Here is a 57,354-nt window from a genome sequence, read left to right as displayed (position 1 = left end):
GAGTTAATTTTTCCAGCAAAGAGAAGCGGTTGTTTTCAACATACTGAATGATGCTTTTGGTAATGGTGCGGTAATTCAGCGCGTCATTGATGTCCTCACTGGCGCGCGCTTTGTCTGCCGGGTAATGGATCACCACATTCAGCACGATATCCTGACGGTTGGCGATCTCTTCGTCTTTGATACCAATGAACGTACGTAAGCGTAAGTTTTTTATACGAATAATAGCGTCATGTTGCGACATTGCAGGTCTTCTCCGTGTCAGTATTTCCGCCTCATAATACATGAGGTCATCGTATGTGCCCAACCGGGTTAAGGACTAAATCTGCTGGATTTTTTGCATGGCACGTTCAGTCGCAGGACGTGTCCGGATACGTTCAAACCAGTTATTCACGGCAGGATAAGCAGCGAGATCGATACGGTGGCGTTCATGAGTGTTAATCCACGGCCAGCAGGCGATATCGGCAATGCTGTAATGATCGCCCCCGAGCCACGGCGTTTTCTCCAGACGACGGTTCAACACGCCGTACAGCCGCTGGGTTTCAACCTGATAGCGCTCGATAGCATAAGGGATTGGCTGCGGGGCGAAGGCGGTGAAGTGGTGGTTTTGCCCCAGCATCGGCCCCAGGCCGCTTGACTGCCAGAAGAGCCACTGCAGCGTGTGGTGACGTTCGCGCAGTTCCCCACTCAGCAATTTACCGGTTTTCTCCGCCAGATAGAGCAAAATCTCCCCGGACTCAAACAGGCTCAACGGTCTGCCGCCATCGGCAGGCAGGTTATCAATAATGGCCGGGATTTTATTATTGGGTGATATCGCCAGAAAAACGGGTCTGAACTGATCGCCTTTGCTGATATCGACGCTGATGATCCGGTATTCCAGTTCTGCTTCTTCAAGAAAAAGGGTGATTTTATGGCCGTTTGGGGTTGGCGCGTAATAGAGGTCGATCATTCTCAACTCCTGTCAGAACAAAAAGTGATGCCATAAAAATGAGTATAGGTGTCTGGTGTAAATCGTGAGTTTTCATCAAGTGACAGCGACGCAAAGAGAATATATGTTGAGTAAAAACCGATCAGCCGATGAGGATGTTATGAACCAGCCTGTTATCACGTTGTGGTCCGATGCGAATTTCTTTTCACCCTATGTTATGAGTGTTTATGTGGCACTGGCCGAAAAGGGGCTGACATTTACCCTGAAAACCGTCGATCTGGACGGTGGAGAACACCTGAAACCGCAGTGGCAGGGTTATGCTCTGACCCGGCGCGTACCGGTGCTGGAAATTGACGGTTTTGAGCTGAGTGAATCTTCAGCGATTGATGAGTATCTTGAAGATCGTTTTGCGCCGCCGGAGTGGGAGCGGATTTACCCCCACGATCTGCAAAAGCGTGCCCGGGCGCGTCAGATCCAGGCGTGGTTGCGTAGCGATCTGATGCCGATCCGCGTCGAACGTTCCACTGACGTTGTGTTTGCCGGGGTGAAAAAGCCCGCCCTTAGCGCAGACGGTGTTGTCAGTGCGCAAAAGTTGATTGATACTGCGACCTCTTTGCTGGCGCACGGCAATCCGAATTTATTCGGGGAATGGTGCATTGCCGATACCGATCTGGCGCTGATGCTCAACCGCCTGATCCTCAACGGTGACGAGGTTCCGCAACTGCTGGTGGATTATGCGACATTCCAGTGGCAGCGTGCGTCAGTACAACGCTATGTGGCACTCTCCGCTAAGCGTGCGGGCTGATAAGCCCTGGCGCTTCAGGTATGATATGGGCAGTCTGTTTTCCTGAGGAGTGACTGATGAAACTGATGTTTGCGTCGGATATTCATGGATCGCTGCCCGCTACCGAGCGTGTTCTTTCTCTGTTTACCCAAAGTGGGGCGCAGTGGCTGGTGATCCTGGGCGATGTGTTAAATCATGGCCCCCGTAATGCGCTGCCGGAAGGGTATGCCCCTGCGCAGGTGGCGGAAAAACTCAATCACTATGCCTCGCGTATCATCGCCGTTCGCGGCAACTGTGACAGCGAAGTGGATCAGATGCTGCTGCATTTTCCGATAACCGCCCCCTGGCAACAGGTGCTGTTAGAAAATTGCCGCCTGTTCTTAACGCATGGTCATCTTTTTAGCCCCGATAATCTCCCTGCGCTCATGGCTGGCGATGCTCTGGTTTACGGTCATACTCATATTCCGGTGGCTGAAAAGCGCGGTGATATTTATCATTTTAATCCCGGTTCGGTCAGTATCCCAAAAGGCGGATACCCGGCGAGCTACGGCATGCTTGATGAGAAGACGTTAAGCGTTATCGCACTTAATGATCAGCAAGTTATTGCGCAAATAGCGATTAATCCGTAAGTTACACCTCAACTGCAAACGCGCCGAAAGAGCGCTTAGACGAGAAGGTTTCCCGATGGTGGAGCAGAGTCATTTGGCAAGTACAGAGTGGGTTGACATTGTCAGCGAAGAAAATGAAGTGATCGCGCAGGCCAGCCGCGCACAAATGCGTGCGGAGCGTCTGCGTCACCGTGCAACGTACATCGTTGTGCATGACGGCATGGGCAAAATTCTGGTCCAGCGCCGCACGGACACCAAAGATTTTCTCCCCGGTATGCTGGATGCCACTGCGGGCGGGGTCGTTCAGGCGGATGAAGTGCTGCTGGATTCCGCGCGTCGCGAAGCGGAAGAAGAGTTAGGCATTGCCGGTGTGCCATTTGCCGAGCACGGCCAGTTCTATTTCGAGGACGAAAACTGCCGCGTCTGGGGCGGGCTGTTTAGCTGCGTTTCCCACGGCCCGTTCGCCCTGCAGGAAGAGGAAGTCAGTGAAGTGAGCTGGATGACGCCGGAAGAAATTACCGCGCGTTGCGACGAGTTCACGCCGGATTCGTTAAAAGCGCTGGCGCTGTGGATGAGCCGCAACGCGAATAACGAATCGACCAAATCAGAGAAAGAAGAAGAGGCTGAGTAAGTCTTAGCAGCTTTCCCGCAGACACAGGCTGGACGCGATGGGTTTCTGATCGCGCCAGTCTCCGTCATTGAGACGTTCCAGTAACGCACGTCCCGCTTCAATCCCAATCTTACGGTGCGGTACTACCATCGTCGTCAGCGGTGGCTGACAGACGCGGCTGACGTCGCTGTCACCAAAGCCCACGACCGCCAGATCGTCTGGTACCTTGATACGCCGACGCTGGCACTCATACAGCGCACCGCAGGCCAGTTCATCCGATACGCACACCAGTGCATCCAGCTCAGGCCATGCCAGCAGGAATTCAGGTAGCTGTGCCGCACCCGTTGAGAAGTTCGGCGGCATGGCGGCATTTATGACCCGATTCGGTGACATATGGTGGCGAAGCATCGCTTTGTACCAGCCCTGCAAGTGCTGCTGGAAAATCCACTGCTCCTGGTTGGCACACAGCAGGCCAATATTCTGATAGCCACGCTGGATCACCATCTCAGTGAGTTCATACATCGCCGCGACGTTATCAATCCCGATATTCATGTCGATAGGATCGGCGCGCATGGCACCCATTTCCATCACCGGGATGGAGGCATTTTTCAGCCAGTGGCGGACGGTGTCGGTGTGTTCGACGCTGAGCAAAATCGCGGCTGCAATATTGGACGCCAGTAGCGTTTCCAGTAATTTCTCTTCCTGTTCGAGACGATGCTGAGATTCTGCCAGAATGATCTGGTACCCGGCAGGCTGTAATACCTGCTGTAGCCCGGCGAACATCTCCGAGCAACCAGCTTCGGAAAGATTAGGAACAACCATAGCAATCGTCCATGAAGAGGCCGACGCCAGCGCGCTGGCGGCAAGGTTGGGCATATATCCCAATTCCTGCACCGCAGCTTCAATTTTTTCTCGTAGTTTATCAGAAACCTGTTCCGGCGTGCGGAGTGCCCGGGACACGGTCATTGTGCCCACTCCGGCAAGCTGTGCGACATCGGCGAGTGTCACTTTACCGGTACTGCGCCGTTTTCGGGTTAGAGACATACACCTTCCTGCTGACCAGATGCGTTCTTATTATCATCCTTCGCTTCACGTGACAGGCAGTATACGCCTTAAATCCCTTTTTTTACTGTGATTTCACACCATGATTACAATTTGATAGCGCTATCACACTTCTGAATGTTATAGCTTGGTAGCGCTATCTTTGTGATCCTGATCGCAGTCAATTATTAATGTGTTGAATAAAGTTTGCACATCTTTTGGGTTGTGGCGGGAGTAAAAAGTGCTCAAAAAGTGGATATACGATACGACCATTACGCTTCAGGATAGCGTCGAGAGCTGGCCGCAGGCGCTGGAGCTGTGCGCGAAACCGTTGCTGGATCTGCAGGTGATTGCCCCGGAGTATGTGACGGCAATCATTGAGCAGCACCATACATTAGGGCCGTATTATGTGCTGGCACCAGGGCTGGCGATGCCGCATGCGCGGCCGGAAGAGGGGGCTAAAGGGCTGGGGCTCTCATTATTAAAACTGAAACAGGGTGTCTCTTTTGGTGCCGGGGAATTTGACCCCGTTGATGTGATTGTGATGCTGGCGGCACCGGACAAACATAGTCATATCGAAATGATCTCAGCCCTCGCTGAATTATTTTCCAGCGACAATGATATGGCCGAATTGCATCAGGCGAATACGCTGGAGGAAATAAAAACGATTATCGACCGCTTCTGATTTAATACTTTCATCCGGTTTGTCACAACATTACGCGTCAGTGTGATGGAGACGTCTTTACGCTAAAAAGGGGATAACAATGAAAATAATGGCTATTTGCGGTTCTGGCCTTGGCAGCAGTTTTATGGTCGAAATGAATATTAAAAAGATACTCAAAAAGCTTGAGATTGAGGCTGATGTTGAACACTCCGATCTCTCATCTGCAACCCCGGGCGCAGCCGATCTTTTCGTGATGGCGAAAGACATTGCAGCCAGCGCCAGCGTGCCGGAAAACCAGCTGGTGGTGATCAACAACATCATCGATATCAACGAACTTGAAGCGCAGTTGCGTGCCTGGTTCGAAAAACAATAATCCTGATAAGGCGAGGTGGATATGTTTATCCTTGAAACGCTGAATTTCGTTGTTGATATATTAAAAGTTCCCTCTGTACTGGTTGGTTTAATTGCATTAATTGGTCTGGTCGCGCAGAAAAAATCTTTTTCTGACGTGGTGAAGGGAACCATTAAAACCATCCTCGGTTTTATTGTGCTGGGCGGTGGTGCTACGGTATTGGTGGGGTCATTAAATCCATTAGGCGGCATGTTTGAACATGCGTTTAATATTCAGGGCATTATTCCAAACAATGAAGCGATTGTGTCTATTGCGCTGGAAAAATATGGAGCCTCGACCGCACTAATTATGGCGTTCGGCATGGTGGCAAACATCATCGTCGCACGCTTTACCCGCCTGAAATACATCTTCCTGACCGGTCATCACACCTTTTACATGGCATGCATGATTGGCGTGATCCTGACGGTCGCGGGCTTTGAGGGCGTGGGCCTGGTCTTTACGGGGTCGCTGATCCTCGGCCTGGTGATGGCTTTCTTCCCGGCGATAGCGCAGCGCTATATGAAGCGTATCACCGGCACTGACGATATTGCGTTTGGCCATTTTGGCACGTTGGGCTACGTGCTTTCTGGCTGGATCGGCAGCAAGTTTGGCAAAGGCTCGCGTTCAACCGAAGAGATGAACCTGCCTAAGAATCTGAGCTTCCTGCGTGACAGCTCTATTTCAATCTCCCTGACCATGATGATTATCTATCTGATCATGGCGGTGAGCGCCGGGCGTGAGTACGTAGAGGCGACCTTCAGCGGCGGTCAGAACTACCTGGTGTATGCCATTATCATGGCAATTACCTTTGCGGCAGGTGTGTTCATCATCCTGCAGGGTGTGCGCCTGATTCTGGCCGAAATCGTCCCGGCTTTTACCGGCTTCTCTGAGAAACTGGTGCCGAATGCACGTCCTGCGCTGGATTGTCCGGTGGTCTATCCGTATGCGCCAAACGCGGTGCTGATTGGCTTTCTGTTCAGCTTCCTCGGCGGTCTGGTCGGGCTGTTCATCTGCGGTCAGTTCAGCTGGGTGCTGATCCTGCCGGGCGTAGTGCCACATTTCTTCACCGGTGCGACTGCAGGCGTGTTCGGTAATGCTACTGGCGGACGTCGCGGGGCGATGATTGGCGCATTTGCTAACGGCCTGCTGATCACCTTCCTGCCGGTGCTGCTCCTGCCCGTGCTGGGTGCAATTGGTTTTGCTAATACGACCTTCTCGGATGCCGATTTCGGCGCTGTCGGGATTGTTCTGGGCAACCTGGCACGCTTCCTGTCACCGCTTGCCATCACCGGGCTGGTGGTTGCGTTGTTCGCGCTGCTGGTGGCGTACAACGTGTTTGCTAAAAACAAATCTGCGGGCGGTAACGCGCAGGAAAACACCGGAGCTAAATCATGAATGTGAATGAGATAACCCAACTGGCGCGTCAGATCCGCCTTGAGACCCTGAAATCACTGACGCAGCTGGGCTTTGGTCACTACGGTGGCAGTATGTCGGTGGTTGAAACGCTGGCCGTGCTGTACGGCGCGGTGATGAAAATCGACCCGGCCGACCCGGACTGGCCAGAGCGCGACTATTTTGTCCTGTCGAAAGGCCACGCGGGCCCGGCGCTGTACAGTATCCTGGCGATAAAAGGCTATTTCCCGATGGAAGAGCTGAGCACGCTCAACCAGAACGGCACGCGTTTGCCAAGCCACCCGGATCGTCTGAAAACGCGCGGTGTGGATGCCACCACCGGCTCGCTCGGACAGGGCATTTCTATCGCCGGGGGAATGGCGTTGTCGCACAGGCTGGCAGGGCGTCCAAACCGGGTATTTTGCATCGTGGGTGATGGCGAGCTTAACGAAGGTCAATGCTGGGAGGCATTCCAGTTTATTGCTCACCATCGCCTGAACAATCTCACGGTGTTTGTGGACTGGAATAAGCAGCAGCTCGACGGTCAACTGGATGAAATTATCTGCGCGTTCGATCTGGAGGGGAAATTCCGTGCCTTTGGCTTTGATGTGGTGACCGTGAAAGGGGATGACATCCCGGCGTTGCTGGACGTCACTTCGCGGGTTCCTGCGGCGGATGCGCGTCCGCGGGTAGTGATTCTGGACAGCATTAAAGGGCAGGGGGTGCCGTATCTGGAGCAGCTTAGTAACTCTCATCATCTGCGCCTGACCGGGGAGAGCAAGGCGGCCCTCAACGAGACGATTCGCCAACTGGAGGCTACACATGATTAAGGTTGCACCAGCAGGACAAAAAGATGCCGTTGAGATGCGTAAAGTCTACGCCGGTTTTGTGGCAAAACAGATTGAGGCCGGAAGCGAGATCATCGCGCTGGAAGCGGATCTGATGAGCTCGATGGCAATGGACGGTGTGGCGCGTGATTACCCGCAGCACGTCATTAACTGCGGCATTATGGAAGCCAACGTGATTGGTACGGCAGCCGGGTTGTCGCTGACCGGGCGTAAACCGTTCGTCCACACCTTTACCGCCTTTGCCAGCCGTCGCTGCTTCGACCAGCTGTTTATGTCCCTGGACTACCAGCGTAACAACGTGAAGGTCATTGCCTCGGATGCGGGCGTCACGGCTTGCCACAACGGTGGCACGCATATGTCGTTTGAAGATATGGGGATTGTGCGCGGTCTGGCCCATTCGGTGGTGCTGGAGGTGACCGACGCGGTGATGTTTGAGGATGTGCTACGCCAGCTGATTGATCTTGAAGGTTTCTACTGGGTGCGCACCATTCGTAAACAGGCCCCGAGCGTCTATGCACCGGGATCAACCTTTACCATCGGCAAGGGTAACGTACTGCGCGAAGGGAGCGATATCACCCTGATTGCCAACGGTATCATGGTGGCGGAAGCACTGGAAGCAGCCCGCCAGCTGGGGCAGGAAGGCGTGAGCGCGGCGGTGATCGATATGTTTACCCTGAAACCGATCGACCGGATGCTGGTGAAAAACTACGCCGAGAAAACCGGGCGCATCGTCACCTGCGAAAACCACAGCATCCATAACGGGCTGGGGTCGGCGGTGGCGGAAGTGCTGGTGGAAACGTGTCCTGTACCGATGCGTCGGGTTGGCGTGAAGGAGCGTTACGGCCAGGTAGGGACGCAGGACTTCCTGCAGAAGGAGTATGGCCTGACGGCACATGACATTGTGTCGGCGGCGAGAGAGTTACTGTAAATAAAAAAGGCGACCTTCTGGTCGCCTTTTTAGTGCAGTAAAAAATTACTGCTGCTGTGAGGACTGGATCGCGGTCAGCGCGATGGTGTAGACGATATCGTCTACCAGCGCACCACGGGACAGGTCGTTCACAGGTTTGCGCATACCCTGCAGCATTGGCCCGATGGAGATCAGGTCTGCAGAACGCTGTACCGCTTTGTAGGTGGTGTTACCGGTGTTCAGATCCGGGAAGATGAACACGGTAGCGCGACCGGCAACCGGTGAGTTAGGCGCTTTGGATTTCGCCACGTCAGCCATTACCGCAGCGTCATACTGCAGCGGGCCGTCGATCATCAGGTCAGGACGTTTTTCCTGCGCCAGACGGGTCGCTTCGCGAACTTTCTCTACATCGCTGCCTGCACCAGAAGTGCCGGTAGAGTAGGAGAGCATCGCCACGCGTGGTTCGATACCGAAGGCAATCGCGGAGTCTGCAGACTGGATAGCGATTTCAGCCAGCTGTTCTGCCGTTGGATCCGGGTTGATCGCACAGTCGCCGTAAACGTAAACCTGTTCAGGCAGCAGCATGAAGAACACGGAAGACACCAGCGAGCTGCCCGGTGCAGTTTTGATCAGCTGCAGTGGCGGACGGATGGTGTTCGCGGTGGTGTGAACAGCACCAGAAACCAGACCGTCAACTTCGTCCTGTTCCAGCATCAGCGTACCCAGCACCACGTTGTCTTCCAGCTGTTCACGCGCAACGGCTTCGGTCATGCCCTTGCTCTTACGCAGCTCAACCAGACGGGCAACGTAGCTTTCGCGAACCACTTCCGGGTCAACGATTTCGATACCCGCACCCAGCTCAACGCCCTGAGAGGCCGCCACACGGGTGATTTCATCCGGGTTACCCAGCAGCACACAGGTCGCGATACCGCGTTCTGCGCAGATAGCTGCCGCTTTAACGGTACGTGGTTCATCACCTTCAGGCAGAACAACGCGTTTGCCCGCTTTACGCGCCAGCTCAGTCAGCTGGTAACGGAAGGCTGGTGGAGACAGACGACGGCTGCGCTCAGAAGTCGCAGTCAGGGATTCGATCCAGTCTGCATTGATGTAACCCGCAACGTATTCCTGCACTTTCTCAATACGTTCGTGGTCATCAACCGGCACTTCCAGGTTGAAGCTCTGCAGGCTCAGGGAGGTCTGCCAGGTGTTGGTGTTCACCATGAAGACCGGCAGGCCAGTGGCAAAAGCGCGCTCGCAGAGCTTGCTGACGCGTGGGTCCATCTCGTAAGCACCGGTCAGCAGAATGGCACCGATTTCCACGCCGTTCATTGCCGCCAGGCAGGCTGCAACCAGCACGTCAGGACGGTCAGCGGAAGTCACCAGCAGGGAGCCTGCACGGAAGTGTTCCAGCATGTGCGGGATGCTGCGCGCACAGAAGGTCACGGACTTCACGCGACGGGTGTTGATGTCGCCTTCGTTGATCACGGTGGCGTTCAGGTGATGCGCCATATCGATTGCACGGGTGGCAATCAGATCGAAGCTCCACGGCACCGCGCCCAGTACTGGCAGCGGGCTGGAGCTTTGCAGTTTAGCCGGGTCAACTTTGATGACTTTCGCTCTGGAAGAGTCGTCGAAGATCTCGGACAGGTCAGGGCGAGTACGACCCTGCTCATCAACCGGGGCGTTCAGTTTGTTAACGATAACGCCGGTGATGTTGGTATTTTTTACGCCGCCGAAGCTGCTGCGAGTCAGTTCGATACGCTCGTTCAGCTGCTCTGGGGTGTCAGTACCCTGAGACATGACGAAGACGATCTCAGCGTTCAGCGTTTTCGCGATTTCGAAGTTCAGAGACTGGGCAAACTGGTGTTTGCGCGTAGGAACCAGGCCTTCAACCAGAACCACTTCCGCGTCCTGAGTGTTCGCGTGATAGTTGGCGATGATCTCTTCCATCAGCACGTCTTTCTGGTTGCTGGAGAGCAGAGATTCAACGTGGCTCATCTTCAGCGGTTCAGCCGCTGGCAGATTGGAGTTCTTACGCACGATGGTGGTGGTCTGGTCTGGCGCATCGCCACCGGCACGAGGCTGGGCGATTGGCTTAAAGACGCTCAGACGAACGCCTTTGCGTTCCATAGCACGGATAACGCCAAGGCTGACGCTGGTCAGGCCGACGCTGGTTCCGGTAGGGATCAGCATAATAATACGGGACACGGTTTATCCTCTTTCGTTACCGCCGACATTGGGCGGGTTACAAAACAGCACCGCCAGCATTGCTGGCGGTGTGGAATCAGGCAGTCAGGCGGTTCGCGTCTTGCGCGATGACCAGCTCTTCGTTCGTTGGGATAACGATAGCTGGACGGGTACCTTCTTTGTTGATGAAACCAGACTTACCGAAACGGGCAGCCAGGTTACGTTCGTGATCAACGTCGAAGCCCAGAACGCCCAGTTTACCCAGGGTCAGTTCACGGACCATTGCCGCATTCTCACCGATACCACCGGTGAAGATTACCGCGTCCAGACGACCTTCCATCAGCGCAGTGTAAGAACCGATGTATTTTGCCAGGCGGTGGCAGTAAACGTCCATTGCACGTTTAGCGTCCGCTTTTTCTGCGTAGTTGTCTTCAACATAACGGCAGTCGCTGGTGACTTCGGTCAGACCCAGCAGGCCAGACTCTTTGGTCAGCATTTTGTTGATCTGGTCAACGCTCATGCCCAGGGTGTCGTGCAGGTGGAAGATGATCGCCGGGTCGATATCACCGGAACGGGTACCCATCACCAGACCTTCCAGTGGGGTCAGACCCATAGAAGTATCAACACATTTACCGTTACGGATAGCAGAAACAGAACCACCGTTGCCCAGGTGGCAGGTGATGATGTTCAGTTCTTCAACCGGTTTGTTCAGTACTTTTGCCGCTTCCTGCGTCACATAGAAGTGGCTGGTGCCATGTGCGCCGTAGCGACGAACACCGTGCTCTCTGTACAGGCTGTATGGCAGGGCGTAGAGGTAAGATTCTTCCGGCATAGTCTGATGGAACGCGGTGTCAAACACGGCCACGTTTTTGTCTTTCAGCTGCGGGAAGGATTTCAGCGCTTCAGCGATACCGATCAGGTGAGCCGGGTTGTGCAGCGGCGCGAAGGATGCAGAGTCTTTGATGCCCTGGATCACAGATTCGTCGATCACGACGGAGCTGGTGTATTTTTCGCCGCCGTGGACGATACGGTGACCAATCGCAGTCAGCTGAGCAGACAGTTCTGGTTTTTGTGCCAGAATAGTGTTAACGATAAAGTTCAGCGCTTCACTGTGAGCGGCGCCTGCACCTAAAGCCGCTTCTTGTTTGCTACCGTCCATTTTCCACTTGATACGTGCTTCAGGCAGATGGAAACATTCGGCCAAACCAGAGAGGTACTCGTCACCGTTGAGCGCATCGATGATGGCGAATTTCAGTGAGGAGCTACCGCAGTTCAGAACCAGTACTAACTTACTCGACATGGAAGTACCTATTATTGATACGTGGCTAAAAAAACGTCAGTGAGTCTAACAGCGTAACGCATGCTGACCCAGACATTTATGATTAACATCATGCCAAACGAACATTCTGGCATGATGGAAGAAATACCTATGATTTTATGCCATTTTGAACATTTTTCAGGCGATGGCATAATATGCGATAATTTGACGAGTTAACGATTCTCGTCTAAGGCCCTATCAGGCTGGCACAGGATACCCGATACGGGGTAGTGATGACAAAATATTTTGAACGTTGTCATAGCCTGTTGTGGTTTTGCATGAAAATTTTAATTTTTATACGTGAAGTTGAGGTACAGCCATGTCGACACCTGAGATCCCGTCCGTGAACTTTTTTAGTCTGTTTCGTCGGGGACAGCATTACGCAAAGACCTGGCCGATGGAAAAGCGCCTTGCGCCTATGTTTGTTGAGAATCGCGTCATCCGCGCCACCCGCCATGCGATTCGCTTTATGCCGCCTGTCGCGATATTTACGCTGTGCTGGCAAATTGCCCTCGGGGGGCAGCTTGGCCCGGCCGTCGCCACGGCGCTCTTTGCGCTAAGTCTGCCGATGCAGGGACTGTGGTGGTTAGGTAAGCGTTCAATTACGCCATTACCTCCCGGAATTTTACACTGGTTTTATGAAGTCCGCGGGAAACTCGAGGAAGCAGGGCAGGCGCTTGCTCCGGTCGAAGGTAAACCGGATTACCAGGCGCTGGCCGATACCCTCAAGCGGGCTTTTAAACAACTTGATAAAACATTCCTCGATGGTTTGTGATTGATCATCGAAACGATGAATAAAAGAAGGCACAGTAACAAACAGTTACCGTGTCTTTTTTTTCAAGTGCAATGCGCTACAGGAGTCGAAAGATGGAAATGACCAATGCTCAACGTCTGATTTTGTCTAATCAGTACAAGATGATGACTATGCTTGATCCCGACAACGCAGAGCGCTACCGCCGCTTACAGACTATCGTTGAACGTGGCTTTGGTTTGCAGATGCGCGAACTGGATCGCGAGTTTGGCGAGCTGAAAGAAGAAACCTGCCGCCTGATCATCGACATTATGGAGATGTATCACGCGCTGCACGTTTCCTGGACCAATCTGAAAGATCAACCGTCCATCGACGAGCGCCGCGTGACGTTCCTGGGCTTTGATGCCGCAACGGAAGCTCGCTATCTGAGCTATGTACGCTTTATGGTGAATACCGAAGGGCGCTATACCCATTTTGATGCGGGTACTCACGGCTTTAACGCGCAAACCCCAATGTGGGAAAAATATCAGCGCATGCTGAGCGTATGGCATTCGTGCCCACGCCAGTACCATTTAAGCAGCAACGAAATTCAACAAATCATTAATGCCTGACGGAGGTGCGTGTGCAGTGTAAAGGTTTTCTGTTTGATCTGGACGGTACGCTGGTGGATTCGCTGCCGGTTGTGGAGCGTTCATGGTGCCATTGGGCTGACAGACATGGCATCGACCATCAGGACGTGCTGAATTTTATCCACGGCAAACAGGCCATTACCTCGTTACGGCATTTTCTGGTGGGGCGCACTGAGGAAGAGATTCAGGCAGAGTTCAGCTATCTTGAGCATATTGAATCCACCGACACGGACGGCATCGCCGCGCTGCCCGGGGCGCGTGAACTGCTTGAACATCTTAATGAAGCGCAGATCCCGTGGGCGATAGTGACCTCCGGCTCGATTCCGGTTGCGCATGCCCGTCATAAGGCGGCAGGCTTGCCGAAGCCAGAAGTGTTCATCACCGCTGAACGCGTCAAGCGCGGCAAACCTGAACCTGATGCGTTTTTACTCGGCGCTGAACTGCTGGGTCTTGCTCCCGCAGACTGCGTGGTGGTGGAAGATGCGGCAGCCGGAGTGCTGGCCGGGTTGAATGCCGGAAGCCATGTTATCGCCGTCAACGTACCGGCGGACTCGCCCCGGCTGGACGAAGCCGATTTTGTGCTTAACTCGCTGACGACACTTGCTGTCTCTAAAGCACCTGACGGCGTTGTTACCGTCTCGCTGAAAATGTAATCCCATGATTTAGCCCCACATTGCTGGGGCTTTTTTATGGCAAAATTTTGTACCCCCTCAGACAAGGACATGTTGTGAACGGTGAACTGATTTGGGTCCTCAGCCTGCTTTTAATCGCTATCATTCTCTTTGCTACAGGCAAGGTGCGCATGGATGCCGTCGCCTTGTTTGTGATTGTTGCGTTTGTGTTGAGCGGTACGCTCACGCTTCCGGAGGCCTTCTCCGGGTTTAGCGACCCTAACGTGATCCTGATTGCTGCTCTGTTCATTATTGGTGACGGCCTGGTGCGCACTGGCGTCGCGACCATTGTGGGATCGTGGCTGGTGAAGGTGGCAGGTAACAGTGAAACCAAAATGCTGATCTACCTGATGCTGACGGTTGCCGGGCTGGGGGCGTTTATGAGTTCAACTGGCGTTGTCGCGATCTTTATCCCCGTGGTACTCAGCGTCTCCATGCGGATGCAGACCTCACCGTCGCGTCTGATGATGCCCCTGAGCTTTGCCGGGCTTGTTAGCGGCATGATGACGCTGGTGGCTACACCACCGAACCTGGTCGTCAACAGTGAGCTGATCCGTGAAGGGTTACAGGGTTTCAGTTTTTTCAGCGTTACCCCGCTTGGGCTGGTGATTCTGGTCATGGGCGTTATCTATATGCTGCTGACCCGCTTTGCCCTGCAGGGCGAGACGCAGGATAAAAGCAAAGACGGCTGGAAACGGCGTACCTTTCGCGATTTGATCAAAGAGTACCGTCTGACCGGGCGCGCCCGCCGTCTGGCCATTCGCCCAGGTTCACCGATGGTCGGCCAGCGTCTGGACGACCTGAAGCTGCGGGAACGCTATGGCGCGAACGTGATCGGCGTGGAGCGCTGGCGTCGTTTCCGTCGGGTGATCGTGAACGTGAACGGGGTGTCGGAATTCCGGGCGCGTGACGTTTTGCTGATTGATATGTCCACGGCGGATGTTGATCTGCGCGAGTTTTGCAGTGAACAACTGCTGGAGCCGATGGTGCTGCGCGGCGAGTATTTTTCAGACCAGGCGCTGGACGTCGGCATGGCTGAAGTGTCGCTGATCCCTGAGTCTGAATTATTGGGTAAAACTGTGCGCGAAATGGGCTTCCGTACCCGTTATGGCCTGAATGTGGTGGGCTTAAAGCGCGATGGCGTGGCGATGAAAGGTGCGGTTGTGGATGAACCCATCCTGCTGGGGGATATTTTCCTCGTGGTTGGCAACTGGAAGCTGATCAGCCAGCTTGGACAGAAAGGCCGCGATTTTGTGGTACTCAATATGCCCGTTGAAGAGAGCGATGCGTCTCCGGCGCATAGCCAGGCACCCCATGCGATTTTTTGTCTGGTGCTGATGGTGGCGTTAATGCTTACCGATGAGATCCCCAATCCGATCGCGGCGATTATTGCCTGCCTGCTGATGGGGAAATTCCGCTGTATTGATGCTGAAAGTGCCTACAAAGCCGTTCACTGGCCGAGCATCATTCTGATTGTCGGGATGATGCCCTTTGCCCTGGCACTGCAAAAGACCGGTGGCGTGGATTTGGTGGTTAAAGGGCTAATGGATGTCGGCGGGGGATATGGCCCGTATATGATGATGGTGTGTCTGTTTATCATGTGTGCCGCCATCGGGTTGTTTATTTCCAATACGGCGACGGCCGTACTGATGGCTCCCATCGCACTGGCAATGGCGAAATCGATGGGGGTTTCACCGTATCCATTTGCCATGATGGTGGCAATGGCGGCCTCTGCGGCGTTTATGACCCCGGTCTCTTCGCCGGTTAACACGCTGGTGCTGGGGCCAGGTAACTACAAATTTAGCGATTTCGTGAAGATTGGCGTGCCGTTCACCGTGCTGGTGATGTTGGTGTGCGTAGTGTTGATTCCGGTATTGTTCCCGTTTTAAGTAAATTGTCGGGTGGCGTCTGCGATGGGATCAGTCCGGCAGCGCCGCCGGGCAATCATGGTCTGTTATAGCGGTGAATCCTGGCTAATTTCATCCAGCGACAAATGGAAGCTCGGTACGAACACCTGCATAAAATAATCCATCTCTTCACTGCGGCGGGATTCGAGCGTTTTTTCCAGACGCGTTTTGGCCAGTAAAAACTCATTATTTCCGGCTGACAACTCTTCCAGACATTTCAGATAGGCGCACAGCGCATCCGCCTGTTTCACCAGCGATTGTTCATCTTCCGTATAACGATGTTCGTCGATCAGCGGTTCGAAGATATCGCGCAACTCTTCCGGCACCATATCGATCAACTTCTGCTGGGCAATCTTCTCGATCGCCTTATATTCCTGCGCAATCTGCGAGTTGAAATATTTCACCGGTGTGGGTAAATCCCCGGTCAGCACTTCAGAGGCATCGTGATACATTGCCAGCAGAGCAATACGCTCAGCATTGACCTGCCCGTTGAATTTACGGTTTTTAATGGCCGCCAGTGCGTGAGCGACCATCGCAACCTGCAGGCTGTGTTCCGACACATTTTCAGTGCGCACATTGCGCATCAAAGGCCAGCGGTTGATCAGTTTAAGGCGGGAGAGATGGGCAAAGAAATGACTCTGACTCATAGGTTACCTTTTGTCTTCACAGCGACAGACTTCATTGTGCGGGTAGGGGAGACAAGATGCAAATCAGGCTACCGAAGTAGCCTGATTTTTAAGATTACTGGTGGTAACCGGAGAGGAAGCGGCCAAAGCGACTGATGGCCATTTCGAGGTCGTCCTCACGCGGCAGGGTGACGATGCGCACGTGATCCGGCCACGGCCAGTTGAACGCGGTACCCTGAACCAGCAGCACTTTTTCCTGTAACAGGAAATCGAGCACCATTTTCTGGTCGTCATGAATATTGAAGCGCTTCGCGTCAATTTTCGGGAACATGTAGAGCGCGCCGTTAGGTTTGACACAGGAGACGCCCGGGATATCGTTGATCAGCTCCCACGCGCGGTTACGCTGTTCGTACAGACGGCCACCCGGGGTGATAAATTCGCTGATGCTCTGGTAACCACCGAGTGCGGTCTGGATCGCGTGCTGTGCCGGAACGTTGGCGCATAAACGCATGGACGCCAGCATCTCAAGCCCTTCGATATACCCTTTGGCGTGTTTTTTCGGCCCGTTCAGTACCATCCAGCCCTGACGGAAACCCGCCACACGATAGGTCTTGGACAGGCCGTTGAAGGTAATGGTCAGCAGATCCGGTGCCAGTGCGGCGATAGAGTGGTGTTGCGCCGCATCGTACAGAATTTTGTCGTAAATTTCGTCGGCAAAGATAATCAGGTTGTGCTGGCGGGCGATCTCCACGATCTCCATCAGTAACTCTCTGGAATAGACCGCACCCGTTGGGTTGTTCGGGTTGATAATGACGATACCGCGCGTGCGAGGGGTTATCTTAGCGCGAATATCATCGAGATCCGGGAACCAGTCAGAGGACTCGTCGCACAGGTAGTGCACCGCTTTACCGCTGGACAGTGATACTGCTGCTGTCCACAGCGGGTAGTCCGGCGCGGGTACCAGCATTTCGTCACCGCTGTTCAGCAGTGCCTGCATGGCCTGCACGATAAGCTCAGAGACGCCGTTGCCAATATAGATATCTTCAACGGTAACGTCACGCATGCCGCGCGCCTGGTAGTGCTGCATGATGGCTTTACGCGCGGAGTAGAGTCCTTTTGAATCGCAATAGCCTTGTGCAGTGGGCAGGTTGCGGATCACATCTACCAGGATCTCATCCGGCGCTTCAAAACCAAATGGCGCAGGATTACCAATGTTGAGTTTCAGAACCTTATTGCCTTCTTCTTCGAGGCGCTTTGCCTCTTTCAGAACCGGGCCACGGATGTCATAACAGACGTTATCTAGCTTGCTGGATTTTTCGATAGGGGACATGAACCTTTAACCTTTTCGCTATTATTGCCACTCCCTGCCGTGGAAGTCAGCACGGAACAATGTACTCCCCCCTCGCTTCATTTTGAAGGGCGTACAGAAGAAGATTTCGTACAATGGACTAATTCTTGTTGAATCTATTTTGCTGGCTGCGAGCCATTTCGCTGACCTAAAGTAATGCACATAGTGTGGTTTTAGGTTTATTGTGCTGTTGATTGATATGATAGTTGCATATTGTGCTGTTAAAAATAAAATAGGGTCAGCCGGATGCAAGACGTTACCCTGAGTGACTTTTCGTAAAACCTGAATGTTGAGATACGGGTTACTGTAATAGACACCCTGGGCTAAAGGTTACTCATGTAAATTTAATGTTAAGTGTCATTAATGAATGACCTTAATCTAAATTAAAATTTATTTATTATTAACGACGAAAATGCAACTTTCGTTAATTTTAATAAAATTAGTTTAGCCACTTATCAACACCCTTAAATCCTTAATATTGCAATAAGACTTATAAATAAGGTGGATTTGGGTTAAGATGTCTTTCAGGAAAGCAGATGAAAGATGCGCTCGTCTTGTATATCTGGAACTGATTTTCTGAATTAGTCGATTGTTATTGTTAGAGTTCTCTCTGGCTGGAGTGTGCGAAGCACATCCTGCTGCGTTGACAGCGCTGCGATAAAGATGGCAGAAAATGTGTCTTACCTTTAATGTAATTTACATAAACCTGCGAACATCTAAATATCCTGAACGTTTAAGAGAATAAAAATAACGTCATGAAACGTGCTTTCTGACTGTTGATATATACACAAAATCATTCAAGCTGCATCACAAAAACGCTTTCAGCGTTTTTGAACTGTGCTTGCGCTGGCCCCGAAGGGGGGAGGCCGCAGGCCGGGTAACGCGGCACGTCTGAAAATCCCCGGAAGCTTACTCAGGTCAGTGGCTGGGGTGAGCAGACGCGGCCAATACGGAAGCAGCCTGAAGGGTGAAGTGAAAAAAGCAGCACAATAACTATCTGTCAGGCAGTCTGCCGGGTCAGGATGCGAGGGATAATCGTCAGAGGGAATTGCTTAACTGTTACACACAGCTTCAACCCGGGCAGCTCCGCACGAGCAACCTGAAAGTGAATAGATATGATAAATGCAAATCGTCCGATAATGAATCTCGACCTCGATCTGCTGAGAACGTTTGTTGCGGTCGCCGATCTCAACACTTTTGCAGCTGCTGCTGCCGCAGTTTGCCGAACCCAGTCCGCTGTTAGCCAGCAAATGCAACGGCTGGAACAACTGGTCGGTAAAGAGCTTTTTGCGCGCCATGGGCGTAATAAGCTATTGACTGAACACGGTATTCAGCTACTGGGTTATGCCAGAAAAATACTTCGCTTTAATGACGAAGCATGTATGTCATTAATGTTTAGCAACCTTCAGGGGGTGTTAACATTAGGTGCATCTGATGAGTCAGCGGATACTATATTGCCTTTCCTTCTCAATCGTATTAGTTCGGTTTATCCGAAGCTTGCGCTGGATGTTAGCGTAAAACGTAACGCCTTTATGGTTGATATGTTGAAAGAGAATGAAGTCGACCTGGTGGTCACGACGCATCGTCCTGGGCAATTTGAGTGTCTGACGCTGCGTACTTCTCCGACGCACTGGTACTGCGCGGCTGAATATGTGCTGCAAAAAGGCGAGGCAATACCGTTGGTTTTGCTGGACGAGCCAAGCCCGTTCCGCGATATGGTGATCACTGCGCTAAATGAGGCCAACATTCCGTGGCGTCTGGCGTATGTGGCATCCACACTGCCAGCGGTACGTGCCGCCGTAAAAGCGGGTCTTGGCGTAACCGCACGTCCGGTAGAGATGATGAGTCCGGATCTGCGCGTACTGGGTAAAGCGGAAGGTCTTCCTGCATTGCCGGATACGGAGTACCTGCTTTGTCGCAACGCATCCAGCAATAATGAACTGGCGAAGGTGGTGTTCGAGGCCATTGAAACCTACCACAACCCCTGGCAGTACGAGCATGTTACTCCTGAAGAGGGGGGTGACTCCCTGGTTGTCGAAAGGGACTTTGAGTGATCAGAGACTCAAAATTCTGGTAACAAAATGTAAGTGTAAAAAAAAGGCCACTCGCGCGATTTTTGCGTAGAGTGGTTTTTTTTTGGTCGACAATAACCTCCTCAACAGCATGGATTAGGTAAATAGGTTTTATTTATTAATCAGATAAATGAATTTGCTTAAAACGTGTTCGTTTTCCGTTCTGACGTCTTCCTCATCCCTTTGATGTTAAAAAAACAGGAAATATGTTGCCGTTTTTTCGATTGAATTAACAAAAGCGTGTCTCAGATCAAGAAAATACTCCCATTTGGGGGGAGGAATCGTTGGCAAATCCTGTCAAAATAGGAGGGTTGTTTTTTTTACTTCCAAAACGGACACGATTCAACAACATGCGTTTGACGTAAAGTCTGGAACCCACCAGGGTTAAAGGGCATGAAATGTTAATGGTAATCGTGCGATGTAATTTAATGTGAAGAAACCTTTGTTAAAGTTGACAAAAGGTTATAGAAAGGAGTAAAAAACCACATCATTTTGCTGTCTACGCCCCATTTCCGACAGTTAGTGTAAGGTTATTTGTTCCTCCCCATGAATCGATGTGATGCCCATCTGCCAGCAAGAGCAGTGTCGTCGGTATCACTTTTGATGAGTAAGCAATGAGTATGTCAACATCCACAGAAGTCATCGCTCATCACTGGGCATTCGCAATCTTTCTTATTGTAGCCATTGGCCTGTGCTGCCTGATGTTAGTCGGCGGCTGGTTCCTGGGCGGTCGCGCCCGCGCAAGGCACAAAAACACACCTTTCGAATCAGGTATTGATTCAGTAGGTTCCGCTCGCTTACGCCTGTCTGCCAAGTTCTATCTGGTAGCTATGTTCTTCGTCATCTTTGACGTGGAAGCGCTTTACCTTTTCGCATGGTCTACCTCCATCCGCGAAAGTGGTTGGATAGGCTTTGTCGAGGCCGCAATTTTCATTTTAGTGCTACTGGCCGGTCTGGTTTATCTGGTGCGTATTGGCGCGCTTGACTGGACGCCTGCGCGTTCACGTCGTGAACACATCAACCCGGAAAACAGTATCTCTAATCGTCAGCAGTAACAGCGAGGCAATAAGATGGATTATACGCTCACCCGCATAGATCCTAACGGTGAGAATGACCGTTACCCCCTGCAAAAACAGGAGATCGTAACCGACCCCCTGGAGCAAGAAGTCAATAAAAGCGTGTACATGGGTAAGCTTGAGCATGCCATGCACGATATGGTCAACTGGGGGCGTAAGAACTCCATCTGGCCTTACAACTTTGGCCTTTCTTGCTGCTACGTTGAAATGGTGACGTCATTCACTGCGGTGCATGACGTTGCGCGTTTTGGGGCCGAGGTGCTCCGCGCGTCCCCACGTCAGGCTGACCTGATGGTGGTCGCCGGTACGTGCTTTACCAAGATGGCACCGGTTATTCAGCGTCTTTATGACCAGATGCTCGAGCCTAAATGGGTTATCTCTATGGGCGCTTGCGCGAACTCTGGCGGGATGTACGACATTTATTCCGTCGTGCAGGGCGTTGATAAGTTCATTCCAGTCGACGTTTACATCCCAGGTTGCCCGCCGCGTCCGGAGGCTTACATGCAGGCGCTGATGCTGCTGCAGGAGTCTATCGGTAAAGAGCGCCGCCCACTTTCATGGGTTGTAGGCGATCAGGGTGTGTATCGCGCGAACATGCAGTCTGAGCGCGAGCGTAAACGCGGTGAACGTATTGCAGTCACCAACCTGCGTACGCCTGACGAAATTTAATTTGCGCCTGTTGGCCTGGAGAATACCTTCGCATATCACTACTCAAATAGCGCGAAGCCAGGCTTGACAGTCACCACGGACCATTTGCAATGGTGAACAATATGACCGACTTAACCGCGCAAGAAGCCGCCTGGCAGACCCGGGATCATCTGGATGACCCTGTCATTGGCGAACTGCGCAACCGTTTTGGGCCGGATGCCTTTACTGTTCAGGCCACCCGCACCGGGGTACCCGTTGTCTGGGTGAAGCGTGAACAATTACTGGAAGTTGTCGATTTCCTCAAGAAATTGCCAAAACCTTACGTCATGCTGTTTGACTTACACGGCATGGATGAACGTCTGCGTACGCACCGCCAGGGTCTCCCTGCTGCGGATTTTTCCGTTTTCTACCACCTGATCTCAATAGACCGCAATACGGATATCATGCTCAAGGTGGCATTGTCTGAAAACGACATGCATCTGCCGACGATCACCAAACTTTTCCCGAACGCCAACTGGTATGAGCGTGAAACCTGGGAAATGTTCGGCATGACCTTTGACGGCCACCCACACCTGACGCGCATCATGATGCCGCAGACCTGGACCGGCCACCCGCTGCGTAAAGACTACCCGGCACGTGCAACTGAATTCGACCCGTTTGAGCTGACCAAAGCCAAGCAGGATCTGGAGATGGAAGCACTGACCTTCAAGCCGGAAGACTGGGGCATGAAGCGCGGTACCGACAACGAGGACTTCATGTTCCTCAACCTCGGCCCGAACCACCCATCTGCGCACGGTGCATTCCGTATTATTCTTCAGCTTGATGGCGAAGAGATTGTCGACTGCGTTCCGGATATCGGTTACCACCACCGTGGTGCTGAGAAGATGGGCGAGCGCCAGTCCTGGCACAGCTACATTCCGTATACCGACCGTATCGAATACCTCGGCGGTTGCGTAAACGAAATGCCATACGTGCTGGCCGTTGAGAAACTGGCAGGCATCACCACGCCGGATCGCGTTAACGTGATCCGCGTCATGCTGTCTGAACTGTTCCGTATTAACAGCCACCTGCTGTACATCTCCACGTTCATTCAGGACGTTGGCGCGATGACCCCGGTCTTCTTCGCCTTTACCGACCGTCAGAAAATCTACGATCTGGTTGAAGCGATTACCGGCTTCCGTATGCACCCGGCCTGGTTCCGTATCGGTGGTGTCGCACACGATCTGCCGCGCGGTTGGGATCGTCTGCTGCGTGAATTCCTCGATTGGATGCCAAAACGTCTGGCCTCTTACGAGAAAGCCGCACTGCGTAACACCATCCTGAAAGGCCGTTCCCAGGGCGTTGCTGCCTACGGCGCGAAAGAAGCGCTGGAGTGGGGGACAACAGGGGCGGGTCTGCGTGCAACCGGTATTGATTTCGACGTGCGTAAAGCCCGTCCTTACTCTGGCTACGAGAACTTCGACTTTGAAGTCCCGGTTGGCGGCGGTGTATCCGACTGCTACACCCGCGTGATGCTGAAAGTAGAAGAGCTGCGCCAGAGTCTGCGCATCCTTGAGCAGTGCCTCAACAACATGCCGGAAGGCCCGTTCAAAGCGGATCACCCGCTGACCACGCCGCCACCGAAAGAGCGCACGCTGCAACATATCGAAACCCTGATCACCCACTTCCTGCAGGTTTCCTGGGGTCCGGTCATGCCGGCCAATGAATCCTTCCAGATGATTGAAGCGACCAAGGGTATCAACAGCTACTACCTGACCAGTGACGGCAGCACCATGAGCTACCGTACCCGTGTGCGTACGCCAAGCTTCGCGCACCTGCAGCAGATCCCGGCCGCCATTCGCGGCAGTCTGGTCTCCGACCTGATTGTGTATCTGGGTAGTATCGATTTTGTTATGTCAGATGTGGACCGCTAATTATGCACGAGAATCAACAACCACAAACCGAGGCTTTTGAGCTGAGTGAAGCAGAGCGTGCCGCCATTGAGCACGAGATGCACCACTACGAAGACCCGCGTGCGGCGTCCATTGAAGCGCTGAAAATCGTTCAGAAACAGCGTGGTTGGGTGCCGGATGGGGCGATCTATGAGATCGCAAAAGTGCTGGGTATTCCGGCAAGTGATGTAGAAGGTGTAGCCACGTTCTACAGCCAGATCTTCCGTCAGCCGGTAGGCCGCCATGTGATCCGCTATTGTGACAGCGTTGTTTGTCACATTACCGGTTATCAGGGCATTCAGGCGGCAATTGAGAAAAAACTCAATATCAAGCCGGGCCAGACCACGTTCGATGGTCGCTTTACTCTGCTGCCAACCTGCTGCCTGGGTAACTGTGACAAGGGGCCGACCATGATGATTGATGAGGACACTCACAGCCATCTGACGCCGGAAGCCATTCCTGACCTGCTGGAGCAGTACAAATGAAAACTGTAATTCGTACTGCTGAGACTCATCCGCTGACCTGGCGTCTGCGCGATGACAAACAGCCGGTATGGCTCGACGAATACCAAAGCAAAAACGGTTATGCCGGTGCGCGTAAAGCCCTCGGCGGCATGGCACCGGATGAAATCGTTAATGCGGTGAAAGATTCTGGCCTGAAAGGGCGCGGCGGTGCGGGCTTCTCCACCGGTCTGAAGTGGAGCCTGATGCCAAAAGACGAATCCATGAACATCCGTTACCTGCTGTGTAACGCCGATGAAATGGAGCCGGGCACCTATAAAGACCGCCTGCTGATGGAACAGCTGCCACACCTGCTGGTGGAAGGCATGCTGATCTCCGCGTTCGCGCTGAAAGCGTACCGTGGTTACATCTTCCTGCGCGGTGAATACATCGAAGCGGCAGAAAACCTGCGCCGCGCGATCGCCGAAGCCACCGAAGCGGGCCTGCTGGGTAAAAATATCCTGGGCACCGGTTTTGACTTCGAACTGTTCGTGCACACCGGGGCAGGGCGTTATATCTGTGGTGAAGAAACCGCGCTGATTAACTCCCTGGAAGGCCGCCGTGCGAACCCGCGTTCCAAGCCACCGTTCCCGGCAAGCTCCGGCGTGTGGGGCAAACCGACCTGCGTCAACAACGTCGAAACCCTGTGTAACGTTCCGGCAATCCTCGCTAACGGCGTGGAGTGGTATCAGGGCATCTCTGCAAGCAAAGATGCCGGTACCAAGCTGATGGGCTTCTCCGGTCGCGTGAAAAACCCTGGCGTCTGGGAACTGCCGTTCGGTACTACCGCGCGTGAAATTCTTGAAGACTATGCTGGCGGCATGCGTGACGGCCTGAAATTCAAAGCCTGGCAGCCGGGCGGGGCAGGGACAGACTTCCTGACCGAAGCCCACCTTGACCTGCCAATGGAATTCGAAAGCATTGGTAAAGCAGGTAGCCGTCTGGGTACGGCGCTGGCGATGGCCGTCGACCATGAGATCGGCATGGTATCGCTGGTGCGTAACCTGGAAGAGTTCTTCGCCCGCGAGTCCTGCGGCTGGTGTACACCATGCCGTGATGGTCTGCCGTGGAGCGTGAAGATCCTCCGTGCTATTGAACGTGGCGAAGGTCAGCCTGGCGATATCGAGACACTTGAGCAACTGTGTCGATTCCTGGGCCCAGGTAAAACCTTCTGTGCCCACGCACCCGGTGCCGTCGAGCCACTGCAGAGCGCGATTAAATATTTCCGCGATGAATTCGAAGCAGGCATCAAGCAGCCGTTCAGCAATACCCATGCAATCAATGGTATTCAGCCGAACCTGCTGAAAACGCGCTGGTAACGACAAGAATTTTGATTAACGCTCAGACATAGTCTGAGCCAACTGGAAGCATGCTAATGGCTACGATTCATGTAGACGGCAAAGAATATGAGGTCAACGGGGCGGACAACCTGCTGGAAGCTTGTCTGTCGCTCGGCCTTGATATTCCGTACTTTTGCTGGCATCCGGCGCTGGGCAGCGTCGGTGCTTGCCGCCAGTGTGCGGTGAAGCAATATCAGAACGCGGAAGACACGCGTGGTCGCCTGGTGATGTCCTGTATGACGCCAGCCACCGAAGGCACTTTTATTTCGATTGATGACGAAGAAGCCAAACAGTTCCGCGAAAGCGTGGTGGAATGGTTGATGACCAACCACCCACACGACTGTCCGGTCTGTGAAGAGGGCGGTAACTGCCACCTTCAGGATATGACCGTAATGACCGGTCACAGCTTCCGTCGCTATCGCTTTACCAAACGTACCCACCGTAACCAGGATCTGGGGCCGTTCATCTCTCACGAAATGAACCGCTGCATCGCCTGCTACCGCTGCGTGCGTTACTACAAAGACTACGCAGACGGTCAGGATCTGGGCGTGTATGGCGCGCATGACAACGTCTACTTCGGTCGTCCGGAAGACGGTACGCTTGAAAGCGAATTCTCCGGTAACCTGGTAGAAATCTGCCCGACCGGCGTATTCACAGATAAAACGCACTCCGAGCGTTACAACCGTAAATGGGACATGCAGTTTGCTCCAAGCATCTGCCAGCAGTGCTCTCTTGGCTGTAACACCAGCCCGGGTGAACGTTACGGCGAACTGCGTCGTATCGAAAACCGTTACAACGGTACCGTTAACCACTACTTCCTGTGCGACCGTGGTCGTTTCGGTTATGGCTATGTGAACCTGAAAGACCGTCCGCGTCAGCCGGTTCAACGCCGTGGCGATGACCTGATCACCCTGAACGCTGAACAAGCGATGCAGGGCGCGGCAGATATTCTGCGCCAGTCGAAGAAGGTGATCGGTATCGGCTCCCCGCGCGCCAGCATCGAAAGCAACTTCGCGTTGCGCGAGCTGGTTGGGGCGGAAAACTTCTATACCGGTATCGCCCAGGGCGAGCAGGAACGTCTGCAACTGGTACTGAAAGTGCTGCGCGAAGGTGGTATTCATACCCCTGCGCTGCGCGAAATCGAATCTTATGATGCGGTTCTGGTGCTGGGTGAAGACCTGACTCAGACCGGCGCTCGCGCTGCCCTGGCGGTTCGTCAGGCGGTGAAAGGTAAAGCGCGTGAAATGGCAGCAGCCCAGAAAGTGGCTGACTGGCAGATTGCGGCGATCCTGAACATCGGTCAGCGCGCCAAACACCCACTGTTTGTGACAAACGTCGACAACACCCGTCTGGATGATATCGCTGCGTGGACCTACTGCGCACCGGTTGAAGATCAGGCGCGTCTTGGTTTTGCGATTGCACACGCACTGGACAACAACTCTCCGGCCGTTGAAGGCCTGGATCGCGACCTGCAAAATAAGGTTGACGTGATTGTTCAGGCGCTGGCAGGGGCGAAGAAACCGCTGATTATTTCCGGGACTAACGCCGGTAGCGCGGAGATCGTTCAGGCGGCAGCAAACGTTGCTAAAGCTCTGAAAGGCCGTGGTGCGGACGTTGGCGTAACCATGATTGCCCGTGCGGTGAACAGCATCGGTCTGGGTATGATTGGCGGCGGTTCTCTGGAAGCGGCGTTAAGCGAACTGGAATCCGGTGCTGCTGACGCCGTTGTGGTGCTGGAAAACGACCTGCATCGCCATGCCTCTGCGGCACGCGTTGACGCAGCGCTCGCAAAAGCGCCGCTGGTGATGGTTATTGACCATCAGCGCACAGCCATTATGGACAAAGCGCACCTGGTGCTCTCTGCGGCAAGCTTCGCAGAAAGCGACGGTACGGTTATCAACAACGAAGGCCGCGCGCAGCGTTTCTTCCAGGTTTATGACCCTGCGTACTACGACAGCAACACGGTGATGCTGGAAAGCTGGCGCTGGCTGCACTCTTTGCACAGCACCGTGCAGAGCCGTGAAGTGGACTGGACGCAGCTTGACCACGTTATCGATGCGGTAGCTGAAAAACTGCCTCAGCTGGCGGCGATTAAAGATGCGGCACCTGACGCAAGCTTCCGTATTCGCGGTCAGAAACTGGCGCGTGAACCGCACCGTTACAGCGGTCGTACCGCCATGCGTGCCAATATCAGTGTGCATGAACCTCGTCAGCCGCAGGATAAAGACACGATGTTTGCCTTCTCAATGGAAGGGAACAACCAGCCGTCTGCACCGCGCTCTCAGGTTCCGTTCGCATGGGCTCCGGGCTGGAACTCCCCACAGGCATGGAACAAATTCCAGGCTGAAGTGGGCGGCTCCCTGCGTCACGGTGATCCGGGCGTGCGTCTGATTGAAGCCTCCGAAACCGGTCTGGACTTCTTCGCCACCGTTCCGGCGAGCTTCCAGGCACAGGTTGGTAGCTGGCGTATTGCGCCGTACTACCATCTGTTTGGTAGCGACGAGTTGTCCCAGCGTTCTCCGGTCTTCCAGCAGCGTATGCCGCAGCCGTACATCAAGCTCAACCCGGCAGATGCCGCTAAGCTTGACGTCAACGCGGGCGCGAACATTGCCTTTAGCTACGATGGCCAGACAATCAGCCTGCCGCTGATTATCTCCGAAGGTCTGACAGCAGGGCAGGTTGGTTTACCGATGGGTATGCCTGGCATCGCGCCGGTACTGGCGGGTGCGCGTCTTGATAACCTGCAGGAGGCAAAAGCATGAGTTGGTTAACGCCGGATCTTATCGACATCCTGCTGAGCATTCTGAAAGCAATTGTCATTCTGCTGGTGGTGGTCACCTGCGGCGCGTTCATGAGCTTTGGTGAACGTCGTCTGCTCGGTCTGTTCCAGAACCGTTACGGACCGAACCGCGTGGGCTGGGGTGGTTCACTCCAGCTGGTCGCGGACATGATCAAGATGTTCTTTAAAGAGGACTGGATCCCGCGCTTCTCGGATCGCGTGATCTTTACTCTGGCACCGATGATCGCCTTTACCTCGCTGCTGCTGGCGTTTGCTATCGTTCCTGTCAGCCCGACCTGGGTTGTGGCTGACCTGAACATCGGCATTCTGTTCTTCCTGATGATGGCAGGCCTCGCGGTATACGCGGTGCTGTTTGCAGGCTGGTCCAGTAACAACAAATACTCGCTGTTGGGTGCAATGCGTGCTTCCGCGCAGACGCTCAGCTACGAAGTGTTCCTGGGTCTTTCCCTGATGGGCGTGGTGGCGCAGGCCGGTTCATTCAACATGACCGACATCGTCAACAACCAGGCCGACATCTGGAACGTCATCCCGCAGTTCTTTGGTTTCATTACCTTTGCTATCGCGGGCGTGGCGGTGTGTCACCGTCACCCGTTTGACCAGCCAGAAGCCGAACAGGAACTGGCCGACGGTTACCACATTGAATATTCCGGTATGAAGTTCGGTCTGTTCTTCGTGGGCGAGTACATTGGTATCGTCACCATTTCCGCGTTGATGGTAACGCTGTTCTTTGGTGGCTGGCATGGCCCGTTCTTACCACCGTTCATCTGGTTCGCGCTGAAAACCGCGTTCTTCATGATGATGTTCATTTTGATTCGTGCGTCGTTACCGCGTCCTCGTTATGACCAGGTAATGTCCTTCGGCTGGAAAGTTTGCCTGCCGCTGACGCTCGTCAACTTGCTGGTAACGGCGGCTGTCATTCTCTGGCAGCAGCCATAAGGGGCTTTGAGATCATGACCTTAAAAGAATTATTGGTAGGCTTCGGCACCCAGGTACGCAGTATCTGGATGATCGGCCTGCACGCGTTTGCCAAACGCGAAACCCAGATGTACCCGGAAGAGCCGGTATATCTGCCGCCGCGCTACCGTGGCCGTATCGTGCTGACGCGCGACCCGGACGGTTCGGAGCGTTGCGTTGCCTGTAACCTGTGTGCGGTAGCGTGTCCGGTGGGCTGTATCTCTCTGCAGAAAGCAGAGACGGTAGATGGCCGCTGGTACCCTGAGTTCTTCCGCATCAACTTCTCACGCTGCATCTTCTGCGGTCTGTGTGAAGAAGCGTGCCCAACCACGGCGATTCAGCTGACTCCAGACTTCGAGCTGGGTGAGTACAAGCGTCAGGATCTGGTGTACGAGAAAGAGGATCTGCTGATTTCCGGTCCGGGCAAATACCCGGAATATAACTTCTACCGGATGGCGGGTATGGCAATCGACGGCAAAGATAAGGGCGAAGCAGAGAATGAAGCTAAGCCTATCGACGTCAAGAGCCTGTTACCGTAAGGAGAGGGCAATGGAATTCGCTTTTTATATCTGTGGCCTCATCGCCATCCTGGCCACGTTGCGAGTGATTACGCACACCAATCCGGTGCATGCGCTGCTGTATTTAATCATTTCGCTGCTGGCTATTTCCGGGGTGTTCTTTGCGCTGGGCGCGCACTTTGCCGGTGCGCTGGAAATCATCGTCTACGCTGGTGCCATCATGGTGCTGTTCGTCTTCGTGGTAATGATGCTGAATCTGGGCGGCTCTGAAATTGAGCAGGAACGTCAGTGGTTAAAACCGCAGGTGTGGATTGGCCCGGCAATTTTGTCGGCCATCATGCTGGTGGTGATTGTTTACGCCATTCTGGGCGTTAACGATCAGGGCATCGACGGTACGCCAATCAGCGCTAAAGCAGTCGGTATTACGCTGTTTGGCCCATACGTTCTGGCGGTTGAACTGGCCTCCATGCTGCTGCTGGCAGGTCTGGTTGTGGCCTTCCACGTTGGCCGCGAAGAGCGTGCTGGCGAGGTGCTGAGCAACCGCACTGACGACCGCGCGAAAAGAAAAACGGAGGAACGCGCATGATCCCCTTAACACATGGACTGATCCTCGCTGCGATTTTATTCGTTCTCGGCTTAACCGGTCTGGTCATCCGCCGCAATCTGCTGTTTATGCTGATCGGTCTGGAAATCATGATCAACGCTTCCGCGCTGGCCTTCGTGGTCGCCGGTAGCTACTGGGGCCAGACCGATGGTCAGGTGATGTACATTCTTGCTATCAGCCTCGCGGCTGCCGAAGCGAGTATTGGCCTGGCGCTGTTACTGCAGCTCCATCGTCGCCGCCAGAACCTGAACATCGATTCAGTAAGTGAGTTGCGTGGATGAACATGCTTGCCTTAACCATTATTTTTCCGCTGATTGGCTTCGTGCTGCTGGCGTTTTCTCGTGGCCGCTGGTCTGAGAATCTGTCTGCAACCGTTGGCATTGGCTCTATCGGTCTGGCTGCGCTGGTGACAGCGTATGCAGGTATCGACTTCTTCAACAACGGCAAGCAGCCTTTCAGCGTGCCGCTGTGGACCTGGATGTCGGTCGGTGATTTCAACATCGGTTTTAACCTGGTGCTGGATGGTCTGTCTCTGACCATGCTCTCCGTGGTAACCGGCGTGGGCTTCCTGATCCACATGTTTGCCTCCTGGTATATGCGCGGTGAAGAGGGTTACTCCCGCTTCTTCGCCTACACCAACCTGTTTATCGCGAGCATGGTCGTTCTGGTGCTGGCCGATAACCTGCTGCTGATGTATCTGGGCTGGGAAGGCGTGGGTCTGTGTTCTTACCTGCTGATCGGTTTCTACTACACCGATCCGAAGAATGGCGCAGCGGCCATGAAGGCGTTCATCGTGACCCGTGTGGGTGACGTGTTCCTCGCCTTCGCACTGTTCATTCTCTACAACGAACTGGGCACGCTGAACTTCCGCGAAATGGTGGAACTGGCACCGGCTCACTTCGCGGCAGGCAACAATATGCTGATGTGGGCAACGCTGATGCTGCTGGGTGGTGCTGTGGGTAAATCCGCACAGCTGCCGTTGCAGACATGGCTGGCAGACGCGATGGCGGGTCCAACCCCGGTCTCCGCGCTGATCCACGCAGCAACCATGGTGACCGCGGGTGTTTACCTGATTGCGCGTACTCATGGCCTGTTCCTGATGACTCCGGAAATTCTGCATCTGGTGGGTATCGTCGGTGCGGTTACGCTGGTGCTGGCAGGCTTTGCCGCGCTGGTTCAGACCGACATCAAACGCGTTCTCGCATACTCCACCATGAGCCAGATTGGTTACATGTTCCTGGCCCTGGGTGTTCAGGCGTGGGACGCGGCGATTTTCCACCTGATGACGCATGCGTTCTTTAAAGCGCTGCTGTTCCTCTCATCCGGTTCCGTGATCCTGGCCTGCCATCACGAGCAGAACATCTTCAAAATGGGCGGACTGCGTAAGTCCATCCCGCTGGTGTATGTCTGCTTCCTGGTGGGCGGCGCGGCGCTGGCGGCATTGCCGCTGATTACCGCGGGCTTCTTCAGTAAGGACGAAATCCTTGCGGGTGCCATGGCGAATGGTCATATCAATCTGATGGTTGCGGGTCTGGTCGGTGCGTTCATGACCTCCCTGTATACCTTCCGTATGATTTTCATCGTATTCCACGGTAAAGAACAAATTCACGCTCACGCAGGGAAGGGGATTACCCACCACCTGCCGCTGATTGTGCTGCTGGTACTGTCCACCTTCGTTGGCGCGATGATTGTGCCACCGCTGCAGGGCGTACTGCCAGACACCACCGAGCTTGAGCACGGTCGCGTTCTGACGCTTGAAATCACCTCTGGTGTGGTCGCTCTTGCGGGCATCCTGATTGCAGCATGGCTGTGGCTGGGTAAACGTACGCTGGTGACATCTGTTGCCAACAGTGCGCCAGGCCGTCTGCTGGGCACCTGGTGGTACAACGCATGGGGCTTCGACTGGCTGTACGATATGATTTTCGTCAAGCCGTTCCTGGGTATTGCGTGGCTGCTGAAGCGCGACCCACTGAACGCCATGATGAATATTCCGGCGATCCTGTCCCGCTTTGCAGGTAAAGGCCTGCTGTTCAGCGAGAACGGTTATCTGCGCTGGTATGTGGCGTCTATGAGCATCGGTGCGGTTGTCGTGCTGGCGCTGCTGATGGTGTTGCGTTGATCGTTAAGTGAATTTTATTCGAATTCGTTGAAAATCAGGCCCCTGCTGGGGGCCTTAAAAAGGAATGTAAATCGCCATGTTACTACCCTGGCTAATATTAATTCCCTTCATCGGCGGCTTCCTGTGCTGGCAGACTGAACGCTTTGGCGTGAAGATGCCGCGCTGGATCGCGCTGATCACTATGGGATTGACGCTCGCGCTTGGTCTGCAACTGTGGTTGCAGGGTGGCTACTCTCTGACTCAGTCTGCGGGTATTCCGCAGTGGCAGTCTGAATTCGTTCTGCCGTGGATCCCACGTTTCGGCATTACGATTCACCTGGCCATTGACGGTCTGTCACTGCTGATGGTGGTGCTGACCGGTCTGCTCGGCGTTCTGGCGGTACTGTGCTCCTGGCGAGAAATCGAAAAATACCAGGGCTTCTTCCACCTGAACCTGATGTGGATCCTGGGCGGCGTTATCGGCGTGTTCCTTGCCATCGACATGTTCCTGTTCTTCTTCTTCTGGGAGATGATGCTGGTGCCGATGTACTTCCTGATCGCGCTGTGGGGCCACAAGGCATCTGACGGTAAAACGCGTATCACGGCGGCAACCAAGTTCTTCATCTATACCCAGGCGAGCGGTCTGGTGATGCTGATTGCGATCCTGGCGCTGGTATTTGTTCATCACAACGCCACCGGCGTCTGGACCTTCAACTATGAAGATCTGCTGAAGACTCCGATGTCTCACGGTGTTGAATACCTGCTGATGCTGGGCTTCTTCATCGCTTTCGCGGTGAAAATGCCGGTGGTTCCACTGCACGGCTGGCTGCCAGATGCGCACTCCCAGGCACCAACGGCGGGTTCCGTTGACCTGGCGGGCATTTTGCTGAAAACCGCTGCCTACGGTCTGCTGCGTTTCGCTCTGCCGCTGTTCCCGAACGCTTCCGCTGAGTTCGCTCCGATTGCCATGTGGCTGGGTGTGATTGGTATCTTCTACGGTGCCTGGATGGCGTTTACGCAGTACGACATCAAACGCCTTATCGCGTACACCTCCGTTTCCCACATGGGCTTCGTGCTGATTGCTATCTACACCGGCAGCCAGCTGGCGTACCAGGGCGCGGTTATCCAGATGATTGCGCACGGTCTGTCTGCAGCCGGTCTCTTCATCCTGAGCGGTCAGCTGTACGAACGTCTGCACACCCGTGACATGCGTATGATGGGTGGCCTGTGGGGCAAAATGAAATGGCTGCCAGCGATGTCTATGTTCTTCGCGGTTGCCACTCTGGGTATGCCTGGCACCGGTAACTTCGTTGGCGAATTCATGATTCTGTTCGGCAGCTTCAAGGTTGTTCCGGCAATTACCGTGATCTCCACGTTTGGTCTGGTGTTCGCTTCCGTTTACTCGCTGGCGATGCTGCACCGTGCTTACTTCGGTAAAGCGAAGAGCGAAATTGCTGCACAAGAACTGCCGGGGATGTCGCTGCGTGAGCTGTTCATCATCCTGCTGCTGGTCGTACTGCTGGTGCTGTTGGGCTTCTTCCCGCAGCCGATTCTGGATACCTCGCATTCCGCGATGAGCAATATCCAGCAGTGGTTTGTTAATTCTGTTTCTACTACAAGGCAGTAATTCGCTCATGACTTTAACTCCACAACAACTGATCGCGCTGCTACCGCTGCTGATCGTCGGATTGACGGTGGTGGTTGTGATGCTCTCCATTGCGTGGCGACGCAATCACTTCCTGAATGCGACCCTGTCCGTTCTGGGCCTGAACGCTGCGTTGGTTTCTCTCTGGTTTGTTGGCCAGGCAGGGGCGATGGATGTCACCCCGCTGATGCGTGTTGACGGTTATGCCATGCTGTACACCGGTCTGGTGCTGCTGGCGAGCCTGGCAACCTGTACCTTCGCGTACCCGTGGCTCGAAGGCTACAACGACAACAAAGAAGAGTTTTACCTGCTGGTACTGATTGCCGCACTGGGCGGCATTCTGCTGGCGAATGCGAACCACCTGGCTGCGCTGTTCCTCGGTATTGAGCTTATCTCTCTGCCGCTGTTCGGCCTGATTGGTTACGCCTTCCGTCAGAAGCGTTCTCTGGAAGCGAGTATCAAGTACACGATCCTGTCTGCGGCTGCATCGTCCTTCCTGCTGTTCGGTATTGCGCTGCTGTATGCACAGTCCGGTAACCTCTCCTTCGTGGCGCTCGGTAAGAGCCTCGGCGACGGCATGCTGCACGAGCCGCTGCTGCTGGCGGGTCTGGGCATGATGATTGTCGGTCTCGGCTTTAAACTGTCTCTGGTTCCGTTCCACCTGTGGACGCCAGACGTATACCAGGGTGCTCCGGCTCCGGTTTCCACCTTCCTGGCGACGGCGAGCAAAATCGCTATCTTCGGCGTGGTGATGCGTCTGTTCCTGTACGCTCCGGTGGGTGATAGCGAAGCGGTTCGCGTAGTGCTGGGCATTATCGCATTTGCTTCCATCATCTTCGGTAACCTGATGGCGCTGAGCCAGACCAACATCAAACGTCTGCTGGGCTACTCCTCTATCTCTCACCTGGGCTACCTGCTGGTGGCGTTGATTGCGCTGCAGAGCGGTGAGATGTCGATGGAAACCGTTGGTGTGTATCTGGCCGGTTATCTGTTCAGCAGCCTCGGCGCGTTCGGCGTAGTGAGCCTGATGTCCAGCCCGTACCGTGGTCCGGATGCGGATTCACTGTTCTCCTACCGTGGTCTGTTCTGGCACCGTCCGATTCTGTCCGCGGTAATGACCGTGATGATGCTCTCTCTGGCGGGTATCCCGATGACGCTGGGCTTTATCGGTAAGTTCTACGTGCTGGCTGTTGGTGTGCAGGCGCACCTGTGGTGGCTGACCGCTGCGGTGGTTATTGGCTCCGCGATTGGTCTGTACTACTACCTGCGCGTTGCCGTGAGCCTGTACCTGAGCGCGCCTCAGCAGCTCAACCGCGATGCACCAACCAACTGGCAGTACAGCGCCGGGGGTATTGTGGTGCTGATCTCCGCGCTGCTGGTGCTGATCTTCGGTATCTACCCGCAGCCGCTGATCACCATCGTGCAACACGCGATGCCGCTGATGTAAGGCGAAAGCAAAAAACCCGCCTCGGCGGGTTTTTTTATGCTTTTCGCCCTCTCCCTGTGGGAGAGGGCCGGGGGGAGGGCACCAGCCCGCACGAACTTAAGCCAGCTGCTTCCTGCTAATCAGCGGCCCGTCAATCTTCTTCATCGAACGGTCCAGCACTTCCTCAATCACCGATGACAGCTCGTTCAGCTCAAACTTCGCTACGTAACCGTCGGCCTTCACCTTACGAATATGGTCTTCGTTGGCGTTGCCAGACAGAGAAGAGTGGATCACCACCGGAATATCTTTCAGTACCGGGTCAGTTTTGATTTTGCGCGTCAGCGTAAAACCGTCCATCTCCGGCATTTCGAGGTCGGTCAGTACCAGGGCGATTTTATCGGTGATTGGCACACCTTCTGCCTGAGCCTGTGCCGCCAGGACACCGATTTTTTCCCACGCGTCTTTACCGGTGATATGCAGTTGCGCCGGGATTTCCATCGCTTCCAGACCTTTTTCCAGCATCGAGCGCGCCACTTTGGAATCTTCCGCGACAATCGCGACAGCACCTGGCTTAATGTTGAATTTGGTGGTCTTCAGATTGGTGGCGTGCAGATCGTGATTGGCCGGCGTGATGTCATACAGGATCTGCTCAACGTCCAGCACCATTGCCAGATCGTTGGTATCAGTCTTTTCGTCCAGGCAGGCAATACTGGTGATGTAACGTCCGCTGACGGCGGTTTCTGCGGCGTGAACCTGCTTCCAGTCCAGACGCATAATATTTTCGACAGACTCCACGGCAAACGCCTGTACGCTGCGGGCATATTCCGTGATCAGCAGAATGTTCAGTCCGGTTGTTGGCTTGCAACCGGCGACAGCGGCCAGGTCAATTACCGGGATCACCTGATCGCGAATATTGACCATCCCCATCAGCGGTGACTTCATACCAGCGGGTTTTGTGAACTCCGGCATTGGCACAATTTCTCGCAGCTTAAAGACGTTAATGCCAAACAGTTCGGATTTGTTTTCGTTCAGAGAGGTGCCGAGGCGAAACAGCAACAGTTCAAAACGGTTCGACAGGGTGAGATTCGCCCTGTCATCAATATCTTTCTGGAAATTATCCATTCTACCCTCAAGTGAAATGCTGGCCTTTTAATCGTTATCGGCATCCTGAGGAAAAAATGAAGGACTAAACGCTGACCTGAGCGAAATCTTCGGCCAGCTCACATTCTGAGAACAGCTCCCGGCATTCCGCCAGCAGGCTTTCACAGCCCCGGGCGTCATAGCGCGAGCTGACATGGGTGATGATCAATTTCCCGACGTCCGCTTCACGGGCAAGCTGTGCGGCCTGACGCGTTGAGCTATGACCGCGACCGTTAGCTTTCTCTTCCATCGCCGTTTCCAGCGTGGCTTCATGCACCATCACATCCACTCCCCGGGCCAGATGGAGGGCGGATGGGCAAGGTGCTGTGTCGCCGAAAATCGCCAGTTTCTTACCCGGCTGTGGCGCGGAAAGGTAATCCCGCCCGTTTACCCTTCGTCCGTCTTCCAGCGTGACGGTATCGCCCAGCTTCAGACGCTGGAACAGCGGTCCGGGCTTAACGCCATCGGCCATGAGCGCGGCAGCGTTAAGCGTGCCTGGTTTGTCATATTCCTCTATGCGGTAGCCGTAGCACTCCACCGGGTGGTTAAGCGGCTGGACAGCGATTTTATAAAACCCATCGTCATAGACCCAGCCTTCGGCAATCTCAACCACTTCCAGCGGATAATCTGTCCACGAACCGCTCAGGCGCAGCGTGGTGTCAACAAATTCACGAATACCCGCAGGCCCGTAAATGGTCAGGGGGTTGGGGTTCCCGGCCATCGAGCGGCTGCACAGCAGGCCAGGCAGGCCGAACAGGTGATCGCCATGCAGATGGGTTATAAAGATTTTATCCAGCTTACCCGGGTGGTAAGTGGTGCGTAACAGCTGATGCTGTGTTCCTTCGCCGCAGTCAAATAGCCACAACCCGCCACGGGTTGGGTGCTGCAAATCCAGCAGGATCGCGGTCACATTCCGTGAGCGGGTTGGCACGCCAGCAGACGTACCCAGAAAAATCAGTTCCATAACGCAATCAGCCCTTTGCCGAATGGGGAGGGGTCTAGTATAACGTGAGGAAACCCAGGAAGGAGACAGACATGATCCAGTGGCAAGATTTACACCATAGTGAACTGACTATTCATTCCCTTTATGCGCTGCTCAAACTGCGTTGCGAAGTGTTTGTTGTCGAGCAAACCTGTCCGTACCAGGACATCGATGGTGATGACCTGCTCGGGGAAAACCGCCATATCCTCGGCTGGCGGGATAACGAACTGGTCGCGTATGCGAGGATCCTGAAAAGTGAGGACGATTTTGAGCCTGTTGTCATTGGCCGCGTCATCATCAGCGGCCGCGCACGGGGTGAAAAACTGGGTTATCAGCTGATGGAGAAAACCCTGGATGCCTGCCAAAAACAGTGGCCGGACAAGGCGTTATATCTGGGGGCGCAGGCGCACCTACAGCCCTTCTATGGTCACTTCGGGTTTACTCCTGTGACGGACGTGTATGACGAAGATGGCATTCCACACATCGGAATGGCGCGGGAGATGAAGCAGGCGTAATGATGTGTGGTTGGCTATAGTTAGCGGACTGGTGTACTAACATGGAGAAAAATATGTCATTTCAATCCTGGGATACCCGTATCGATGACGACCTCGCCTTGCTGAGCGAAACCCTGGAAGAGGTGTTGCGTTCGTCGGGCGATCCGGCCGACCAGAAGTATATCGAGCTAAAAGAGCGCGCCGAAAAGGCACTGCATGAGGTGAAATCACGCGTCAGCCAGGCGTCCGATACCTATTACTACCGTGCAAAACGTGCGGTTTACCGTACCGATGACTATGTACATGAAAACCCCTGGCATAGTATTGGCGTTGGTGCAGCCGTTGGGCTGGTGCTTGGGTTGCTTTTAGCTCGCCGCTAATGTGTTGATGCAAACCGTTAACCGCTCCCTATACATGGGTACTGCTATTTATGGTCAGTACCCCGTATAATATGAGGTTTTAACAGGGAGAGGTTCGCGTGCATTCGATTTCCATCGCGCTGGAACGTCTGCGCAGTCAGCTTGCGCATGCGTTACCTGCTACAGCGGGTTTATGCCATTTCGACGTCTCTTTCCCGTTAAACGACGCGTTTGACCCTCTGGCCTGGTTAGGCGTTCAGTCCTGTTACCCTCAGTTTTACTGGCAGCAGCGTAACGGTGATGAGGAACTGGCCGCACTCGGTGCCGTCACCCATTTTTCATCCCTGGCCTCTGCTTCGCGGTTTTTACACACGCACAATGCGGCACATGACACCCGAATCTGCGGCCTTAACGCCTTTAACCCGGAGCAGGGCAGTCTGTTTTTACCGCGTCTGCTCTGGCGGCGTTTTGCCGGGGTTGCCACCTTACGCCTTCAGCTGTGGAGCGACAGCTCGCTCCAGGACGATGCCCGCGCCGCGCTGGACTTTTTACAACAGCTCCGTGATGCCAGACCGATTCGCCCGCTGTCGGTTCAGGTTATGCAGGAAACGCATCAGCCGCAAAAATCAGAATGGTTACGTCTTATCCGCCAGGCAACAGAGACCATCGCCCGCGGCGATTTTGAAAAGGTGGTGCTCGCCAGGGCAACCGATTTGCAGTTCAATCAGCCGGTTAACGCTGTCGCATTGATGGCGGCGAGTCGCGCCCTGAATTTAAACTGCTACCATTTCTGCATGGTATTCGATGCCGGTAACGCTTTTCTCGGCTCCACGCCCGAACGACTGTGGCGGCGTCGCGGTACGTTATTGCGTACCGAGGCTCTGGCGGGAACAGTGAGCAGCCATAGCGATGATAAACAGGCGCAGCGTCTGGGCGAATGGCTGATGAAAGACGACAAAAATCAGCGTGAAAATATGCTGGTCGTGGAGGATATCTGCGAGCGATTACAACACCATACCCATACGCTGGAGGTGTTGCCAGCTCAGGTTGTGCGGCTGCGTAAGGTGCAGCATTTGCGTCGCTGCATCTGGACTGAGCTAAAACATGCGGATGATGAACAATGTCTGCATGTTCTGCAGCCAACGGCCGCCGTCGCCGGGCTGCCGCGCCAGGCGGCGCGTGAGTTTATTCATCGCGTTGAACCTTTCGATCGCGAGTGGTACGCCGGATCTGCCGGGTATTTATCGCCCGATCAAAGTGAGTTCTGCGTGGCATTACGCTCTGCGCGCGTCCACGATGCAGCGCTGCGGCTCTACGCCGGGGCGGGAATTGTCAGCGGGTCTGACCCGGAACAAGAGTGGCAGGAGATAGAAAACAAAGCCGCTGGGCTGCGTTCTCTGCTCCTTAGGGATTAATACTGATTCGTGCATTCCCGATTCATATCAAAATTCCAAATTTTTCTATTATTTATACTGTGTCGCATTCTTGATACCGGACAATCTCATGTCAGTAAGTTCTTTTAACCGACGCTGGGCGACGGTGATCCTTGAAGCCCTGACTCGCCGTGGCGTCAGGCACGTGTGTATTGCACCGGGCTCTCGCTCCACACCGCTGACGCTGGCGGCGGCTGAAAACCGGGCATTTATTCACCACACCCATTTTGATGAACGCGGCCTGGGCCATCTGGCGTTAGGCCTGGCGAAAGTCAGTAAAGAACCGGTGGCGGTGATTGTCACTTCCGGCACGGCGGTTGCGAACCTCTATCCGGCAATCATTGAAGCCGGGTTAACCGGTGAAAAACTGATCGTACTGACGGCTGACCGCCCACCAGAGCTTATCGACTGTGGTGCCAATCAGGCCATTCGTCAGCCGGGCATCTTTGCCTCGCACCCCTCACAGACGGTGTCGTTACCTCGCCCGACTCAGGACATTCCGGCACGCTGGCTGGTGTCGACGCTCGATCACGCAATGGAGACATTGCGCAGTGGTGCACTGCATATCAACTGTCCGTTTGCCGAGCCGCTGTACGGCGAAATGGACGACACAGGTCTTGACTGGCAGCACGCCCTCGGTGACTGGTGGCACGACGAAAAACCGTGGCTGCGCGAACAGACGCATCTGGAAAGTGCAAAACAACGCGACTGGTTCTTCTGGCGACAAAAGCGCGGCGTGATTATTGCCGGGCGTATGAGTGCTGCAGAAGGCAAGCTGGTTGCGGAATGGGCGCAAACCCTCGGCTGGCCACTGATTGGCGACGTCCTTTCCCAGACGGGTCAACCTCTGCCCTGCGCCGACCTCTGGTTGGGTAACATAAAAGCGGTGACAGAGCTTTCACAGGCACAGATTGTGGTTCAACTGGGGGCGAGTCTGACCGGTAAGCGGTTACTCCAGTGGCAGGCGGCCTGCGAGCCGGAGGAGTACTGGCTGGTCGATCCGCTGGAAGGGCGGCTCGATCCGGCGCACCACCGCGGTCGCCGTCTGGTCAGCGAGATTGACGCCTGGCTTGCCCTGCATCCGGCTGAAAAACGCAAACCCTGGGCGGTTGACGTCCCGGAACTTTCACGTCAGGCGTGGGAGCTCACCAAAGCGCAGTGCGAAGGTTTTGGTGAAGCAGAGCTGGCGCACCGAATTCGTCAGTATCTGCCAGAGCAAGGGCAGCTGTTTGTCGGCAATAGTCTGGTGGTGCGTCTGATTGATGCGTTCTCGAAGCTGCCTGCGGGTTATCCGGTTTACAGCAACCGTGGTGCCAGCGGCATTGACGGGCTGATCTCTACGGCGGCAGGTGTGCAGCGCGCCAGTGCGAAATCGACGCTGGCTGTCGTGGGCGATCTCTCCGCGCTGTATGACCTTAATGCGCTGGCGTTGCTGCGTCAGGTCTCGGCACCGTTTGTGCTGATAGTGGTCAACAACAATGGTGGGCAGATTTTCTCCCTGTTGCCAACGCCGCAGAGCGAACGTGAGCGCTTCTACCTGATGCCGCAGAACGTGCAGTTCGAACATGCTGCAGCGATGTTCAGCCTGAAATACCATCGCCCGGAAAACTGGGAAGCGCTGGATGCTGCACTGAGCACTGCCTGGCGACAGCCGGGGGCAACACTCATTGAGCTGGTGGTGAACGATTCAGACGGCGCACAACGGTTGCAAACCCTGCTGGCACAGGTAAGCCATCTGTGATCCTCTCTGGAGTGCAACAGCCCGGAAAGCCAGGCTACCCCTGGCTGGTCTTTTTGCACGGTTTTTCCGGGGATTGTCGTGAATGGCAGACAGTCGGGGAGACGCTCAGCGATTATCCCCGGTTATACCTCGATCTGCCTGGACACGGTGGCTCTGCCGGTATTGCTGTGACGGGGTTCGACGCGATGAGCAATGTACTCACCCGAACCCTGCTTAGTTACAACATACTTAACTACTGGCTGGTGGGGTACTCCCTCGGTGGCCGCATTGCGATGTTCCATGCCTGTCAGCAGCCAGCTGGGCTGTGCGGGGTGGTGGTGGAAGGCGGACATCCAGGCCTGCAGGATGCCGATGCGCGACGTATGCGGCTCGGCTCCGATCGGCACTGGGCAACGCGTTTTCGCACTGAAGCGCTGGGTAACGTCTTCACCGACTGGTATCAACAGCCCGTGTTTGCTTCCCTGACGGACATGCAGCGCAGGGCGCTTGTTACCCTGCGCAGCCAGAACAGCGGCACGATGCTGGCGATGATGCTTGAGGCTACCTCACTGGCCGTGCAGCCAGATTTACGTGCGGCGCTGAGCACGCGCGATTTCCCTTTTTACTATTTATATGGTGAACGTGATGAAAAGTTCGCGGCCATTGCTGCGGAACTGAACGCCATGCGCCATGTGATCCCTCATGCCGGACACAACGCCCACCGGGAAAATCCGGGGGCAGTTGCCGCGAGTCTGGCTCAGATACTGCGTCTTCGAATAAAGGACACTCTATGATCTATCCTGATGAACAAATGCTGTATGCACCGGTTGAATGGCAAGACTGCTCTGAAGGCTACACCGACATTCGTTACCATAAATCCGCGGACGGCATTGCCAAAATCACCATCAACCGTCCGCAGGTGCGTAACGCGTTTCGCCCGTTGACCGTAAAAGAGATGATTCAGGCGCTGGCAGATGCGCGCTACGACGACAACATTGGCGTGATCGTTCTGACCGGTGAAGGTGACAAAGCGTTCTGCTCCGGTGGCGATCAGAAAGTACGCGGCGACTACGGCGGATATCAGGATGACGCGGGTACGCATCACCTGAACGTGCTCGATTTCCAGCGCCAGATCCGCACCTGTCCAAAACCAGTTGTGGCGATGGTGGCTGGCTACTCCATTGGTGGCGGCCATGTGCTGCATATGATGTGTGACCTGACCATTGCCGCAGAAAACGCTATCTTCGGCCAGACCGGCCCGAAAGTGGGTTCCTTCGACGGCGGTTGGGGTGCCTCTTATATGGCGCGCATTGTCGGGCAGAAAAAAGCCCGTGAAATCTGGTTCCTGTGCCGTCAGTACAACGCCCAGGAAGCGCTGGACATGGGCCTGGTTAACACCGTGGTACCGATTGCCGACCTCGAAAAAGAGACCGTGCGCTGGTGTCGTGAGATGCTGCAAAACAGCCCAATGGCATTGCGTTGCCTGAAGGCCGCCCTGAACGCCGACTGCGATGGTCAGGCGGGTCTGCAGGAGCTGGCGGGTAATGCCACCATGCTGTTCTACATGACCGAAGAGGGTCAGGAAGGACGAAACGCGTTTAACGAAAAACGCCAGCCGGACTTCAGCAAATACAAACGGAACCCGTAATGCGTCGCGCGCAGGTTTACCGCTGGCAGATACCGATGGACGCGGGCGTGGTGCTGCGTGAACGGCGGTTAAAAACCCGTGACGGTGTGTTTATCCACCTGCAGCAGGATGGGCAGGAAGGGTGGGGGGAGATCTCGCCCCTGCCGGGCTTTAGCCTGGAGACACTGGAGGAGGCTCAGGCCGAACTGATGGCGTGGGCGAGCGAATGGCGCGAAGGGGCTAACCCAGCGCTGCCAGATGTGCCTTCTGTAGCTTTTGGCATCAGCTGCGCACTGGCGGAGCTTGACGGTAGTTTGCCTGAAAAGGCGAATTACCGTGCCGCACCACTCTGTACCGGCGATCCGGATGAGCTGTTCGCGCTGCTTTCCGCCATGCCAGGTGAGAAAGTGGCGAAAATCAAAGTCGGCCTCTACGAGGCGGTGCGTGACGGCATGGTGGCGAACCTGCTGCTGGAAGCGATCCCTGACCTGCACCTGCGTCTGGATGCCAACCGCGCCTGGACGCCGCTCAAGGCGCAGCAGTTCGCCAAATACGTCAACCCTGCATACCGCAACCGTATTGCGTTTCTGGAAGAACCGTGCAAAACCCGTGAGGACTCCCGCGCTTTTGCCCGTGAAACGGGTATTGCTATCGCCTGGGATGAAAGTCTGCGTGAGACTGATTTCGAGTTCGTCGCTGAACCGGGCGTCAGTGCGGTGGTCATTAAACCGACGCTGACCGGCAGTCTGGCGAAAGTGCGTGAGCAGGTGGCTGCAGCCCATGCGTTAGGGTTGACGGCGGTGATCAGTTCGTCCATCGAATCCAGCCTTGGGCTGACACAGCTGGCGCGCATTGCCGCCTGGCTGACGCCAGATACCCTTCCTGGCCTGGACACGCTGAACCTGATGCAAACCCAGCTTATCCGCCAGTGGCCGGACAGTACGCTGCCGTGTCCCGGCGTTGAGGCGCTGGAGCCGCTGTGGTGAGTTTTACCGACTGGCCGTGGCGGCACTGGCGCGCACAATGCCCAGGGAAACCGGCGCTGCGCCTGGACGAAGAGACGCTCACCTGGCAACAGCTGGGCGATCGCGTGGATGGCCTTGCAGCAGGTTTTCACCATCAGGGTGTGCAGGAAGGTGATGGTGTCATGCTGCTCGCCCACAACCACCCGCAGACGTTGCTCGCGTGGCTGGCACTGCTCCAGTGTGGGGCGCGTATTCTTCCGGTTAACCCGCAGCTGCCGCGTCCGTTGCTGGACGTGTTGCTGCCGCAGATGACGCTGCGCTTTGCGCTGGTGCTGGACGGCATCTACGAAGGGCTTACTGCGTTGCAGATGGCCGCACAGCCAGGCGAATATGTCGCGTCGTGGCAGCCGGAGCGGTTGGCCTCCATGACGCTGACGTCCGGCTCTACCGGGTTGCCTAAGGCGGCGGTGCATACCTGTGCAGCACACCTTGCCAGTGCCAAAGGTGTTCTGGCGCTGATGCCTTACCGTGATAACGATGACTGGCTGCTGTCACTGCCGCTTTTTCATGTCTCCGGTCAGGGCATTTTATGGCGCTGGCTGCAGGCTGGTGCGCGGTTAACCGTACGCGAAAAACAACCCCTGGAGCAGGCGCTGCAGGGGTGTACTCACGCCTCGCTGGTGCCGACGCAGCTCTGGCGTCTGCTCAATGCGAACCAGCGTATCGCGCTGAAAGCTGTGCTGCTTGGCGGCGCTGCGATCCCCGTTGAACTCACGCAAAAGGCCCGCGAGCAGGGCATTCGTACTTTCTGTGGCTACGGTCTGACGGAGTTTGCTTCCACCGTGTGTGCCAAAGAGGCAGACGGTGAGCCGGATGTCGGCTGTGCGCTACCGGGCAGAAATGTGCAGGTAGTGGAAGGGGAAATCTGGCTTAATGCGCAAAGCATGGCTGCAGGCTACTGGCGGGATGGGGCGTTGCTTCCGCTGACGAATGTGCAGGGCTGGTTTGCCACCCGCGATCGCGGTGAACTGCGCGATGGCCGCCTGACGATCCTCGGGCGTATGGATAATCTCTTTTTCAGCGGTGGGGAGGGGATCCAGCCAGAAACGCTTGAGCGTGTCATTGCCACCCATCCGCAGATAAACCAGGTGTTCATCGTCCCGCTGGACGACGCTGAATTCGGCCAGCGCCCTGTTGCGGTGGTGGAGTGTGAACCGGGAACGGACATTACGCTGTTTCCTGACTGGGTTCGGGATAAGCTGGCGCGTTTTCAGCAGCCGGTGCGCTGGCTGGCACTACCGGCCGGGCTAAAAAATGGCGGGATTAAAATATCCCGCCAGGCGTTAACACAGTGGGTGAATGATCAGTCGAAGGGGTAATCACCCCCTTCCGGCTGCGGTTTGCGCTGGCGTCTGCGCAACAGGCGCAACACCGGCGGCACCACAATCACCATTATCGCCATCGCCAGCAGCACTTTCGCCACGCTACTGTCCCACAGAATCGACAGGTTGCCGTTGCTGATGGAGAGGGCGCGGCGCAGGTTTTGTTCCAGCATTTCCCCCAGCACAAAACCTAAAATCAGCGGTGACATCGGGAAGTGCATCTTGCGCAGGATGTAGCCCAGCACGCCAAGAAGCACCATCAGCACCAGATCGAATGTGGTGCTGTGTACCGCATATACCCCGACGGCAGAAACGGCTGCGATGGCGGGAACCAGGAACCACAGCGGAATGGTCAACATGCGGGTGAACAGGCCAATCAGCGGGATGTTCATCACCAGCAACATCACGTTGGCGATCAGCAACGCAGCAATCAGACCCCAGACAATATCCGGCTGTTCAGTAAACATCGCCGGGCCGGGGGTGATGTTATAGAGCGTCAGTGCGCCCATCATCACCGCTGTGGTACCAGAGCCCGGTACACCAAGCGTCAACATCGGAATAAATGAACCGCAGGCCGAGGCATTATTGGCCGCTTCCGGGGCGGCGACGCCACGAATATCCCCTTTGCCGAAGCTGTCGCTATTGCCGCTGAGCTTTTTCTCGGTCATGTAGGTGATGGCGCTGGCAATGGTGGCTCCGGCACCGGGTAAAATACCAACGAAGAAGCCAATGACTGACGAGCGCAGCGTCGTGGCAATGCACTGCGCTCCCTCTCTGGCATTAAAAAGCATCCGCCCGGTTTTACGTACCAGCGTTTGCCCGCTGCTGGTATGCTCCAGCATCAGTAAGATTTCCGAGACCGAGAACAAACCAATCACGACAACGATAAACTGCACGCCATCGGACAGGTGAACGCTGTCGAAGGTAAAACGATAAACCCCGGTGTTGGCATCCACTCCGACGGTGGCTAGCCCTAAGCCAATCAGTGCAGATAAAAACGATTTCAGCGGGTTTTGCGCCATCATGCTGCCGAGACAGGCAATAGCGAACACCATCAGTGCAAAATATTCTGCAGGGCCAAACGCCAGTGACCACTGGGCCAGCGCAGGGGCGAACAGAATGATGCCGCCAATGGCAATAAGCGACCCGAAGAACGAGCTGACGGCAGAAATAGAGAGCGCCACGCCGCCGCGTCCCTGTTGCGCCATCGGGTAACCGTCCAGCGCGGTCATAATGGCCGCCGCATCGCCTGGCACGTTCAGCAGGATCGACGAGATGCGGCCACCGTATTCGCAGCCGATGTAGACCGTTGCCAGCAGGATCAGTGCGGATTCCGCAGGCAGGTGCAGGGCAAACGCCAGCGGCAGCAGGATCGCGACGCCGTTAATTGGCCCCAGGCCAGGCAACAGGCCCACAATCGTTCCGACAAAGCAGCCGATCAGGGCAATCACCAGGTTTTCCGGGGTCATCGCCACAGCGAACCCCTGAGAGAGATAAATCCAGGTATCCATAGCGAGCTCCGTTAGTTAAACCATGCCCCAAGGGGTAACGTCACGTCCAGCAGGCGGTCGAAGGCGTACCACAGTAAAATGCCCAGCATCGCCCCCGAAATTCCCGCCGCAGGCAGCGTGGCGTTAAACAACATGCCGATCACCATCGTCAGAATGGCGGTGGCAATCGGGAAGCCGAGCCACTCAAACCCCCACGCGTACATCAGCAGCACAACCACCATGACCAGCAGGCGTTGCAGAGTACGGCGTGGCGGCCAGTCCACGGTATCAGGATGGCGCAGTAACAGGGCCACCGAGCAGAGCAGCATCAGGCCGACAATGCCCATCGGAAAGGGGCGTGGCCCCACGGGTTCATAGCTGTATTCGCTGTGGATTTGCCAGGCAACGAATAACCCGCCAGTGCAGAGCAGCAGCCATATCCCGGCAAAAATACGATCGCTCATAGCGCCTCCGGTTATTTCGCCAGACCAAAGGCTTTCGCCTGCTCGCGGTAGTCATTCACCTGCTTTTTGACATACTCATCCAGCTGTTTGCCGTTCAGGTTGAACTCAAACAGCCCGCGCAAATCGCGCTGTTTTTTGAACTCCTCGGTTTGCTGGAGCTTGTTAAACTCGTCCACCCACCGCTGGTATTCAGCGTCGGTGACGTTTGGCCCGACAAAGAAGCCACGGATAATCGGCCAGACCAGGTCATAGCCCTGCTCTTTTGCGGTAGGGACGTTTGCCAGCTGGCCGGGCAGACGGTTGTCGGAGAAGACCGCCAGCACGCGAATTTTATCTCCGCTCAGGTAAGGCACCATTTCACTGAGATCGCCGGATACCGCCTGCACGTGGTTGCCCATCAGCGCCGTGACCGGTTCACCGCCGCCTTCAAATGCGACGTAGCGCATCTTGTGTGGGTCGACCTTTGCCTGTTGCGCCAGCAGTGCCGCTTTCATCCAGTCCTGGCTGCCAATAGACGCCCCTGCGCCAATCACCACGCTGTTGGGATCTTTTTCCATCGCGGTCAGCAAGTCTTTCAGCGATTTCCACGGGGAGTCTGCCCGCACGGCAATCATGCCGTAATCCGTGCCGACGGTAGACAGCCAGCGCACGTCATCGACGCCATAGCGGCCAAATTTACCCTGCGACAGGTTCAGCAGTGAGCCACCGGAAAAGGCAACCACAGTGCCCGCTTCAGCCGGGCGTTGTGCCACGATGGCGTTATAGGCCACTGCACCCACGCCGCCAGGCATATACGTTACGCGCATCGGCTTTTTGATAGCGCCAGTCTCCAGCAGGCTAACCTGGATGAGTTTGCAGGTGAGATCGAAACCGCCGCCGGGTTTGGCCGGAGCGATACACTCGGTACGGGACGGCGCATCCTGCGCCTGGACGACAGAGGCACTCATCATGAATACGCTTGCAGCAAAGGCCGAAAGTAATTGTTTTTTCATCGTTTATCCTCACGCAGGATGACGGGTACGGGTGTTTTTTCTGATTATGTGAACCGCCTTGTGGCGATTCCGTTGCGTGATTGTTAAAACATTAACCTTTCATTTCCCTTTCAATGCGACACGAACTTTACAGGATGTGATATGCGTCTCTTACTGGCAGAAGATAATCACGAGCTGGCTCACTGGCTGGAGAAGGCGCTGGTACAGGGAGGCTTTGCCGTGGACTGTGTGAGCGACGGGCGTGCGGCTGACCATCTCCTGCAGGGGGAACGCTATGCGGTGGCTATCCTCGATATCGGGATGCCCGGTTTTGACGGTCTGGAGGTGGTGCAACGTCTGCGAAAGCGCGGACAAACGCTGCCGGTGCTGTTCCTGACCGCTCGTAGCAACGTGGCGGACAGGGTGAAAGGACTCAATGCCGGGGCGGATGACTATTTGCCGAAACCTTTCGAACTGGAGGAGCTTGACGCGCGCCTGCGTGCGCTGCTGCGCAGAAGTGAAGGCCGAACCCTGGAGCGCCAGCGTCTGGGAGAGCTGGAGTACGATGACGACGGTTTCTTTCTGCTGCGCGATGAGCCGCTCTCGCTGACGCCGCGCGAGCTCTCTTTACTAAAAGTATTAATGTACCGCCGAACACGGCCCGTCTCCCGCCAACAGCTTTTTGATCAGGTGTTCAGCCTGAACGACGACGTGAGCCCGGAGAGTATTGATCTCTATATTCATCGCTTGCGTAAAAAACTGAGCGGCAGCGGGGTACGGATAATCACGCTGAGAGGGCTGGGTTACGTTCTGGAGTGTGGCGATGAAGTGGGTTAAACCGCAGTCTCTTTACCTGCAATTGCTGCTCTTTCTGGGGTTGCCACTGCTGTTGCTGTGGGGACTCTCGGCCTTTAACAGCTACGTCAGCGCACTACAGGCGGCTACTCAGGCTTATGATCGAACGCTGTTATCCTCTGCCCGCACGGTATCAGAGCGGCTGGTGGTGCATAACGGCAGGCTGGAGGTCAACGTTCCCTGGGTGGTGCTCGACAGTTTTGAACTCAATATGAATGACCGGCTTTACTACAAAGTGGTCGACCCTGACGGGCGGGTGATCTCCGGTTATGACGATTTGCCGAAGATGCCGCCCGCAACATCACGCACGACGCTTTATCCGGCGCTGGCATGGTTTTATCACACGGAGTATCGCGGGCAGGCCATCCGCGTCGCCCGGCTGCTTCAGCCTGTCAATGAGGGCAATATCATGGGGATGGCAGAGATCTACATCGCCGAAACGCTCCAGTCCCGTCGCTATCTTGCCAGCCAGTTGCTCTTTTCGTCCTGGGTCACTCAGGGTCTGTTGGTGCTCCTGACGCTCGTCCTTACCGCGTGGCTGTTGCGTCGCGTACTGCGTCCGATGCGTCAGCTTTCAACATTGATGGTACGGCGTGAACCTGGTCTGCTTGCGCCACTGCCGGAGCTGTTGCCCTGGTCAGAAACGCGTCTGCTGATTGTCGCGTTTAACCGTTATATCGACAGACTGCGCGGGGTGCTTTCACGGCAGGAACGCTTTAACGCCGATGCCTCTCATCAGCTCAAAACTCCACTGGCGGTGCTCAAAACGCAGGTTTCGGTTGCCCTGACGCGTGACGATCCGGCGTTGTGGCAGGAGAGTTTGCGGGCGATGAACGTTACGCTGGATAACACCATTCTGCTGACTGAGCGTTTGCTTCAGCTCTCTGCGGTGAAGTGTAAAGAGCAGGGGGAGCGCCAGTTTGCGCCTGTCGATCTGGTTCAGGTGGTACAGCATTGTTGCTTCTCCAGGCTGGCGCAGGCGCGGAGTAAGGCAATTGATCTCGGGTATGAGGGTGTTCAACAGCCGGTCATGATAGATGGCGATGAGGTGCTACTGGGGGAGCTTTGTGCCAACCTGCTGGAGAATGCCATCAAATACACCCCGGTACAGGGGATTGTGACGGTTTACCTGCGTGCAGATAACGGAGCGGTGGAACTGCGCGTGGAAGACAGTGGCCCGGGGATTGATGAACATCTGATGCACCAGGCGATGCAGCCATTTCACCGGCTGGACAACGTCGGAGAGGTGGCCGGGTCGGGGATTGGGCTGGCGTTGGCCGGTGATATTGCCCGGCTGCACAGGAGCCACCTTCAGCTTACGCGCAGTGAAACCCTGGGGGGACTGAGTGTGAAAATGCGGTTTTTACTGCTGATGTAAAAACCGGAAAGTATCATATCGTTACAATCTAATTGTCTGACGCACGCAGAGTACATTGATCCCGGGCTGACTCAGGTTAAAATCTCGCGGTTTTTGGGACATCTCTAAATAATTTGTGTGGGATCACGACAATGAAAAAAGTGGCATTACTGGGCCTCAGCGGCCTGATGTTTGTTTCTGCGGCGGCTAACGCCATTAGCATCAACGGCTCGGCTGGTCAGGATTACACCCACCTGGGCTTTGGCATGGGCACAGAAACCTCCGGTCTGGCGATGAGCGGCGGCTGGACGCATAACGATGACGACGGCGATGCAGCCAGCCTCGGTCTCGGTCTGAACATTCCTCTTGGCCCATTCCTGGCAACCGTGGGCGGTAAAGGCGTTTACACCAATCCGAATGACGGCGACGAAGGTTACGCGGCGGCAGTCGGTGGCGGCCTGCAGTGGAAAATCGGCGACAGCTTCGGTCTGTTTGGCGAGTATTACTATTCTCCGGATTCACTCTCCAGCGGCATTGAAAGCTATGAAGAAGCCAACGCCGGTGCGCGCTGGACTATCATGCGTCCAATCACCATTGAAGCAGGCTACCGCTATCTGAACCTGGCGGGTAAAGACGGTAACCGTGACAATGCGCTGGCAGATGGCCCGTATGTGGGTGTGAGCGCAGGTTTCTAACCACTCCGGCGCGGCGTTCTGTCGCGCCAGTTTCTCTCTTCTTCCCGCAATCAATTGCGCTATAGTGTTTTGACCATAGAAGTGGGAGAACACAATGATAAACGTGGAAATGTTATCCACCGGCGACGAAGTGCTGCATGGGCAAATTATTGATACTAATGCCGCCTGGCTTGCCGATTTATTCTTTGAGCAGGGATTACCGTTAACGCGTCGCAACACGGTGGGCGACAATCTTGATTCGCTGGTGAATATTCTGCGCGAACGCAGTGAGCACGCTGACGTGCTGATTGTGAACGGCGGACTTGGCCCCACCAGCGACGATCTCAGCGCGCTGGCTGCCGCGACGGCCAAAGGCGAAGAGCTGGTGCTGCATGAAGCGTGGCTGGCGCAGATGGCGCGTTTCTTTTCGGAGCGTGGGCGCGTCATGGCCCCCAGCAACCGCAAACAGGCTGAAATTCCGGCCAGTGCGGAACTTATCGACAACCCCGTCGGTACCGCCTGCGGTTTTGCCGTTAAGCTGAATCGCTGTCTGATGTTCTTCACGCCGGGCGTGCCGTCTGAATTTAAAGTGATGGTCGAGCAGCAAATTCTGCCGCGTCTGCGCGAACGTTTTACCCTGCCGGAGCCACCGCTGTGCCTGCGTCTGACCACCTTTGGCCGCTCTGAAAGCGATCTGGCCCAAAGTCTTGACCACCTGCCGCTGCCGCCGGACGTATCGATGGGGTATCGCTCCTCCATGCCAATCATCGAGCTGAAGCTGACAGGCCCGGCAACGCAGAAGGCCGCTATGCTGGCGCTATGGCCAGAGGTGCAACGCGTGGCGGGTGAGAGTCTGATCTTTGAAGGGACGGAAGGGTTGCCTGCACAGATTGCCCGCCATCTGCAATCCCGCCAGCTGAGCGTGACCTTAAGTGAGCAGTTCACCGCAGGGCTGTTGGCGCTGCAGCTTTCGCGTGCCAGTGCGCCGTTGCTGGCCAGCGAAGTTGTACCGTTCCAGCAAGAGACGCTGGCACAGACGGCTCGCTGGGCGTCTGAGCGCAGGGTGAACCATTTCGCCGGGCTGGCGCTGGCCGTGGGCGGTGTCGATGATGAGCACCTTAATTTCGCCCTGGCGACGCCGGAAGGCACGCATGCACTGCGGGTGAAAATGGGGATCACCCGCCACAGTCTGGTGGTGCGTCAGGAGGTATGTGCCATGATGGCGCTGAACATGCTGCGCCGTTGGCTGAACGGCAAAGAGGTCGCCAGCGATCACGGCTGGATTAACATCGTTGAGTCATTGTTTGTCGAATAAGCGGTGTTGCCGGGGCATATTCCCCCGGCACCACTTAGCCCAGCGCTTTTGCCAGTAGGGTGATAGGGTGTTCGCAGCGCTTGCTGGTGGACATTTCTATCTGCCACTTGCAGGTTTCACAGTCTGTCACCACCAGGTCGGCTCCACTCTCTTCAATCTGGTGGAACAAGGGTGCGCCAATGGCCTGAGAGGTTTCGTAGTTTTCACGCTTAAAGCCGTAGGTTCCTGCAATTCCGCAACAGCGCGAATCCAGCACCGTCAGTTCAAGCCCCGGGATCATCCTCAGCAGCTCCAGCGTATAGAGCGCCCAGCCCATCTTTTCCATATGACACGGTGTGTGATACACCACTTTCAGCGGTAATTTCCTGAGCGGTAACGTTTGTCCGCTGTCCAGTTTGCGCCACAGGAAGCGTGTCGCCAGCTCAATGTGTTCCCGCAGGCCGCTGTTATCCACATCCAGCAGATGTGGGTACTCATCGCGTAGCGTGAAGGTACAGGTTGAGGAGGTCGCCAGTACCGGAATACCTTTGTCGACAATCGCCTCACGCAGGGATGTGACGTTGCTTTTGGCCTGTTTGCGTGCCTTGTCGGTAAAACCGTTGGCAATCAGCGGAACACCGCAGCACTTCTCCTTGTTAAGCAACTGCACGCCTGTTCCCATTGCGTTCAGCACTTTCAGCAGGTCTTTACCCAGCTGCGGATGGTTGTAGTTCACGTAGCAGCCGTGGAAGAAGGCAACCTGATCGGTAAACTGCGCCTGTTCTGTCGCCACGGACTTGTACCAGCGACGGAAGGTACCGTGAGAATATTTTGGCAGGCTGCGGTGATGGTCTATCTTAAGCGTCGCATCAAGCAACTGGCGCACCGGTTTCAGCGATGTGGCGGCATTCACCAATGGGGCGAAAGGTGTCGACACCGTGCCCATCAGGTCGGTATGGCTAAGAATGGCATCGCGCAGCGTCGGTTTTTGGCTGCTATAACGCGCGCGGGCGCGCTGGATGATATCGCCGATTTTGACATCCGACGGGCACGCAACTTCACAGCGTTTGCAGTTGATGCAGTATTTCAGCGCTTCATCATACAGCGCGCCGTCCTTCAGGCGCAGACGTTCCCCGTCCGGTCCGGCCTGTTTCGGGCCAGGATAATTCGGGTTCACGCCGCTGACCGGACAGACCGTCGTACAGACCGTGCATTTAATGCAGCTTTCAAAGCGGGTATCGTTCATTGTTCCGCCTCCACGCGTTGGCAGATTTGTCCGGCAACATAGAGTGCCGTCACGGCGCAGACACCGCCGCCACAGCCCTGAGTGATGGGATCGTAACCCCCCAGAATCGAGCCGATGGCATAGAGATTATTGATGGGGGTACCTGCGAGCTGCGGATGCAGATGTTCATCGACGATGACCCCAAACTGTTGCCAGGGCTGTGGGGCAAAGAAATCACTCTGATACCAGTCTGCACGGGAGGGGCTTTGCCGCACATCCAGTCCCAGAATGGCCTCCCGGATGCCCTCGCGGCTGCTCAGTAACCCGTTACTGAAGAAGCTGCCGCTGGCCAGCACTGCAAATCGTGTGCGAAGGGGGATATCACCGTGGTTGCGCGTCCAGATTTCGCTCACCGCATCCTCCGTGAGGGTGATTTTTTTCACTTCGTCACCCGCCATCCACACGCCGCCCTGAGCAATAAACTGGCGCTGAAGCTGATTATGCAGGCGAATGCCGGGTACGGAAGGGGGAAGCGTTGGCAGTAAGCCGAGAGTGCAGGGCAGGCGATCCGACAGCCAGCGCCAGAGGCGGTTATCCGTCAGACCAAAGCAGGCAGGCATAAACAGCGCGTCACATTTTTCACCGAGCGGCCTGAGCGCGTCATACAGCAGTGGCCATTTGTCCTCATTATCCAGCAGCCGGGCGATATTCACCGCCCGAAACTCGCTTGGGTTGTCGCGCAGGACATCAAGCTCAGGAAGGTCTATCTCCGCTGTCTCTGCATTAACGCCTTGTTGGCAGAGCGATGCCGCCGCGAGATGGGGCTGGAAATCAAGAAAACCGCTGATCCCAACCACCAGCACGCGCGCTGCGCTGACGGGCGCGACGGGAACCTCTTCCGGACTGAGCCAGGCGGATCGCAGGGTACCAAGCGGTGTGACGCGCTGATGATTTTGCCGGGCATTGCCCTGTAACCGCGCGCCACACTCCGCCAGAAGCCGTTCCGCTTCATGGGCGAAGTGGGGAATATTGTGCATGCCAGTCAGGCTATAGGGATGTTCTGGCGGCAGCGTGTCGTGGTATGCGGCGTCCAGCAGATCCAGAGAGCCAGACGAGAAATGCAGGGCGCTCTGACCCCGGGTGATAATGGCGCAGCGCAGCCCCTGTTTCGTGAGCCTGATGCCACAGAGTAAACCCGCCAGTCCGCCGCCGACGATCGTGGTATCAAATTTCATCGTGTTGTTCCTTCTCAAGACCGCAAAGTCCCTGATAGACCCAGCGGGTAAACTCGCTTTCGCGCAGGGCATCACCCCAGGCGACAGGCTGAATACCTTTCCAGCGCTCGTTTAAAAAATCGCTGAGTTGTGCAAGCGACTGGGTGGCGGTGGTGACGTGAAAACGTTGCAGCAGCCCGGCGGCGCGGCAGGCACACAGTTCGCCCTGACAGGTCCCCATTCCGACGCGCGTGCGGCGACGTAAATCGAGCAGATTATTGACAGTCAGGTTCTCCACGGCATATTGCACTTCACCGGCGGTAACGGCTTCACACTCGCACACCAGGCTGCGGCTAAGACGCCCTTCACCCAGCCACTGCGGCGTTCTGTCGCCGTGGCGATAGATGGCCGAGCCGCGCAGGGGGGCGGGCAGAGAGATGATCTTTTGCAACGTGGTTTCGGTCGTCTGGCGCGAACCGGGCAACGGTTGCTCCGCCGTTACGCAGAGCCCGGTGTTGCCAAGTTTGCGGCAGACGGCATCGGTGGCCCATTGCGCCATCAGGCGATAGGTCATCAGCTTGCCGCCCGTAATGGTGATAAAACCGTCCATGCCATCACGTTGTGCGTGATCGAGCAGCACGATACCGCGGCTGACGTTGCGTCCGCTTGGGTCGTTATCGCTGGCCACCAGCGGGCGCACGCCCGCGTAAGCGCGAAGAATGCGGGTCTGGGCCATCACGGGAGCCAGTTTTTCCCCTTCACGAAGCAGAATGTCAACCTCTTCAGCCGTTACCCGGTTGTCGTCGATCTCGCTGTAGTCGACGTGAGTTGAGGTGGTGCCGATGAGCGAAATGGTGTCGCCGGGCACCAGAATATCGGCGTCGGAGGGTTTACGGCAGCGGTTGATCACATGGTTATTAATACGGTGATCGAGGATCAGCAGTGAACCCTTGGCCGGGAACATGCGGATGGACAGTTCCGCGTATTCTGCAATGTGCTGCCCCCAGATCCCCGCGGCATTGACGACCACGCTGGCATACAACTCGCTGTGTTCCTGATATTGCGTGTCGAAAACGCGTACACCACGGACGGTATTTCCCTGGCGGATCAGTCCCGTTACCTGGTGTCCGGTCAGAATACGCGCCCCGTGCTCGCGGGCATCCAGCATATTGGCGGCGGTCAGGCGAAAGGGATCAACGGTACCGTCAGGGACTTTAACTGCACCGGTCAGCATCGGGTTAACGGAAGGCTCGATACGACGCGCGAGGGCAGGGTCGATAGCTTCAGCCTGAATACCCGCCGCGCGGCACGCGGTTATAAACGTCGACTGAAATGCCAGGTCGTCTTCGGGAAGCGTGATGAACAGACCGTCGGTCGGCTCGATGCAGTGGCGGGCGATGCGTCGGAGGATTTGGTTTTCGGCAATGCACTCGCGTGCGGATTCGCCATCGGTGACGGCATAGCGTGCGCCGCTGTGCAGCAGGCCATGATTGCGTCCGGTTGCACCCGTCGCAATATCATGACGTTCCAGAAGCGTAACGCTTAACCCGCGCAGTGCGCAATCACGCGCGATCCCGGCACCGGTCGCACCACCACCAATGATAATCACATCGCTGTAGCGAGGATCGTGAATTGTCATTGTCTTCCCTCGTGTTCGTTTTTTTACCATTTAGCCACATCAAAACTGTGGTTTGTTTGATTTCGAACATAATCGAGCGCAATTCGAAAGTGAAACGTGATTTCATGCGCTTTTTTGCGCGTATTGTCATATTTCTGTAACAATCTGTGCGTTGATTCACAGTAACAATCACTGTGATTTCTTAACATCGCCGCCTCTCTGGAGTCGTGGGGCAGTTAAACCCCCGAAAATTCAATACATAGGCCACGGAGGCTGTCATGCTCAGTATCTTCAAACCTGCGCCGCATCAGGCGCGTCTGCCAGAGGCAGAAATAGATCCGCTTTACCGCCGTCTGCGTTGGCAAATCTTTCTCGGGATTTTCTTCGGCTATGCGGCGTATTACCTCGTACGCAAAAACTTTACGCTTGCCATGCCGTATCTGGTGGAGCAGGGCTTTTCACGTGGCGATCTGGGGTTCGCGCTGTCGGGGATCTCTATCGCGTACGGTTTTTCTAAATTCATCATGGGCTCTGTGTCGGATCGCTCGAATCCGCGCGTGTTCCTGCCAGCCGGTCTGATTCTGGCGGCAGCGGTGATGCTGTTTATGGGCTTTGTGCCGTGGGCGACCTCCAGCATCGCCATTATGTTCGTGCTGTTGTTCTTATGCGGCTGGTTCCAGGGAATGGGATGGCCACCCTGCGGGCGTACGATGGTGCACTGGTGGTCGCAGAAAGAGCGTGGCGGCGTGGTGTCCGTGTGGAACTGTGCCCATAACGTGGGCGGGGGCATTCCACCACTGCTGTTCCTGCTGGGGATGGCCTGGTTTAACGACTGGAAAGCCGCACTCTATATGCCAGCCTTTGGCGCGGT

General features: G+C 55.4%; 54 protein-coding genes (2 of these 54 running past the window's edge). 39 read left to right on the top strand and 15 right to left on the bottom strand.

Going from position 1 to position 57,354, the window contains the following annotated elements:
• Both folX and yfcG read right to left on the bottom strand, forming a co-directional pair.
• Positions 1-241, bottom strand: partial view of a dihydroneopterin triphosphate 2'-epimerase gene (folX, locus tag HV318_RS06885; RefSeq protein ID WP_182272150.1) — the 5' portion only. The gene continues 128 nt to the left of window position 1, outside the view; 241 of the gene's 369 nt are visible here — the first part of the coding sequence; the start codon lies at positions 239-241; the stop codon falls past the left edge of the window.
• A gap of 75 nt (positions 242-316) precedes the next feature.
• Positions 317-946, bottom strand: coding sequence for a GSH-dependent disulfide bond oxidoreductase (gene yfcG / locus HV318_RS06880; protein WP_182272149.1), 630 nt, complete (start codon positions 944-946; stop codon positions 317-319).
• Between the two features lie 139 nt (positions 947-1,085).
• On the opposite strand from yfcG, the gene yfcF reads away from it, so the two are divergent.
• The 3 genes from yfcF to yfcD are packed head-to-tail and all read left to right on the top strand — an operon-like array spanning position 1,086 to position 2,948.
• Positions 1,086-1,730 (top strand): glutathione transferase, encoded by a 645-nt coding sequence (gene yfcF / locus HV318_RS06875; RefSeq protein WP_182272148.1) that lies wholly within the window; start codon positions 1,086-1,088, stop codon positions 1,728-1,730.
• Between the two features lie 56 nt (positions 1,731-1,786).
• Entirely contained in the window at positions 1,787-2,338 is a 552-nt protein-coding gene (yfcE, locus tag HV318_RS06870; RefSeq protein WP_182272147.1) for a phosphodiesterase, read from the top strand.
• 55 nt (positions 2,339-2,393) lie between these two features.
• The gene (gene yfcD / locus HV318_RS06865; protein ID WP_182272146.1) at positions 2,394-2,948 is read left to right on the top strand and encodes an NUDIX hydrolase YfcD; all 555 of its coding nucleotides are present in this window, start codon (positions 2,394-2,396) and stop codon (positions 2,946-2,948) included.
• Positions 2,949-2,951: 3 nt separating this feature from the next.
• Here yfcD and HV318_RS06860 read toward each other — a convergent pair whose 3' ends face one another.
• On the bottom strand, positions 2,952-3,971 hold the full coding sequence (locus HV318_RS06860; RefSeq protein WP_182272145.1) for a LacI family DNA-binding transcriptional regulator: 1,020 nt from the start codon (positions 3,969-3,971) through the stop codon (positions 2,952-2,954).
• A 238-nt stretch (positions 3,972-4,209) separates the two neighbouring features.
• Here HV318_RS06860 and HV318_RS06855 point away from each other — a divergent pair, with 238 nt between their 5' ends.
• The 5 genes from HV318_RS06855 (at position 4,210) to HV318_RS06835 (ending at position 8,191) form a co-directional block, all read left to right on the top strand.
• Positions 4,210-4,653 (top strand): PTS sugar transporter subunit IIA, encoded by a 444-nt coding sequence (locus HV318_RS06855; RefSeq protein ID WP_182272144.1) that lies wholly within the window; start codon positions 4,210-4,212, stop codon positions 4,651-4,653.
• A gap of 79 nt (positions 4,654-4,732) precedes the next feature.
• Entirely contained in the window at positions 4,733-5,005 is a 273-nt protein-coding gene (locus tag HV318_RS06850; RefSeq protein WP_182272143.1) for a PTS sugar transporter subunit IIB, read from the top strand.
• A 21-nt stretch (positions 5,006-5,026) separates the two neighbouring features.
• A complete protein-coding gene (locus HV318_RS06845) occupies positions 5,027-6,418 on the top strand; it encodes a PTS ascorbate transporter subunit IIC (protein WP_182272142.1) in 1,392 nt (463 codons plus the stop codon).
• Positions 6,415-7,245 (top strand): transketolase, encoded by an 831-nt coding sequence (locus HV318_RS06840; RefSeq protein WP_182272141.1) that lies wholly within the window; start codon positions 6,415-6,417, stop codon positions 7,243-7,245. The genes HV318_RS06845 and HV318_RS06840 overlap by 4 nt, the downstream gene beginning before the upstream one ends.
• Positions 7,238-8,191: a transketolase family protein gene (locus tag HV318_RS06835; RefSeq protein ID WP_182272140.1), complete on the top strand. Its 954-nt coding sequence runs from the start codon at positions 7,238-7,240 to the stop codon at positions 8,189-8,191. The genes HV318_RS06840 and HV318_RS06835 overlap by 8 nt, the downstream gene beginning before the upstream one ends.
• 45 nt (positions 8,192-8,236) lie before the next feature.
• Here the strand turns inward: HV318_RS06835 and pta are convergent, their stop codons facing one another.
• Together pta and ackA are read right to left on the bottom strand one after the other, a co-directional pair.
• On the bottom strand, positions 8,237-10,378 hold the full coding sequence (gene pta, locus HV318_RS06830) for a phosphate acetyltransferase (protein WP_182272139.1): 2,142 nt from the start codon (positions 10,376-10,378) through the stop codon (positions 8,237-8,239).
• A 76-nt stretch (positions 10,379-10,454) separates the two neighbouring features.
• Positions 10,455-11,657, bottom strand: a complete 1,203-nt coding sequence (ackA, locus tag HV318_RS06825) for an acetate kinase (protein WP_182272138.1) — start codon at positions 11,655-11,657, stop codon at positions 10,455-10,457.
• 337 nt (positions 11,658-11,994) lie between these two features.
• Here ackA and yfbV point away from each other — a divergent pair, with 337 nt between their 5' ends.
• The 4 genes from yfbV to HV318_RS06805 all read left to right on the top strand — a co-directional run bounded on the left by yfbV (position 11,995) and on the right by HV318_RS06805 (position 15,615).
• Positions 11,995-12,450 (top strand): terminus macrodomain insulation protein YfbV, encoded by a 456-nt coding sequence (gene yfbV, locus HV318_RS06820; RefSeq protein ID WP_182272137.1) that lies wholly within the window; start codon positions 11,995-11,997, stop codon positions 12,448-12,450.
• A gap of 92 nt (positions 12,451-12,542) precedes the next feature.
• Positions 12,543-13,037: a YfbU family protein gene (locus tag HV318_RS06815; RefSeq protein WP_182272136.1), complete on the top strand. Its 495-nt coding sequence runs from the start codon at positions 12,543-12,545 to the stop codon at positions 13,035-13,037.
• Between the two features lie 11 nt (positions 13,038-13,048).
• Positions 13,049-13,708: a sugar phosphatase gene (locus HV318_RS06810; protein ID WP_182272135.1), complete on the top strand. Its 660-nt coding sequence runs from the start codon at positions 13,049-13,051 to the stop codon at positions 13,706-13,708.
• A gap of 74 nt (positions 13,709-13,782) precedes the next feature.
• Positions 13,783-15,615: an SLC13 family permease gene (locus HV318_RS06805; RefSeq protein ID WP_182272134.1), complete on the top strand. Its 1,833-nt coding sequence runs from the start codon at positions 13,783-13,785 to the stop codon at positions 15,613-15,615.
• Positions 15,616-15,680: 65 nt separating this feature from the next.
• Here HV318_RS06805 and yfbR read toward each other — a convergent pair whose 3' ends face one another.
• Together yfbR and alaA are read right to left on the bottom strand one after the other, a co-directional pair.
• Positions 15,681-16,280, bottom strand: coding sequence for a 5'-deoxynucleotidase (yfbR, locus tag HV318_RS06800; RefSeq protein WP_182272133.1), 600 nt, complete (start codon positions 16,278-16,280; stop codon positions 15,681-15,683).
• 94 nt (positions 16,281-16,374) lie between these two features.
• Positions 16,375-17,589: an alanine transaminase AlaA gene (gene alaA, locus HV318_RS06795; RefSeq protein ID WP_182272132.1), complete on the bottom strand. Its 1,215-nt coding sequence runs from the start codon at positions 17,587-17,589 to the stop codon at positions 16,375-16,377.
• Positions 17,590-18,722: 1,133 nt separating this feature from the next.
• Between alaA and lrhA the strand changes: the two genes are divergently transcribed.
• The 14 genes from lrhA to nuoN all read left to right on the top strand — a co-directional run bounded on the left by lrhA (position 18,723) and on the right by nuoN (position 35,240).
• Positions 18,723-19,661, top strand: a complete 939-nt coding sequence (gene lrhA, locus HV318_RS06790) for a transcriptional regulator LrhA (protein WP_182272131.1) — start codon at positions 18,723-18,725, stop codon at positions 19,659-19,661.
• A gap of 632 nt (positions 19,662-20,293) precedes the next feature.
• On the top strand, positions 20,294-20,734 hold the full coding sequence (nuoA, locus tag HV318_RS06785; protein ID WP_182272130.1) for an NADH-quinone oxidoreductase subunit NuoA: 441 nt from the start codon (positions 20,294-20,296) through the stop codon (positions 20,732-20,734).
• Positions 20,735-20,749: 15 nt separating this feature from the next.
• Positions 20,750-21,424 carry an NADH-quinone oxidoreductase subunit NuoB gene (nuoB, locus tag HV318_RS06780; RefSeq protein ID WP_003861482.1) on the top strand — a complete coding sequence of 225 codons (675 nt, stop codon included), beginning with the start codon at positions 20,750-20,752 and terminating at the stop codon, positions 21,422-21,424.
• 89 nt (positions 21,425-21,513) lie between these two features.
• Positions 21,514-23,316 (top strand): NADH-quinone oxidoreductase subunit C/D, encoded by a 1,803-nt coding sequence (gene nuoC, locus HV318_RS06775; protein WP_182272129.1) that lies wholly within the window; start codon positions 21,514-21,516, stop codon positions 23,314-23,316.
• A gap of 2 nt (positions 23,317-23,318) precedes the next feature.
• Positions 23,319-23,819: an NADH-quinone oxidoreductase subunit NuoE gene (gene nuoE / locus HV318_RS06770; protein WP_006176513.1), complete on the top strand. Its 501-nt coding sequence runs from the start codon at positions 23,319-23,321 to the stop codon at positions 23,817-23,819.
• Positions 23,816-25,153 carry an NADH-quinone oxidoreductase subunit NuoF gene (gene nuoF / locus HV318_RS06765; protein WP_182272128.1) on the top strand — a complete coding sequence of 446 codons (1,338 nt, stop codon included), beginning with the start codon at positions 23,816-23,818 and terminating at the stop codon, positions 25,151-25,153. The genes nuoE and nuoF overlap by 4 nt, the downstream gene beginning before the upstream one ends.
• 56 nt (positions 25,154-25,209) lie before the next feature.
• The gene (nuoG, locus tag HV318_RS06760; protein WP_182272127.1) at positions 25,210-27,936 is read left to right on the top strand and encodes an NADH-quinone oxidoreductase subunit NuoG; all 2,727 of its coding nucleotides are present in this window, start codon (positions 25,210-25,212) and stop codon (positions 27,934-27,936) included.
• Complete coding sequence (gene nuoH / locus HV318_RS06755; RefSeq protein ID WP_182272126.1) at positions 27,933-28,910, top strand: NADH-quinone oxidoreductase subunit NuoH; 978 nt, start codon at positions 27,933-27,935, stop codon at positions 28,908-28,910. The genes nuoG and nuoH overlap by 4 nt, the downstream gene beginning before the upstream one ends.
• 14 nt (positions 28,911-28,924) lie before the next feature.
• Entirely contained in the window at positions 28,925-29,467 is a 543-nt protein-coding gene (nuoI, locus tag HV318_RS06750; RefSeq protein ID WP_010433353.1) for an NADH-quinone oxidoreductase subunit NuoI, read from the top strand.
• A gap of 10 nt (positions 29,468-29,477) precedes the next feature.
• Positions 29,478-30,032 (top strand): NADH-quinone oxidoreductase subunit J, encoded by a 555-nt coding sequence (gene nuoJ, locus HV318_RS06745; RefSeq protein WP_063450387.1) that lies wholly within the window; start codon positions 29,478-29,480, stop codon positions 30,030-30,032.
• Positions 30,029-30,331 carry an NADH-quinone oxidoreductase subunit NuoK gene (gene nuoK / locus HV318_RS06740; RefSeq protein WP_003861496.1) on the top strand — a complete coding sequence of 101 codons (303 nt, stop codon included), beginning with the start codon at positions 30,029-30,031 and terminating at the stop codon, positions 30,329-30,331. Before nuoJ ends, nuoK begins: the two co-directional genes overlap by 4 nt.
• Positions 30,328-32,169 (top strand): NADH-quinone oxidoreductase subunit L, encoded by a 1,842-nt coding sequence (gene nuoL / locus HV318_RS06735; protein ID WP_182272125.1) that lies wholly within the window; start codon positions 30,328-30,330, stop codon positions 32,167-32,169. Before nuoK ends, nuoL begins: the two co-directional genes overlap by 4 nt.
• 76 nt (positions 32,170-32,245) lie before the next feature.
• Positions 32,246-33,775: an NADH-quinone oxidoreductase subunit M gene (gene nuoM / locus HV318_RS06730; protein ID WP_182272124.1), complete on the top strand. Its 1,530-nt coding sequence runs from the start codon at positions 32,246-32,248 to the stop codon at positions 33,773-33,775.
• Between the two features lie 7 nt (positions 33,776-33,782).
• Entirely contained in the window at positions 33,783-35,240 is a 1,458-nt protein-coding gene (gene nuoN, locus HV318_RS06725) for an NADH-quinone oxidoreductase subunit NuoN (RefSeq protein ID WP_182272123.1), read from the top strand.
• Between the two features lie 96 nt (positions 35,241-35,336).
• Here nuoN and HV318_RS06720 read toward each other — a convergent pair whose 3' ends face one another.
• Together HV318_RS06720 and rnz are read right to left on the bottom strand one after the other, a co-directional pair.
• Positions 35,337-36,341, bottom strand: a complete 1,005-nt coding sequence (locus tag HV318_RS06720) for a chemotaxis protein (protein WP_182272122.1) — start codon at positions 36,339-36,341, stop codon at positions 35,337-35,339.
• 64 nt (positions 36,342-36,405) lie between these two features.
• A complete protein-coding gene (rnz, locus tag HV318_RS06715) occupies positions 36,406-37,323 on the bottom strand; it encodes a ribonuclease Z (RefSeq protein ID WP_182272121.1) in 918 nt (305 codons plus the stop codon).
• 71 nt (positions 37,324-37,394) lie between these two features.
• Between rnz and HV318_RS06710 the strand changes: the two genes are divergently transcribed.
• The 8 genes from HV318_RS06710 to menE all read left to right on the top strand — a co-directional run bounded on the left by HV318_RS06710 (position 37,395) and on the right by menE (position 45,318).
• Positions 37,395-37,856 carry a GNAT family N-acetyltransferase gene (locus HV318_RS06710; protein WP_182272120.1) on the top strand — a complete coding sequence of 154 codons (462 nt, stop codon included), beginning with the start codon at positions 37,395-37,397 and terminating at the stop codon, positions 37,854-37,856.
• A gap of 53 nt (positions 37,857-37,909) precedes the next feature.
• Positions 37,910-38,215 (top strand): stress response protein ElaB, encoded by a 306-nt coding sequence (elaB, locus tag HV318_RS06705; RefSeq protein ID WP_182272119.1) that lies wholly within the window; start codon positions 37,910-37,912, stop codon positions 38,213-38,215.
• 98 nt (positions 38,216-38,313) lie between these two features.
• A complete protein-coding gene (menF, locus tag HV318_RS06700; RefSeq protein WP_182272118.1) occupies positions 38,314-39,609 on the top strand; it encodes an isochorismate synthase MenF in 1,296 nt (431 codons plus the stop codon).
• Positions 39,610-39,697: 88 nt separating this feature from the next.
• Complete coding sequence (menD, locus tag HV318_RS06695; RefSeq protein ID WP_182272117.1) at positions 39,698-41,368, top strand: 2-succinyl-5-enolpyruvyl-6-hydroxy-3-cyclohexene-1-carboxylic-acid synthase; 1,671 nt, start codon at positions 39,698-39,700, stop codon at positions 41,366-41,368.
• Positions 41,365-42,141: a 2-succinyl-6-hydroxy-2,4-cyclohexadiene-1-carboxylate synthase gene (gene menH / locus HV318_RS06690; RefSeq protein WP_182272116.1), complete on the top strand. Its 777-nt coding sequence runs from the start codon at positions 41,365-41,367 to the stop codon at positions 42,139-42,141. The genes menD and menH overlap by 4 nt, the downstream gene beginning before the upstream one ends.
• Positions 42,138-42,995, top strand: a complete 858-nt coding sequence (menB, locus tag HV318_RS06685; protein ID WP_014071092.1) for a 1,4-dihydroxy-2-naphthoyl-CoA synthase — start codon at positions 42,138-42,140, stop codon at positions 42,993-42,995. Before menH ends, menB begins: the two co-directional genes overlap by 4 nt.
• Complete coding sequence (gene menC / locus HV318_RS06680) at positions 42,995-43,960, top strand: o-succinylbenzoate synthase (protein WP_182272115.1); 966 nt, start codon at positions 42,995-42,997, stop codon at positions 43,958-43,960. Before menB ends, menC begins: the two co-directional genes overlap by 1 nt.
• On the top strand, positions 43,957-45,318 hold the full coding sequence (gene menE, locus HV318_RS06675; RefSeq protein ID WP_182274549.1) for an o-succinylbenzoate--CoA ligase: 1,362 nt from the start codon (positions 43,957-43,959) through the stop codon (positions 45,316-45,318). Before menC ends, menE begins: the two co-directional genes overlap by 4 nt.
• Here the strand turns inward: menE and HV318_RS06670 are convergent.
• The 3 genes from HV318_RS06670 to HV318_RS06660 are packed head-to-tail and all read right to left on the bottom strand — an operon-like array spanning position 45,303 to position 48,267.
• Entirely contained in the window at positions 45,303-46,832 is a 1,530-nt protein-coding gene (locus HV318_RS06670) for a tripartite tricarboxylate transporter permease (RefSeq protein WP_182272114.1), read from the bottom strand. The genes menE and HV318_RS06670 overlap by 16 nt on opposite strands.
• 11 nt (positions 46,833-46,843) lie before the next feature.
• On the bottom strand, positions 46,844-47,275 hold the full coding sequence (locus HV318_RS06665) for a tripartite tricarboxylate transporter TctB family protein (RefSeq protein ID WP_182272113.1): 432 nt from the start codon (positions 47,273-47,275) through the stop codon (positions 46,844-46,846).
• Positions 47,276-47,286: 11 nt separating this feature from the next.
• Complete coding sequence (locus tag HV318_RS06660) at positions 47,287-48,267, bottom strand: Bug family tripartite tricarboxylate transporter substrate binding protein (protein ID WP_182272112.1); 981 nt, start codon at positions 48,265-48,267, stop codon at positions 47,287-47,289.
• Between the two features lie 141 nt (positions 48,268-48,408).
• On the opposite strand from HV318_RS06660, the gene tctD reads away from it, so the two are divergent.
• From tctD to HV318_RS06640, 4 genes are all read left to right on the top strand, one after another.
• On the top strand, positions 48,409-49,083 hold the full coding sequence (gene tctD, locus HV318_RS06655; protein ID WP_182272111.1) for a transcriptional regulator TctD: 675 nt from the start codon (positions 48,409-48,411) through the stop codon (positions 49,081-49,083).
• Entirely contained in the window at positions 49,070-50,479 is a 1,410-nt protein-coding gene (locus HV318_RS06650) for a sensor histidine kinase (protein WP_182272110.1), read from the top strand. Before tctD ends, HV318_RS06650 begins: the two co-directional genes overlap by 14 nt.
• 131 nt (positions 50,480-50,610) lie before the next feature.
• Entirely contained in the window at positions 50,611-51,153 is a 543-nt protein-coding gene (locus HV318_RS06645) for a YfaZ family outer membrane protein (RefSeq protein WP_182272109.1), read from the top strand.
• A gap of 94 nt (positions 51,154-51,247) precedes the next feature.
• Positions 51,248-52,447: a nicotinamide mononucleotide deamidase-related protein YfaY gene (locus HV318_RS06640; RefSeq protein WP_182272108.1), complete on the top strand. Its 1,200-nt coding sequence runs from the start codon at positions 51,248-51,250 to the stop codon at positions 52,445-52,447.
• A gap of 34 nt (positions 52,448-52,481) precedes the next feature.
• Here the strand turns inward: HV318_RS06640 and glpC are convergent, their stop codons facing one another.
• From glpC to glpA, 3 genes are read right to left on the bottom strand one after another with little or no spacing between them, the layout of a single operon-like run.
• On the bottom strand, positions 52,482-53,672 hold the full coding sequence (gene glpC / locus HV318_RS06635) for an anaerobic glycerol-3-phosphate dehydrogenase subunit GlpC (RefSeq protein ID WP_182272107.1): 1,191 nt from the start codon (positions 53,670-53,672) through the stop codon (positions 52,482-52,484).
• Entirely contained in the window at positions 53,669-54,886 is a 1,218-nt protein-coding gene (gene glpB / locus HV318_RS06630; RefSeq protein ID WP_182272106.1) for a glycerol-3-phosphate dehydrogenase subunit GlpB, read from the bottom strand. Before glpB ends, glpC begins: the two co-directional genes overlap by 4 nt.
• Positions 54,876-56,504: an anaerobic glycerol-3-phosphate dehydrogenase subunit A gene (gene glpA / locus HV318_RS06625; RefSeq protein WP_182272105.1), complete on the bottom strand. Its 1,629-nt coding sequence runs from the start codon at positions 56,502-56,504 to the stop codon at positions 54,876-54,878. Before glpA ends, glpB begins: the two co-directional genes overlap by 11 nt.
• 257 nt (positions 56,505-56,761) lie before the next feature.
• Between glpA and glpT the strand changes: the two genes are divergently transcribed.
• Positions 56,762-57,354, top strand: partial view of a glycerol-3-phosphate transporter gene (gene glpT / locus HV318_RS06620; RefSeq protein WP_182272104.1) — the 5' portion only. 760 nt of this gene lie beyond the right edge of the window; only the first 593 of its 1,353 coding nucleotides appear in the window; it begins with the start codon at positions 56,762-56,764; its stop codon lies off the right edge, out of view.

Origin of the sequence: Enterobacter sp. RHBSTW-00901 (assembly GCF_014103115.1) — a bacterium.
Lineage (GTDB): Bacteria > Pseudomonadota > Gammaproteobacteria > Enterobacterales > Enterobacteriaceae > Enterobacter > Enterobacter cloacae_P.
Note: the sequence above shows the minus strand (reverse complement) of the source record. Positions and strands in the feature narration are given on the sequence as shown.

Coding starts and splice junctions, on each gene's coding strand:
- yfcG (WP_182272149.1), bottom strand. CDS start 946: ATGATCGACCTCTATTACGCGCCAACCCCAAACGGCCATAAAATCACC.
- yfcF (WP_182272148.1), top strand. CDS start 1,086: ATGAACCAGCCTGTTATCACGTTGTGGTCCGATGCGAATTTCTTTTCA.
- yfcE (WP_182272147.1), top strand. CDS start 1,787: ATGAAACTGATGTTTGCGTCGGATATTCATGGATCGCTGCCCGCTACC.
- yfcD (WP_182272146.1), top strand. CDS start 2,394: ATGGTGGAGCAGAGTCATTTGGCAAGTACAGAGTGGGTTGACATTGTC.
- HV318_RS06860 (WP_182272145.1), bottom strand. CDS start 3,971: ATGTCTCTAACCCGAAAACGGCGCAGTACCGGTAAAGTGACACTCGCC.
- HV318_RS06850 (WP_182272143.1), top strand. CDS start 4,733: ATGAAAATAATGGCTATTTGCGGTTCTGGCCTTGGCAGCAGTTTTATG.
- HV318_RS06845 (WP_182272142.1), top strand. CDS start 5,027: ATGTTTATCCTTGAAACGCTGAATTTCGTTGTTGATATATTAAAAGTT.
- HV318_RS06840 (WP_182272141.1), top strand. CDS start 6,415: ATGAATGTGAATGAGATAACCCAACTGGCGCGTCAGATCCGCCTTGAG.
- HV318_RS06835 (WP_182272140.1), top strand. CDS start 7,238: ATGATTAAGGTTGCACCAGCAGGACAAAAAGATGCCGTTGAGATGCGT.
- ackA (WP_182272138.1), bottom strand. CDS start 11,657: ATGTCGAGTAAGTTAGTACTGGTTCTGAACTGCGGTAGCTCCTCACTG.
- yfbV (WP_182272137.1), top strand. CDS start 11,995: ATGTCGACACCTGAGATCCCGTCCGTGAACTTTTTTAGTCTGTTTCGT.
- HV318_RS06815 (WP_182272136.1), top strand. CDS start 12,543: ATGGAAATGACCAATGCTCAACGTCTGATTTTGTCTAATCAGTACAAG.
- yfbR (WP_182272133.1), bottom strand. CDS start 16,280: ATGAGTCAGAGTCATTTCTTTGCCCATCTCTCCCGCCTTAAACTGATC.
- alaA (WP_182272132.1), bottom strand. CDS start 17,589: ATGTCCCCTATCGAAAAATCCAGCAAGCTAGATAACGTCTGTTATGAC.
- lrhA (WP_182272131.1), top strand. CDS start 18,723: ATGATAAATGCAAATCGTCCGATAATGAATCTCGACCTCGATCTGCTG.
- nuoA (WP_182272130.1), top strand. CDS start 20,294: ATGAGTATGTCAACATCCACAGAAGTCATCGCTCATCACTGGGCATTC.
- nuoB (WP_003861482.1), top strand. CDS start 20,750: ATGGATTATACGCTCACCCGCATAGATCCTAACGGTGAGAATGACCGT.
- nuoC (WP_182272129.1), top strand. CDS start 21,514: ATGGTGAACAATATGACCGACTTAACCGCGCAAGAAGCCGCCTGGCAG.
- nuoE (WP_006176513.1), top strand. CDS start 23,319: ATGCACGAGAATCAACAACCACAAACCGAGGCTTTTGAGCTGAGTGAA.
- nuoF (WP_182272128.1), top strand. CDS start 23,816: ATGAAAACTGTAATTCGTACTGCTGAGACTCATCCGCTGACCTGGCGT.
- nuoG (WP_182272127.1), top strand. CDS start 25,210: ATGGCTACGATTCATGTAGACGGCAAAGAATATGAGGTCAACGGGGCG.
- nuoH (WP_182272126.1), top strand. CDS start 27,933: ATGAGTTGGTTAACGCCGGATCTTATCGACATCCTGCTGAGCATTCTG.
- nuoI (WP_010433353.1), top strand. CDS start 28,925: ATGACCTTAAAAGAATTATTGGTAGGCTTCGGCACCCAGGTACGCAGT.
- nuoJ (WP_063450387.1), top strand. CDS start 29,478: ATGGAATTCGCTTTTTATATCTGTGGCCTCATCGCCATCCTGGCCACG.
- nuoK (WP_003861496.1), top strand. CDS start 30,029: ATGATCCCCTTAACACATGGACTGATCCTCGCTGCGATTTTATTCGTT.
- nuoL (WP_182272125.1), top strand. CDS start 30,328: ATGAACATGCTTGCCTTAACCATTATTTTTCCGCTGATTGGCTTCGTG.
- nuoM (WP_182272124.1), top strand. CDS start 32,246: ATGTTACTACCCTGGCTAATATTAATTCCCTTCATCGGCGGCTTCCTG.
- nuoN (WP_182272123.1), top strand. CDS start 33,783: ATGACTTTAACTCCACAACAACTGATCGCGCTGCTACCGCTGCTGATC.
- HV318_RS06720 (WP_182272122.1), bottom strand. CDS start 36,341: ATGGATAATTTCCAGAAAGATATTGATGACAGGGCGAATCTCACCCTG.
- rnz (WP_182272121.1), bottom strand. CDS start 37,323: ATGGAACTGATTTTTCTGGGTACGTCTGCTGGCGTGCCAACCCGCTCA.
- HV318_RS06710 (WP_182272120.1), top strand. CDS start 37,395: ATGATCCAGTGGCAAGATTTACACCATAGTGAACTGACTATTCATTCC.
- elaB (WP_182272119.1), top strand. CDS start 37,910: ATGTCATTTCAATCCTGGGATACCCGTATCGATGACGACCTCGCCTTG.
- menD (WP_182272117.1), top strand. CDS start 39,698: ATGTCAGTAAGTTCTTTTAACCGACGCTGGGCGACGGTGATCCTTGAA.
- menB (WP_014071092.1), top strand. CDS start 42,138: ATGATCTATCCTGATGAACAAATGCTGTATGCACCGGTTGAATGGCAA.
- menC (WP_182272115.1), top strand. CDS start 42,995: ATGCGTCGCGCGCAGGTTTACCGCTGGCAGATACCGATGGACGCGGGC.
- HV318_RS06670 (WP_182272114.1), bottom strand. CDS start 46,832: ATGGATACCTGGATTTATCTCTCTCAGGGGTTCGCTGTGGCGATGACC.
- HV318_RS06665 (WP_182272113.1), bottom strand. CDS start 47,275: ATGAGCGATCGTATTTTTGCCGGGATATGGCTGCTGCTCTGCACTGGC.
- HV318_RS06660 (WP_182272112.1), bottom strand. CDS start 48,267: ATGAAAAAACAATTACTTTCGGCCTTTGCTGCAAGCGTATTCATGATG.
- tctD (WP_182272111.1), top strand. CDS start 48,409: ATGCGTCTCTTACTGGCAGAAGATAATCACGAGCTGGCTCACTGGCTG.
- HV318_RS06650 (WP_182272110.1), top strand. CDS start 49,070: ATGAAGTGGGTTAAACCGCAGTCTCTTTACCTGCAATTGCTGCTCTTT.
- HV318_RS06645 (WP_182272109.1), top strand. CDS start 50,611: ATGAAAAAAGTGGCATTACTGGGCCTCAGCGGCCTGATGTTTGTTTCT.
- HV318_RS06640 (WP_182272108.1), top strand. CDS start 51,248: ATGATAAACGTGGAAATGTTATCCACCGGCGACGAAGTGCTGCATGGG.
- glpC (WP_182272107.1), bottom strand. CDS start 53,672: ATGAACGATACCCGCTTTGAAAGCTGCATTAAATGCACGGTCTGTACG.
- glpB (WP_182272106.1), bottom strand. CDS start 54,886: ATGAAATTTGATACCACGATCGTCGGCGGCGGACTGGCGGGTTTACTC.
- glpA (WP_182272105.1), bottom strand. CDS start 56,504: ATGACAATTCACGATCCTCGCTACAGCGATGTGATTATCATTGGTGGT.